This window comes from Methanobrevibacter sp., from assembly GCF_045646205.1.
GTDB lineage: Archaea > Methanobacteriota > Methanobacteria > Methanobacteriales > Methanobacteriaceae > Methanocatella.
The window spans coordinates 1-49,822 of the sequence record NZ_JAZRKF010000006.1 but is presented as its reverse complement, the minus strand read 5'-3'; the positions used below and the strand labels follow the sequence as shown (position 1 = coordinate 49,822).

At 34.1% G+C, this 49,822-nt stretch carries 61 protein-coding genes, 1 tRNA gene and 2 rRNA genes; 15 read left to right on the top strand and 49 right to left on the bottom strand.

Annotated elements, in window-relative coordinates; translation table 11 throughout:
- Positions 1–293 precede the first annotated feature (293 nt).
- Positions 294–470, bottom strand: coding sequence for a hypothetical protein (locus ACKI44_RS01615; protein ID WP_407420958.1), 177 nt, complete (start codon positions 468–470; stop codon positions 294–296).
- 199 nt (positions 471–669) lie between these two features.
- Here ACKI44_RS01615 and ACKI44_RS01610 point away from each other — a divergent pair, with 199 nt between their 5' ends.
- Complete coding sequence (locus ACKI44_RS01610; protein ID WP_407420957.1) at positions 670–1,239, top strand: DapH/DapD/GlmU-related protein; 570 nt, start codon at positions 670–672, stop codon at positions 1,237–1,239.
- Between the two features lie 150 nt (positions 1,240–1,389).
- Here the strand turns inward: ACKI44_RS01610 and ACKI44_RS01605 are convergent, their stop codons facing one another.
- The 6 genes from ACKI44_RS01605 to ACKI44_RS01580 form a co-directional block, all read right to left on the bottom strand.
- The gene (locus ACKI44_RS01605) at positions 1,390–2,064 is read right to left on the bottom strand and encodes a DNA alkylation repair protein (RefSeq protein ID WP_407420956.1); all 675 of its coding nucleotides are present in this window, start codon (positions 2,062–2,064) and stop codon (positions 1,390–1,392) included.
- A 1-nt stretch (position 2,065) separates the two neighbouring features.
- Complete coding sequence (locus tag ACKI44_RS01600; protein ID WP_407420959.1) at positions 2,066–2,485, bottom strand: RNA-binding protein; 420 nt, start codon at positions 2,483–2,485, stop codon at positions 2,066–2,068.
- A gap of 33 nt (positions 2,486–2,518) precedes the next feature.
- On the bottom strand, positions 2,519–3,076 hold the full coding sequence (locus tag ACKI44_RS01595; RefSeq protein WP_058738852.1) for a 50S ribosomal protein L15e: 558 nt from the start codon (positions 3,074–3,076) through the stop codon (positions 2,519–2,521).
- A gap of 127 nt (positions 3,077–3,203) precedes the next feature.
- On the bottom strand, positions 3,204–3,611 hold the full coding sequence (locus ACKI44_RS01590; RefSeq protein ID WP_407420955.1) for an HIRAN domain-containing protein: 408 nt from the start codon (positions 3,609–3,611) through the stop codon (positions 3,204–3,206).
- Entirely contained in the window at positions 3,604–4,353 is a 750-nt protein-coding gene (locus tag ACKI44_RS01585) for a hypothetical protein (protein WP_407420954.1), read from the bottom strand. The genes ACKI44_RS01590 and ACKI44_RS01585 overlap by 8 nt, the downstream gene beginning before the upstream one ends.
- Positions 4,354–4,482: 129 nt before the next feature.
- Positions 4,483–7,266: a C69 family dipeptidase gene (locus ACKI44_RS01580; protein WP_407420953.1), complete on the bottom strand. Its 2,784-nt coding sequence runs from the start codon at positions 7,264–7,266 to the stop codon at positions 4,483–4,485.
- 86 nt (positions 7,267–7,352) lie between these two features.
- On the opposite strand from ACKI44_RS01580, the gene ACKI44_RS01575 reads away from it, so the two are divergent.
- On the top strand, positions 7,353–7,757 hold the full coding sequence (locus ACKI44_RS01575) for a DUF3795 domain-containing protein (protein ID WP_407420952.1): 405 nt from the start codon (positions 7,353–7,355) through the stop codon (positions 7,755–7,757).
- 136 nt (positions 7,758–7,893) lie between these two features.
- Here ACKI44_RS01575 and ACKI44_RS01570 read toward each other — a convergent pair whose 3' ends face one another.
- The 35 genes from ACKI44_RS01570 to ACKI44_RS01400 form a co-directional block, all read right to left on the bottom strand.
- The gene (locus tag ACKI44_RS01570) at positions 7,894–8,313 is read right to left on the bottom strand and encodes a DUF3021 domain-containing protein (RefSeq protein ID WP_407420951.1); all 420 of its coding nucleotides are present in this window, start codon (positions 8,311–8,313) and stop codon (positions 7,894–7,896) included.
- A gap of 9 nt (positions 8,314–8,322) precedes the next feature.
- Positions 8,323–8,763, bottom strand: coding sequence for a LytTR family DNA-binding domain-containing protein (locus ACKI44_RS01565; protein ID WP_303736051.1), 441 nt, complete (start codon positions 8,761–8,763; stop codon positions 8,323–8,325).
- The gene (locus ACKI44_RS01560) at positions 8,760–9,026 is read right to left on the bottom strand and encodes a 2TM domain-containing protein (RefSeq protein WP_407420950.1); all 267 of its coding nucleotides are present in this window, start codon (positions 9,024–9,026) and stop codon (positions 8,760–8,762) included. The genes ACKI44_RS01565 and ACKI44_RS01560 overlap by 4 nt, the downstream gene beginning before the upstream one ends.
- Positions 9,027–9,155: 129 nt before the next feature.
- Positions 9,156–9,830, bottom strand: a complete 675-nt coding sequence (locus ACKI44_RS01555; protein ID WP_407420949.1) for a diacylglycerol/polyprenol kinase family protein — start codon at positions 9,828–9,830, stop codon at positions 9,156–9,158.
- A complete protein-coding gene (locus tag ACKI44_RS01550; RefSeq protein ID WP_407420948.1) occupies positions 9,827–10,948 on the bottom strand; it encodes a tocopherol cyclase family protein in 1,122 nt (373 codons plus the stop codon). Before ACKI44_RS01550 ends, ACKI44_RS01555 begins: the two co-directional genes overlap by 4 nt.
- Before the next feature lie 115 nt (positions 10,949–11,063).
- Positions 11,064–12,449, bottom strand: a complete 1,386-nt coding sequence (locus tag ACKI44_RS01545) for a DHA2 family efflux MFS transporter permease subunit (protein ID WP_407420947.1) — start codon at positions 12,447–12,449, stop codon at positions 11,064–11,066.
- 39 nt (positions 12,450–12,488) lie between these two features.
- Entirely contained in the window at positions 12,489–12,977 is a 489-nt protein-coding gene (locus ACKI44_RS01540; protein WP_407420946.1) for a MarR family transcriptional regulator, read from the bottom strand.
- A 243-nt stretch (positions 12,978–13,220) separates the two neighbouring features.
- On the bottom strand, positions 13,221–13,583 hold the full coding sequence (locus ACKI44_RS01535; RefSeq protein ID WP_407420945.1) for a hypothetical protein: 363 nt from the start codon (positions 13,581–13,583) through the stop codon (positions 13,221–13,223).
- A 49-nt stretch (positions 13,584–13,632) separates the two neighbouring features.
- A tRNA-Thr gene (locus ACKI44_RS01530) sits at positions 13,633–13,705 on the bottom strand.
- A gap of 51 nt (positions 13,706–13,756) precedes the next feature.
- The gene (locus tag ACKI44_RS01525) at positions 13,757–14,053 is read right to left on the bottom strand and encodes a putative quinol monooxygenase (protein ID WP_407420944.1); all 297 of its coding nucleotides are present in this window, start codon (positions 14,051–14,053) and stop codon (positions 13,757–13,759) included.
- A 42-nt stretch (positions 14,054–14,095) separates the two neighbouring features.
- On the bottom strand, positions 14,096–14,731 hold the full coding sequence (locus ACKI44_RS01520) for an HPP family protein (protein WP_407420943.1): 636 nt from the start codon (positions 14,729–14,731) through the stop codon (positions 14,096–14,098).
- An 11-nt stretch (positions 14,732–14,742) separates the two neighbouring features.
- Entirely contained in the window at positions 14,743–15,570 is an 828-nt protein-coding gene (locus ACKI44_RS01515) for a 4Fe-4S binding protein (protein ID WP_407420942.1), read from the bottom strand.
- A 24-nt stretch (positions 15,571–15,594) separates the two neighbouring features.
- The gene (locus ACKI44_RS01510) at positions 15,595–16,533 is read right to left on the bottom strand and encodes a carbohydrate kinase family protein (protein WP_407420941.1); all 939 of its coding nucleotides are present in this window, start codon (positions 16,531–16,533) and stop codon (positions 15,595–15,597) included.
- Between the two features lie 9 nt (positions 16,534–16,542).
- Entirely contained in the window at positions 16,543–17,433 is an 891-nt protein-coding gene (locus tag ACKI44_RS01505) for a formylmethanofuran--tetrahydromethanopterin N-formyltransferase (RefSeq protein ID WP_407420940.1), read from the bottom strand.
- Position 17,434: 1 nt separating this feature from the next.
- Positions 17,435–18,481: a hypothetical protein gene (locus ACKI44_RS01500; RefSeq protein WP_407420939.1), complete on the bottom strand. Its 1,047-nt coding sequence runs from the start codon at positions 18,479–18,481 to the stop codon at positions 17,435–17,437.
- A 4-nt stretch (positions 18,482–18,485) separates the two neighbouring features.
- A complete protein-coding gene (locus tag ACKI44_RS01495) occupies positions 18,486–19,853 on the bottom strand; it encodes a 4Fe-4S binding protein (protein WP_407420938.1) in 1,368 nt (455 codons plus the stop codon).
- A complete protein-coding gene (locus tag ACKI44_RS01490) occupies positions 19,850–20,878 on the bottom strand; it encodes a 4Fe-4S binding protein (protein WP_407420937.1) in 1,029 nt (342 codons plus the stop codon). The genes ACKI44_RS01495 and ACKI44_RS01490 overlap by 4 nt, the downstream gene beginning before the upstream one ends.
- Positions 20,879–22,003: a nickel-dependent hydrogenase large subunit gene (locus ACKI44_RS01485; RefSeq protein WP_407420936.1), complete on the bottom strand. Its 1,125-nt coding sequence runs from the start codon at positions 22,001–22,003 to the stop codon at positions 20,879–20,881.
- Positions 22,000–22,449 (bottom strand): NADH-quinone oxidoreductase subunit B family protein, encoded by a 450-nt coding sequence (locus ACKI44_RS01480; RefSeq protein ID WP_407420935.1) that lies wholly within the window; start codon positions 22,447–22,449, stop codon positions 22,000–22,002. Before ACKI44_RS01480 ends, ACKI44_RS01485 begins: the two co-directional genes overlap by 4 nt.
- A gap of 11 nt (positions 22,450–22,460) precedes the next feature.
- Positions 22,461–22,847, bottom strand: a complete 387-nt coding sequence (locus tag ACKI44_RS01475; protein ID WP_407420934.1) for a DUF1959 family protein — start codon at positions 22,845–22,847, stop codon at positions 22,461–22,463.
- Positions 22,848–22,857: 10 nt separating this feature from the next.
- Positions 22,858–23,160, bottom strand: a complete 303-nt coding sequence (locus tag ACKI44_RS01470) for an energy-converting hydrogenase subunit EhaL family protein (RefSeq protein ID WP_407420933.1) — start codon at positions 23,158–23,160, stop codon at positions 22,858–22,860.
- A 10-nt stretch (positions 23,161–23,170) separates the two neighbouring features.
- Positions 23,171–23,428: a hypothetical protein gene (locus tag ACKI44_RS01465; protein WP_407420932.1), complete on the bottom strand. Its 258-nt coding sequence runs from the start codon at positions 23,426–23,428 to the stop codon at positions 23,171–23,173.
- 13 nt (positions 23,429–23,441) lie between these two features.
- Positions 23,442–24,302 carry a respiratory chain complex I subunit 1 family protein gene (locus ACKI44_RS01460; RefSeq protein WP_407420931.1) on the bottom strand — a complete coding sequence of 287 codons (861 nt, stop codon included), beginning with the start codon at positions 24,300–24,302 and terminating at the stop codon, positions 23,442–23,444.
- Positions 24,303–24,309: 7 nt separating this feature from the next.
- The gene (locus tag ACKI44_RS01455) at positions 24,310–24,522 is read right to left on the bottom strand and encodes a DUF788 domain-containing protein (RefSeq protein ID WP_407420930.1); all 213 of its coding nucleotides are present in this window, start codon (positions 24,520–24,522) and stop codon (positions 24,310–24,312) included.
- A 7-nt stretch (positions 24,523–24,529) separates the two neighbouring features.
- Positions 24,530–25,201 carry a hypothetical protein gene (locus ACKI44_RS01450; protein WP_303736073.1) on the bottom strand — a complete coding sequence of 224 codons (672 nt, stop codon included), beginning with the start codon at positions 25,199–25,201 and terminating at the stop codon, positions 24,530–24,532.
- A 7-nt stretch (positions 25,202–25,208) separates the two neighbouring features.
- Positions 25,209–25,904: an EhaG family protein gene (locus ACKI44_RS01445; protein ID WP_407420929.1), complete on the bottom strand. Its 696-nt coding sequence runs from the start codon at positions 25,902–25,904 to the stop codon at positions 25,209–25,211.
- A complete protein-coding gene (locus ACKI44_RS01440; protein ID WP_407420928.1) occupies positions 25,904–26,485 on the bottom strand; it encodes an EhaF family protein in 582 nt (193 codons plus the stop codon). Before ACKI44_RS01440 ends, ACKI44_RS01445 begins: the two co-directional genes overlap by 1 nt.
- Positions 26,482–26,742 (bottom strand): EhaE family protein, encoded by a 261-nt coding sequence (locus tag ACKI44_RS01435; RefSeq protein WP_303736076.1) that lies wholly within the window; start codon positions 26,740–26,742, stop codon positions 26,482–26,484. Before ACKI44_RS01435 ends, ACKI44_RS01440 begins: the two co-directional genes overlap by 4 nt.
- On the bottom strand, positions 26,735–27,004 hold the full coding sequence (locus ACKI44_RS01430) for a DUF2108 domain-containing protein (protein ID WP_407420927.1): 270 nt from the start codon (positions 27,002–27,004) through the stop codon (positions 26,735–26,737). The genes ACKI44_RS01435 and ACKI44_RS01430 overlap by 8 nt, the downstream gene beginning before the upstream one ends.
- Before the next feature lie 9 nt (positions 27,005–27,013).
- The gene (locus ACKI44_RS01425) at positions 27,014–27,262 is read right to left on the bottom strand and encodes a DUF2109 domain-containing protein (RefSeq protein ID WP_296797679.1); all 249 of its coding nucleotides are present in this window, start codon (positions 27,260–27,262) and stop codon (positions 27,014–27,016) included.
- A gap of 5 nt (positions 27,263–27,267) precedes the next feature.
- Complete coding sequence (locus ACKI44_RS01420) at positions 27,268–27,765, bottom strand: hypothetical protein (RefSeq protein ID WP_407420926.1); 498 nt, start codon at positions 27,763–27,765, stop codon at positions 27,268–27,270.
- Positions 27,758–28,132, bottom strand: coding sequence for an energy-converting NiFe hydrogenase A subunit EhaA (gene ehaA, locus ACKI44_RS01415; RefSeq protein ID WP_407420925.1), 375 nt, complete (start codon positions 28,130–28,132; stop codon positions 27,758–27,760). The genes ACKI44_RS01420 and ehaA overlap by 8 nt, the downstream gene beginning before the upstream one ends.
- Before the next feature lie 254 nt (positions 28,133–28,386).
- On the bottom strand, positions 28,387–28,758 hold the full coding sequence (locus ACKI44_RS01410) for a hypothetical protein (RefSeq protein ID WP_407420924.1): 372 nt from the start codon (positions 28,756–28,758) through the stop codon (positions 28,387–28,389).
- Between the two features lie 291 nt (positions 28,759–29,049).
- Entirely contained in the window at positions 29,050–29,988 is a 939-nt protein-coding gene (gene mtrH / locus ACKI44_RS01405; protein ID WP_407420923.1) for a tetrahydromethanopterin S-methyltransferase subunit H, read from the bottom strand.
- A gap of 469 nt (positions 29,989–30,457) precedes the next feature.
- Positions 30,458–30,799: a hypothetical protein gene (locus tag ACKI44_RS01400; protein WP_407420922.1), complete on the bottom strand. Its 342-nt coding sequence runs from the start codon at positions 30,797–30,799 to the stop codon at positions 30,458–30,460.
- Positions 30,800–30,988: 189 nt separating this feature from the next.
- Between ACKI44_RS01400 and ACKI44_RS01395 the strand changes: the two genes are divergently transcribed.
- Genes ACKI44_RS01395 through gatE form a run of 7 tightly spaced genes read left to right on the top strand, consistent with a single transcriptional unit; the run spans position 30,989 to position 39,299 of the window.
- Positions 30,989–31,549, top strand: a complete 561-nt coding sequence (locus ACKI44_RS01395; RefSeq protein ID WP_407420921.1) for a helix-turn-helix domain-containing protein — start codon at positions 30,989–30,991, stop codon at positions 31,547–31,549.
- A 12-nt stretch (positions 31,550–31,561) separates the two neighbouring features.
- Positions 31,562–33,235 carry an AMP-binding protein gene (locus ACKI44_RS01390; protein WP_407420920.1) on the top strand — a complete coding sequence of 558 codons (1,674 nt, stop codon included), beginning with the start codon at positions 31,562–31,564 and terminating at the stop codon, positions 33,233–33,235.
- A 1-nt stretch (position 33,236) separates the two neighbouring features.
- Positions 33,237–33,524 (top strand): 4Fe-4S dicluster domain-containing protein, encoded by a 288-nt coding sequence (locus ACKI44_RS01385; protein ID WP_303736085.1) that lies wholly within the window; start codon positions 33,237–33,239, stop codon positions 33,522–33,524.
- Entirely contained in the window at positions 33,525–34,640 is a 1,116-nt protein-coding gene (locus ACKI44_RS01380) for a 3-methyl-2-oxobutanoate dehydrogenase subunit VorB (RefSeq protein WP_407420919.1), read from the top strand.
- Between the two features lie 12 nt (positions 34,641–34,652).
- Positions 34,653–36,104, top strand: coding sequence for a 2-oxoacid:acceptor oxidoreductase family protein (locus tag ACKI44_RS01375; RefSeq protein ID WP_407420918.1), 1,452 nt, complete (start codon positions 34,653–34,655; stop codon positions 36,102–36,104).
- A gap of 9 nt (positions 36,105–36,113) precedes the next feature.
- Positions 36,114–37,424, top strand: coding sequence for a Glu-tRNA(Gln) amidotransferase subunit GatD (gatD, locus tag ACKI44_RS01370; protein WP_407420917.1), 1,311 nt, complete (start codon positions 36,114–36,116; stop codon positions 37,422–37,424).
- Positions 37,425–37,433: 9 nt separating this feature from the next.
- Positions 37,434–39,299 (top strand): Glu-tRNA(Gln) amidotransferase subunit GatE, encoded by a 1,866-nt coding sequence (gene gatE / locus ACKI44_RS01365; protein ID WP_407420916.1) that lies wholly within the window; start codon positions 37,434–37,436, stop codon positions 39,297–39,299.
- A gap of 25 nt (positions 39,300–39,324) precedes the next feature.
- On the opposite strand, the gene trxB is transcribed toward gatE, so the two are convergent.
- Both trxB and ACKI44_RS01355 read right to left on the bottom strand, forming a co-directional pair.
- On the bottom strand, positions 39,325–40,239 hold the full coding sequence (gene trxB / locus ACKI44_RS01360; protein WP_407420915.1) for a thioredoxin-disulfide reductase: 915 nt from the start codon (positions 40,237–40,239) through the stop codon (positions 39,325–39,327).
- Positions 40,240–40,254: 15 nt separating this feature from the next.
- The gene (locus ACKI44_RS01355) at positions 40,255–40,794 is read right to left on the bottom strand and encodes a glutathione peroxidase (protein ID WP_407420914.1); all 540 of its coding nucleotides are present in this window, start codon (positions 40,792–40,794) and stop codon (positions 40,255–40,257) included.
- 846 nt (positions 40,795–41,640) lie between these two features.
- On the opposite strand from ACKI44_RS01355, the gene ACKI44_RS01350 reads away from it, so the two are divergent.
- Positions 41,641–43,185, top strand: a complete 1,545-nt coding sequence (locus tag ACKI44_RS01350; protein ID WP_407420913.1) for a hypothetical protein — start codon at positions 41,641–41,643, stop codon at positions 43,183–43,185.
- Positions 43,186–43,244: 59 nt separating this feature from the next.
- Here ACKI44_RS01350 and ACKI44_RS01345 read toward each other — a convergent pair whose 3' ends face one another.
- Positions 43,245–43,391, bottom strand: a complete 147-nt coding sequence (locus ACKI44_RS01345) for a hypothetical protein (RefSeq protein ID WP_407420912.1) — start codon at positions 43,389–43,391, stop codon at positions 43,245–43,247.
- A 98-nt stretch (positions 43,392–43,489) separates the two neighbouring features.
- On the opposite strand from ACKI44_RS01345, the gene ACKI44_RS01340 reads away from it, so the two are divergent.
- The 5 genes from ACKI44_RS01340 to ACKI44_RS01320 are packed head-to-tail and all read left to right on the top strand — an operon-like array spanning position 43,490 to position 47,422.
- Positions 43,490–44,047, top strand: a complete 558-nt coding sequence (locus tag ACKI44_RS01340; RefSeq protein ID WP_407420911.1) for a GMP synthase subunit A — start codon at positions 43,490–43,492, stop codon at positions 44,045–44,047.
- Between the two features lie 8 nt (positions 44,048–44,055).
- Positions 44,056–44,316: a hypothetical protein gene (locus ACKI44_RS01335; protein WP_303737340.1), complete on the top strand. Its 261-nt coding sequence runs from the start codon at positions 44,056–44,058 to the stop codon at positions 44,314–44,316.
- A 9-nt stretch (positions 44,317–44,325) separates the two neighbouring features.
- Positions 44,326–45,252 (top strand): glutamine-hydrolyzing GMP synthase, encoded by a 927-nt coding sequence (gene guaA / locus ACKI44_RS01330; RefSeq protein WP_407420910.1) that lies wholly within the window; start codon positions 44,326–44,328, stop codon positions 45,250–45,252.
- Positions 45,253–45,288: 36 nt separating this feature from the next.
- A complete protein-coding gene (locus ACKI44_RS01325; protein WP_407420909.1) occupies positions 45,289–46,458 on the top strand; it encodes a hypothetical protein in 1,170 nt (389 codons plus the stop codon).
- Positions 46,459–46,462: 4 nt separating this feature from the next.
- Positions 46,463–47,422: a DegT/DnrJ/EryC1/StrS family aminotransferase gene (locus tag ACKI44_RS01320; protein ID WP_407420908.1), complete on the top strand. Its 960-nt coding sequence runs from the start codon at positions 46,463–46,465 to the stop codon at positions 47,420–47,422.
- On the opposite strand, the gene cgi121 is transcribed toward ACKI44_RS01320, so the two are convergent.
- From cgi121 to ACKI44_RS01300, 4 genes are all read right to left on the bottom strand, one after another.
- A complete protein-coding gene (cgi121, locus tag ACKI44_RS01315) occupies positions 47,406–47,888 on the bottom strand; it encodes a KEOPS complex subunit Cgi121 (RefSeq protein ID WP_407420907.1) in 483 nt (160 codons plus the stop codon). The two genes, ACKI44_RS01320 and cgi121, sit on opposite strands and share 17 nt — an antisense overlap.
- Before the next feature lie 8 nt (positions 47,889–47,896).
- The gene (locus tag ACKI44_RS01310; RefSeq protein WP_407420906.1) at positions 47,897–49,366 is read right to left on the bottom strand and encodes a (R)-citramalate synthase; all 1,470 of its coding nucleotides are present in this window, start codon (positions 49,364–49,366) and stop codon (positions 47,897–47,899) included.
- 75 nt (positions 49,367–49,441) lie between these two features.
- Positions 49,442–49,559 (bottom strand): 5S ribosomal RNA (rrf, locus tag ACKI44_RS01305).
- Between the two features lie 133 nt (positions 49,560–49,692).
- Positions 49,693–49,822: ribosomal RNA gene (locus tag ACKI44_RS01300) — 23S ribosomal RNA — on the bottom strand; the annotation flags it as partial.

The following is a 49,822-nucleotide window of genomic DNA, read 5'->3' as shown; positions in this document are numbered from 1 at the left end:
TAAAGAGGACTATTTTATGAATCGATGAATTATTATAACAGAACTTTCGGATAAAGTTCTGCTTGAGCCGTATGTTCGAAAACGGACACGTACGGTTCTAAAGAGGGTGCGGATGAGCAATCATCCAATCCTATCTAACTTTTGAAAAAAAATATTTTACAAAATTTTAATGGCCTTTTTTTGTGAAATTCATCTCCGACCTGCAGAGGTCGGAGTATTCTTTCACATTTAAGATAAAAAAGTAGGAACAAATTTTTAGAAATAAATTAACTTCTAAAAATTTCCTAAAAATGTTACTTTTTAATATAAAGAACAATTCCTGCAATAATAACAATTAAACCTAAAATGGACACTATATTAAAAGCAAGTCCCATTAATTTAAAGCCCAACTTTAAAAAGAAAGGTCCTACTGCACAGAATAATAATATTATACCTATAATTATAGCAATTAATCCACCAATTCCTTTCACTCTTTCACCTCCATAAACATATTAGCAATTAAAAATATGAATATAATCACATATACATTTTTTAACGATAATACCTCAAAATTTTTAATTTTACAATTATAGATGCGGAAAATGAATAATATTAAAAAACTTTTTAAAAAATTCTAAAGGAAAGTATAAAAGAAAACTTATTATAAACATCAACTTAAAAACTAATAATATGTTAGAACTAGAAGAACTGCTAGAAATTTTCAATGCAGGTAAAACATTAACCATGGATTTGGAAGCTGCAGAAGCATGCAACCATTACTCAAGAGAAGCGCAAAAAATAACTTGTGAATTAAATTATAAATACCATGAATTTGATGAAATACGTGAACTGTTTTCCAAATTGATTGGAAGAGAAGTTGATGAGGAATTTAGAGTTTTTCCACCATTTTATACTGATTTTGGAAAAAATATCCATCTGGGAAAAAACGTTTTCATAAATTCCGACTGCAAATTCCAGGATCAGGGAGGAATCTACATTGGTGATGATGTTTTAATAGGACACAATGTTGTTTTAGCCACACTAAATCATGAAGAAGACCCTGAAAAGAGAGGAAATCTATGTCCAAGTCCAATTAATATCAAAAATAAGGTATGGATCGGTTCCAATGCAACAATATTGCCTGGCGTTACAATTGGTGAAGGAGCAATTGTTGCAGCAGGTGCAGTGGTAACAAAAGACGTTGATGCAAAAACTGTTGTCGGCGGTGTTCCTGCAAAATTCATTAAAAAAATAGAGTGAATGTTAGTGTCAAAATTATTTACAGAAAGACAAATTATTTGAATAGTTACCAATCATGACAGTGAAATAATAAAAGAAGTGGTTAATTTAAACAATCTTAAATTCATTATTCATTAATTTAATTTACTAAATGTAGATGAAACTAATCCATTAATAGAATTTCTTTTGAACCTTTTCACTTTCAAGTTCCAGAATTGCATTTGATGAAATCCATCTGCAGGTCTTATCATCAATTTCAGATATTTCATAAGCAACTTCCAATGCATTTTTATTACAGATTAAATCCCGTTTTCCAATTTGTCTTAAAGCCCAATTAACTGATTTTTTAACGAAATTCCTATTGTCAAAGGAAGCTTTTTTAATTAAAGGAAAATATTTATCAAAATCTTCGGGACCTGCCTTTTTGTCATGAACCGCAATAACAGCAATGAGACTGAAAGCAGTTCTTTTAACGAATTCCTTTTCAGCATCACACCAGACAAAAATATTATCCCGAGCTTCAGGCAAATCAATTAAGAGATTAATGCATGCCTGATCCACAATATCCCATGAATAGAATGAATTTACCCATTCCTCCAATTGTCGGGAAGTGACTTTCTCCTTTTCCTCAATCATTGTGGCAAGCAAATGAGATTCATGAAAAGGATGATTCCACAGTTCAATAGCCAAATCATGGTCTTTTCCAATTTCTTTAGCTAATTTACGAATAACAGGAAGTCTAATACCATAAGAATGCTCACAACCTATTGCGAATCTTTTGTTGGAGTTTACAACATTCTCATCAGATATTTCTTCAAAATAAGCAATTACTTCCTGAAAATCCATATTATCTATCCAGAATAGCTTCACGAACCTTATCAACAGCAATTTCCTTTTTGGCAGGATAAGCAGCTATCTTTATTTTCAAATGAATGGAATCTCCTGAATCTTTAACGGTTAATTTTTCATCAATGGCATCTTCTTTATCCAATCTTAAAAACCAGTTACCTTTCTCATCGATTTTACGCTCTAAATCATTATTTAATTTTTCCAAATCGACAGATTCCAAAAGTAAGTTAAAAAAAGCTTTGGTGTATCTTTTTTTAGAAACAACACCTGATAAAATTATTATTTTATCTTCAGTTAATCCTTCAGCTTCCTCTGCATTGATTTCAGCTTCAGGTAAAATATTTAAAACAGCCTGAGACAATTCTTCAACATCTTCATTTTCATAAACAAAGACTCTGAATTTAATATTATGAATCATAAAAATCAAAAAAGAGTAGTAAAAAAAGAGAGATTATAAATCTCTTCTTCTTGCTTGTTCACTACCTTTTCCTTTAGATTTTATTCCACGTCCTTTGTTACCAGCACTAGTTAAGCCTCTTAAAGCTCTGTTAGTGTGTTTTTTGGAGCAAATCCAATTGATTTTTTTATCGTTAATGATAGAAGGACTTTGTGGATCTACTAAGATAACTTCGTAGTATTTGTATTTTCCGTCAGACCATACCCAGTATGAGTTTAAGACTTCTAAGTTAGGGTATTTTTTACCTACTCTTTCTTCAGCAATTCTTTGAATTGATTTAGCTTGAGTAATTTTGTTTACACCCATTCTTTTAGGTTTACGACCGCCTTTGAAACGTGATTTCCTTCTTCCACCACGTCTTACTCTAGTTCTTACTAAAACGAAACCTTTTTTAGCTCTGTAACCTAAGCTTCTAGCTCTGTCTAATCTAGTAGGTCTGTCAATTCTTTGTACTACTTTTTGACGTCTCCATTTTGGAGCTCTTTGCCACATGAGTTCACGTACGTAAGACTCATCTGGATTTTTCCAAGCATCTCTAATATATTTATACATAAATTTCACCTTTTTTTGTTCAGCTATAAAAGCCACATCCAATGGGAACTTATCCCAAAAAAAGCAAACTGCTAAAATTTTAACAGTAATAAAATATTTGTTTTAAGTACATATAAAGTTAATGTTTTTAATGGTCATTTAGAAAGATTTTGAAATTTACGAATCGGAATTCATAATTTTCATATACATCATCAACGCCAAAGCTGTCAACAACACCATAGATATGTTTACCGCCATCCATTAATTTGGACAAGACATAATTGTCCTTTCTTGGAACATATCCTATTTTTTCACCATGATATTTGACTAAAATGGCATGCTTGTCATATTCATTAGATGCTTCACGGATCAGTTCCAGTCTGTCTCCAACTCTAATTTCAGAAAATATTTCATCAATATTGTCAATATAGTCAAGCCCTGCAACGTTTAATTTGATTAAAAAGATATCCTTTAAAAAAGGCTTGATTTTTCCACCTTTCTGAATATGGCCTATGATTGTGGTGATATCTGGGTCCGGTTTTTGAATGTTAGACATTTTCAATCAGTTTATTTATTCTTTTTTCAAGATTTCTTATATCTTCTTCCCTATCTTTAATCAGCTCTAAAAGCATGGAAATATATTCATTGGAGGCATCCTCATCATCCAGCAATTCCTTTTTGTTATATGGATAGTCATCCTTGAGCTTTGATATCCTTTGTTCGAATTCCTGAATTAATTCCTTAATCTTTTCAATTTCAGAAACTTCTTCAACATCATCCTCAGGAAGTAATGTTGCCACAGATTCCAATCCTTTCAAGTCCCCGTTTTCAAAACAGTATACTGCCCTATAAAACAGATTCAATTCAAAAAATGTCTGATTTGGATGTAAATCCGGATGAAGCCTTTTAATAAGTTTGCGATAGAGCTTTTTAAGTTTTTTTGAATCTTCAGGAGATAATTTTTCAGGATTATTTTCTTCCAAATACTTTATTTCATCCATCTGTGCTTGAACCTGCTTTTCATATTCTTCAAATTCAGCATCCAACTTTTCATTTATTTTATCCAGATTAAGTTCATTTCCGTGATTGATTTCAATTCTTATAAGCTGAATTTTACGTTTCAGTTTATCTATTTGAAGCTCACGCTCATATAACCTATATTCATATAATCCAAACTTTAAAACATATCTGCGCTCAATATCAGGACAGATGTGGTTAGTCAAATCATCATATTCCAAGATTAGCTGAGATAACTCTTCCTTTAATTCTTTTACTTCGGGATGGATTATTAATGTCATATTAATCAGCTGATTATTTTATACACAAATATTTATTTTTAAATCAATATATTTTTTTCGTGAAAAAATTATGGGATGCTGTTAAGACTAAAAAATGAAAAAAAGAAGTAAATGAGATTAATCATTTACTTAAGCAGTTACTTTAATGGTATTTGCAATGTTACATCCGTCATATGATGAAGTGATAATGTATTCTCCGACCATTAAATTAATGTTTAATTTAGCCTGTCCGGTTGCGTTGGTCATACGTTCATACATTACTCCGTTAATGTTGAAAGTAACATTTGCATTAGCCAATGCATTTCCTTGTCCGTCCACTAAAGTAGCTACAAACTGATCCGGTGTACCGTATACTTTTGTTAGGTCTTCAGCAGATAGGACAGATAAAACAGTGATGTTATTTGCAACATTACATCCGCCGTATGATGCAGTAATGATATAGTTTCCTTGTTCCAAGTTGATGTTTAACTTAGCATGACCTGTTGCATTGGTTTTTCTTTCATACATTACACCGTTAATGTTGAAAGTAACAGTTTCACCGGCACCGACAGGATTACCTTCATCGTCCAATACTTTTACAATGTATTGTGAAGCGTTTCTATAGTATTTAATCAGGTCCTTGTTTTCGGTTATTTTTGGAAGAACCGTAATTGTATTGGAATGCATTTCACCATTTGTCGGATGGGCTGCTGTAATGATGTATGTTCCCTGTTCCAGGTTAATGTTTAATTTGGCAGTACCGTTTTCGTTAATTTTACGTTCATACATTACGCCGTTGATGTTGAATACAGCAGTACCGTTTGTTAACGGATTGCCTTCGCCATCAAGGAATGTTGCATAGTATTGTGTTGCGTTTCTGTATATTTTTGTAACATCACTTGCATTAACTGTTGATAAAACAGTGACTTTTGAGTTGACTTTTGCAGGATCATAGATATCATTGCCTTTATAGTAGACAACAATAGGATATTCTCCGCAGTCCAGGTTAATGCTCATTGAAATAGTACCGTTTTCATTGGTTTTACGGGTATTGTTTACGCCGTTAATATTGATAATAACTGTTTCGTTTGCAATGGCCGTGCCGTTGGAAGTTAATGAAACTAAAAATTTAGTTCCGTTTTTATAATACATTTCAATCTTTGGAGCTTTTAAATCAACTGCTTTAGTACTGTTAACAAAAATTGTTGCCTGTTTTGTTATTCTGCCAAAATCATCATCGCCCATAAACCTTACAGTAATAGGATATTTACCATTAGGCAAAATTGCTGTAATATTTGCCACACCTGAAGAATTAGTGACAGCAGAGTATGTTTCTTCACCGATATCAAATAGTAAAGTTCTATTGGCTATTCCACTCATATTATTATACATTAATGCAGCATTGTATTCAAATTCTGTGCTATTAGTTGTTAAATCTCCTGCAATTAATCTTACATCAAGAGGCACTTTTTCAAGCAGTTTTTTTCCATCTTCAAATGCTTTGCTTTGCACATCATTACAGTATGAAGTGATATAAATTGCCCTGGCATTAATATCTGTCATTTTTGCTGCCTGTGCAAGTATTTCGCTCATTTCAGCAAACATATTACTTTCTGCATTATACCAGTACTCTTTCACAGGCTTACCATAAATGTCATAGTGATCCGGTCCGACACAACGATAACAAAGTTCTTTAAAGACATAATATGGGTAATTATCTGTATCAAAGACTCCTTTTTCCTCTGCAGGCTGATTAGCTCCATAAGCCTCACTGACATTTATACAAGCATTGGATACTGGTACAAAAACTCCATAAATTGGCGGACCGCAACTGACCCAGCTAACACAGGACATTTCTGCCGGAAGATCGGGAAATACCTGCAATACATGGGCGCTTAATGCATTTTCAGTTCCAATAGGCCTTGTAGTAATATTAGCTATCTCATCAGGAGAGTATTTTGTTCCTTCAAATCTATTACGCAAAATTTGACAGACGTCTTGCAGTGAAACATTCCTATCCGGTGTAAAACAGAGAGGATACAGGGCGCTAATATTGTAGTCTGCACCGAACTGTGACGGTGCTAAAATTTGATGTCCAATCCAAGTCCTCATATGGCAGACATCCCTAGCCATCTGACTTCCAGAATATGTTTCAAATAAATTAATCTCATTATTTTTACCATATACAGCAAAACCGTTTTCCTCTGCAAGAGTAATTAAATCTTTAGAGGTAATAACTTCCTCAAAATCAGACAAGTATTCTAAACTATACTCATTACCAAAAACAGCTACTTTATCGCTAGGCAATTTAACTGCAGCATACTGATATCCAGTATACATTTCAACATACCATGCTTCACTTTGATCAGCAATGATAGCTATATTGGACTCGCTACTGCCATATTTATCAATGATACCCAAAAGAACTTCTACAGCCCCCCTAGCAGTTTTACTCTGACAAATCACAAGATCCACAGCAGCATCTTCACAAATTCCACTATCTACCCGTGGATCTGCTGTCAATGCCGCTTTGTTTGGATATGCTGTAACAGACATGGTCATGACTACACCGTATTCATTAGTGCATGCAGCCGCATCATAAACACCTTCTTCATTGAGTGCTACCGCACTGTCCATATATGGCGTCGCAGTGTATTTATAGGTAGTTTCAGGAATCTCTGTTTTTACATTTCCATCCACACTTACAGGCATGGTTCTGCCTGATTCATTCTCTACTCCAGGAGTCACTGTAATATGATTTCCCCAAACTGCAGGGTAGTCATTTGACCTGGCAACAATTACTGAACCGTCATCACTAACATCCGAGCCCACATATACTGCAGTACATGCGAAGCAGGCTTGCATACTACACAACAACAGTACACAAAAAAGTAAAAATACCAATTTTTTTGGCAAATAATTTAACTTCAACATGAATTTCCCCCAATTAAAACCTTTAATTCATCAATACAAAAATATTTATTTTTAAATCAATATATTTTTTTTCGTGAGAGAGAATTATGAAAATGCCAGAAAATATTGATTCAAAATTGCTTGCTCCATGCGGAGTGAATTGTATTAGTTGTGAGAGATTTGAAAATCCATGTGTCGGTTGTTTAATTGGAGATGACGGTAAAAACAAGGCCAGTTTAAAATGCAGGATTAAAGCCTGTTTCGATACAAAAAACTTCAGTTACTGTGGAAGATGCAGCGAGTTTCCATGCCCGTTAATGAAAAAGCATTCCAAAAAATATGTTAAAAGACATGATTTAAATACACTGGAAAGTGCCAAAAGAATCAAAACAACAGGTATCGGAAAAATGATGGCTCAGGATAAAGAGAAATGGACATGTCCGGAATGTGGTGGTATCATTCACTTTCAAACAAAAAGATGCAGTGAATGCGGATTCGAACAAAATATTTAAATAATAAATATAACAATAGTTTTAAATGTGAATAATTAACTATTGTTATTAATTCGCATGAATTTGACAATTCATATTACTCACCCATTTGTATATATTTGAGAGAGGTAGGGTATAAACCCTATTAACTTCTCTTTTATTCTAATTTTTGATTTATATCCCTTGCCTGTAAATAATAATAGATATAAAAACCAAACCAGAACACAGCAGCAAAAATAACTGAAATTAAAATCCATTCCATAATGACACTGATACCCAAATCCAAAGGCAACCATGCCAGGTATATTGCAACGCTGAATAATGCTGTAAAACCTATTGCCATTTGAAAGATTACCTGGAAAGGCAACGGCCAATCAGTATCATATATAAAACCGCTTAAAGAAAATCCCCATCCAATAACGATGGATCCAAAAAATGCGTTGATAACATCATATCCTGAAAAACTAACAAGCTGAGGCCCATACTGAAGGGCAATGAGAACTTCAATGAGCGCAACAATAAAACATCCCACAAATGCGCCCAAGGCCAATTGTTTTATAATATCTGAAATCTTCATATTATCACCTTACAAATCCAAAGCTTTTTTAAACTCAGGCAAATATTTTCTTGAAATATTGTCCTTCAATCCATTTTTCAGCATTATAAACATCATTCCCTTAAGTGAAGGAGCTACACGATCTATTTTTTTGATATTGACAATGGTCGTTTTTGAAATACGAACAAAAGACGGGTTTAAAGACTCCTCAACCTGATACAATGCTTTTTTAATCAAATATTTATCTTCCTGAGTATACACGTTAACTTGCTTATCTTCAACTCTAATCATGAATATTTCATCAAAATTCAAAAAAGAAATATCCTTGCCTTTTTTAACTGCAAGCATGTCCATTTTAGAATCATCTTCCAAAAGGGTAATCGCCTGCTGGATGTTATCTGTCAATTCATTGGTATGAATCTCGGCATGAGGCTCGGATATATCCCTTGAAAAGAACAAATCTACCTTCATAATCCCATTTTCTCCATTTCTTCAGCTATTTTTCTTTGCCTATAATCTTCACCGAAAGCATCTGCAAATACAAATGCTTTAAAGAAGTCTACAACGACCCCAATTCCCCAAAAGAACGCTGGGAATAAAACCCACCAAAATTCTGGTGTGAACAAAAAGTTAATTACTGCCAAAAAGGCATTAACTAAAACATATGCCATGAAATTTCTGTAAAACTTAATTTTCTTATCTACTCTTTCAGCTGCTCTATCAAAATCATTCATTTAAATAACCTCTTTATTTTTCGTTAATAATAATTAGATTATTGGCATATAAAGGCATGATTATCAAAGTCTGTGAAATGCAAATAATCAAAACCAAAATGCAAAAAATAAAAAGTGAAATGAAAGTAACTATAATGTAATAGTTACCAGATAATATAAGATAGAGGTCAATGCAGGAACTGTTAAATTGTCAATTCCACCATAACTTAAAGCTTCACAAACCGTTGCGATAGCAGAAATTCCTAAAATCGCCCATAAGTTAAATTGAGGCATAGGATATCCGATAGTCATGAAAACCATCCATACGAATACACTCATAACGGTTGTAATTACAAACATTGTAAGTGACCCTTCAAGAGATTTTTCACCGCCGAATACTTTATATTTGACTTTACCGAATTTCTGACCGATTAATGCTGCAAAACCGTCACCATATACCATAGGTACGATAGCAAGAGCAACAATCCACAAGTAATTTGGGAATACTAAAATTAAAACCGTCCAAATAGCTGAATAGAAGAATAAACCTAAAGCGTGGCCTGATTCAGTTACACAATTTTGAATTTTAATCGGTGAATACTCAGTAAGCAGGAATGTTCCAATCGTTGCCGGAAGCGTTAAAAAAACAATCATTATCCAAGGCTCTGAGAAAAATGGCATGGCAAAAATCATATTACCAACCATAATATGTAAAAACTTACGTGAAACCTCAGGTTTTGTCTTCAATACCTTTTCAGACAAAATAAAGATAGCTATTACATAGATATATACGGCAATTAAAACTATTATATCTGCAAAATTCATTCTTTATCATACTCCCCATATTCACATCCGGCATTTTCAATTTTTACATGGTCAATTAATGTGCCGTCTTTTTTATATAATTTAATTTCGCCCCAACCGTTTCCACCGTTCCATAGACGATTGTGGAGTTTTTTACCGTTAGGAGCTTCATAATTAATTAATAACATTTCATCACGTTTACAGTACAGTACAAGTTCCATACGTGAGTTTTTATTTGATGCGTTAACATGCCATGTATGGACATCTTCCCCCTCTTCAAAGTCAAAATCTATTTTAACCATGTTCCAGAACCTTGCAAAGTTGTATTCATACATTGTTCCTTCATAGTAAAATCCGATTAATAATTTACGAGGAATGGAAATTCCAAATGCCTTAGGTCTTCCACCACCGGCTTCAAATGCGGAATTATTCAATTTTTTACCTGTTTTTAAACTGGTTAAATTACATGAAGAAATCCAAAGCCATGGGCTTGTAAAGTCTCCACCCCAGTTTTTATCAGCATAACCATATGATTTTTCAGGAATAACTTCATATTCAACTCCGTCCAACCATATTGATCCGCTGTATTGGGTTTTGATTCCTTCAGCATGCCAAAACATTTCAAATGAGTTTAATTTTCTGAATAATTTACTAGCACCATATCCCACATTAAAAGTGATTTGCTTATCAATATCCAAATCCCACCTCATATCACCGGCATCACACATAAGTTCAGGATGGTCTTTAGCATCTTCTTCAGTCACTTTACATGAGCCTCGCATATGAGTTTCACTTAAAGAACAGTCCCCTACGCGAATATCCAGCTTATCATCAGGACATTGGAATTGTTTCATTGAGTAAAAATTATGTATTTGTTTAGCATCCTTACCCCATGTTCCCACTTTCATCATAAAATAAGAGGGTTTTTTACCTTCTTCTTGATTTTTAGGATCCTGACCTAATGTAGGTTCATCTTCAGCTAATGCAGGGTTACATACAAAATATTCAATAAAAAACGGCTTTGCTTCGCCAGTTTCCTTGTTATATGCAGTTAAGGAATGCCACCACCAATCATAACCTTTTTTTGCAAGTGGTCCTTTGAGCATATAATAGTTTCTTTCCAAATCACTTTTATTCATTTAAAATCCTCCAATAAGATAATATATAATTTATTTAAAGTTTAATAAAAAGATTATTGTTTTTAAGTAAAATAATGCCAATAATATATTACAAACGAATAGTAAAAGATGAAATTTAGTTAAATTCCTCCGGTTCAACATTGTCATGTATGAATAGAATAACAATTAACAGCATTATAACTGCCAAAAATGCCATGGTCAGTGAAGTTTCACCAAATGCTGAAACTGAAACCCTATTATGGGCAAGAGTACCTCCTGCAAATAGTGCCAATATTACAACAGAAAGGGCAGAACCTATTGCACCGATAAGCTGTCTTACGGTAGTATTAATAGCTGTTGCATCTTCAATATTGCCTGACACTACACTGATAGTCCAGGTTACAATAGGCATTAAACCTAAACCTGCACCTATAGCCCTCAATATTTGGGTAAACATCATATAATTAATGCTTGAGTTAATATCATAAGTCATCATGACCAGATAGCCTGCAATGGTAAATAAACAGGAGATTATCAATATCTTTCTTACACCAAATTTATGGGCCAACATAGCACCAAGGAAATTAAATACAATCATTATGATTGTGGCAGGAAGGAGTACGATACCTGATTCCGTTGCAGAGTAATATGAAATACTTTGAACAAATAACGGCATGAGAACATTCAATCCACACATTGTAAAGTATAAAATTGCAGAAAACATAGTTCCAAAGAAGAAATATTTATTTTTGAAAATTCTTAAATCCAAAAGAGGAGCTTTAATATTGAATTGGCGTCTGCCAAATACAATTAACGCAACAGCACCTATAACAATTGGTAAAATAACATAAATTAAACTGAAACCATGACCTGCAATATTTGAAAATCCAAACATTAATCCGACACAACCAATAGTACACAATATTAATGAAGCGATATCCAGAGAGTAATCGCTTGTTTCAAATTCAAGTTTAACTCCAATTGCAGAGATTATAATCAGGATAAATGTTATGATTGAAAATATTAAAAATATTGGTCTCCAACCTGCTGTGTCGATTATAAATCCTCCTATAGTAGGTGCTAAAGCAGGAGCAATACCTATGATAAAACCAAATAACCCCATGAACATTTGCCATTTTTCCTTAGGAATTATTCTAAGAATTACAATTTGAGTAATAGGTAATAAAATACCCGCTCCAACAGCCTGTATGACTCTTCCTAAAATTAATACGTAAATTGAAGGAGCAACATATGAAATAATTGATCCTATCAAGAATAAAATAAGGCTGTAAACTATAATTTTTCTTATTTTAAATCTACGGGCAATAAATGCAGATGTTGGAATCATAACCCCTAAAACCAGCAGGAATGATGAATAAATCCACTGCGCAGTAGTAGAAGATACATGAAAATCTGCCATAATCCCCGTTAATCCTGTTGTAACAACAGTTTGAGAAGTACTTAAGAATGTTGTTGCAATAAGAAATATGATTAATGTTATATATTCTTTTGTTAACTTCATATAAATCCCTTAATTTATTTATTTGAGAAAATTATCTTATCATTTATTTTTACTTTCAATTACCGAATACCAGAAATTACTTGAATCATCATCGAATAATTCTTTAATAAGCTGATTTCTCTTTTTAGAGATTTCATCAAATTTTTCAGGATTATCTCTTTTAAAATCCTCTAGCATTTCATTAATTATTGAATTTAAACATGAATCAAAATCCTGTTTTTGACCATCATCCAAACAATCAAAAAGATCATAATCAATTGAAGGTTTTAAAACATGACTTCGACCCTTTTCAGTTAATTTAACAAGTAAAACACGTTTATCTTCATCTGATTGCTCTTTAACCGCAAAGCCGTTCTTTTCCAATTTTGTCAAAAGAGAATTTAATGCAGATATACTGATTCCCAAAATGATAGCCAAATTTTTAGTGGAAATGTTGTCTTTCCTTTTTAAAATAGCTAGAACCCTTCCCTGACCTCTAGAAAGATTATTCATTTCAGATTGGTTCATTTTACTTTTCTGTTCAAACATTTCATTGATAAAATACAGTTTATGAAATAAAATCTCATTCAAATATACCACATTCAATAAATTAATTTCCTCAAAATTTATTGCAAGTACTTGCAATACATTATAATTTATTAAATTACTGTGTAATAAATATATCATAAAAATGAAAAAAAGAGAAACTAAAAATAATTATTTAGTCCTATAAATAATTTAATATAAATGAACTAACATGATATGAACATGACAAAAGAAAATAAATGGAGATTAATCAAAATCCCCGTAATTTTGAGTTCCCGGTGCCTGACCAGGTTTAAAAGTATCTGAAGATGAACTGCCGGAATCAGAAGAACTACTTGAACTGGAAGAACTACTGGAACTAGAAGAAGAACTTCCTGAGCTTTGAGAATCTGATGAAGGGGAACCGGAAGAACTGCTACTTTGAGATTGCTGTGAATCAGTGTTTACATTATTTTGAACTGATGTATTGGTATGTGAATTATTTGTAATGTTTGTAGCACTGTCCTGATGAGTTATGGAAAAATTGCCAACATTCATCAGCAATACAACACCAGTGACCACAATAATAACAATGATTAAAATTAAAATTATTGCATTTTCCAATTTCATGTTTTTAACCTCCCATTAAATAATAAAATAATCCATTTATTGAAAATGAAGCTACTGACGGGACTTGAACCCGCAACCTCCGCCTTACGAGGGCGGCACACTGCCAATTGTGTTACAGTAGCATACTAATTAATATCTTTAATTAAAAAAATAAATAGTTTTCTGAAAAACAACTAAAATTCGAGTTTTTCAGAATTGAAGACATCAATCACAAGGTCTGTGGAAAGTAAATCTCCGATGTTTTGACCGAATTTAAGGAAATGATCTGTCTTCATGTGTTTTTGAAGGATTTCAAGGGATTCCCATTTTTCAACAAACATTAAAGAGTTATCAGAAGTATCTTCATATAGATTATAGTCAATATTGCCTTCTTCTGATTTGGAGTTTTCAATTAAATCCTTTGAAAATTCAATGATTTCATTTTTCGCATCATCATCTTTAGCTATTGCTTTTGCCAATACTATAATCATATTATCACAAATGAAATTAGTATAAAGTTGAAATTAACCACACTATTTTCTGGCCCTTCCAACTTTTCTAGCAATTACCATTTCTCCAACAGAAATTAGACCTGCAAAGAATTTTTCCAAACCTCCAGTTGCCCAGATAGCTTCTCCAAAAGTTGAATTCATAATACTTTCTTCATATTCCTCAGGAGATATCTTTTTACCAGTAGTCTTTTTGGAAACCAAAGCTGAAGCAGCCATTAACTCTTCCCAGGTTACTCCTTTCAGCTGATTTTGCATAGCCTTATACAATTTTGATACTTTGATATCATAAAGTTCAGACAACAATTCAACGATATCACAGGCACGAATCATTCCTATAACCTGATTATCGTCATTAATAACAGGTACGGTAACAAATTTATTGTTTGCCGTTAATAGCACTGCAAGTCTTGCAGGCGCATCTTCATGAATAGTGGTAATCTCTTCATAAGAACTCATGATTTCATTAATTTTCTCGTTTCCTTCTCTTAAACCTCTAGTTATGTCAAATGAAGTGACCCATCCAACTAATTGCTTATTGTCATTTACAACAGGACAGGTAAATCTTCTGATTTCTTCCATGACTTTTGAGACTTCAACAACACTGTCTTCACAGTTTAAATATACAAATTCTTTATCCATTAACTCTTTAGCTTTCAAAACAAATCCTCCTATTCAATTTCTACACGTTGTAGTGCTCCTACTGGACAATGGTTAGTACATTCGACACAACGAATACACTTATCATTATCTAAAACTACCTCTCCATCCTCTAGCCATATCGCTTCAACAGGACAATTTTCTTCACACAAATAACAGTTAACACACAAATCATGGTTAACGTCAATTCTTCTTACATGAACTATCGGCCCCATTATCCTATCTAATGCAATGGCATTATCATTTTTTGAGATTTCAACACAGGCACTGCATCCAATACATAATTTCTTATTGATATAAGGGTATAACGTATCTTCATCTAAATCAATTCCTGTATCAACGCCCAGATTCTCAAAAAATTCTTTAAATTCTAAAGTAAATGCATTGGTTGGACATAAATCCGCACAATCCTGCCAGTTATTGTCTTGAGAGTAATCAATTTCAATTTCATTCATTCTTACGACTCTGTGAGGACAGCGGACATTGTTCAAACTGTATTCTATGAAATCATTTTCACTTTCACCATCATAATCAACTACATTTTTAATCAATTTAATAGCTGAAACAGGACATGTTTGAACACAGATTTCACATTTAACACATCTGTCAGTGATTTTAGCCAATCTAAATATATTGGCCGGATCAATAGCACCTACCGGACATGTACCAACACAAGTATTACATCTTACACATTTTGGTGCAACAGCAATAATTTCCTCTTCAGCGTGAAAACTATCCAATTCAAACTGGAAATCATCACCGTCATCATCTAGTTCAACAGATTTCAAAAGAACTTCACGTTCCAAATTTTTCATCTGCTTGATAAACGACACATTCATATTAATACCAACCTATGTAACTTTTTAAACGTCAATAAATTCTTTTAACTCATTTAATGTAGGGAATTTATCCATCCCAAAACCTTCAATAGCTTTGCTAGCTACCCAATTACCAATTTCGCATGACTTTTCTAAACTGTAATCATTCAGATAAGCGTATAAAAATCCGCTGTTGAAACTATCTCCTGCACCTGTAGTGTCAACAACATCACATTCAAATACACCAACATCACACTCTTCATTATTATTACAGGCATAAACGCCTTCAGAACCTCTTTTAACAACAACAATACCAATTCCATCATTTAAAAATTCTTTTGCCAACTGTTGATATGAGGTTTCTTCATCGTTGAATAATAATCTTAATTCAGATTCATTTATAAGCAGGATATCGCATCTCTCCAATATAGGTTTTAGTTCATCCAAACCTTTTTGAACATACAGCATTCCCGGATCGAAACTCAAAACGGTATCATTATTTAAATTATTGATTAAATCGATTTGAGTCTTAAATGAATCTCCTACAAAGGAAGTATAGTGCATTATCTTACATCTCATGATGTTTAAAGTATTGATTTCATCAATGACGATGTCGTCATTAACTCCTGAGTCAACATAAAGACACCTGTCACCTGAAGCATCGACAAATCCCAGACATTTACCTGTACTTCCTTCATCAGCATAAATCAAATTATTTGAGAAAACTCCATTCATAGCCAAGTTATATTCTATTAACTCCCCATCATCATCTTCTGCAATCTTTCCAATGATGGAGGTAGATACTCCCAATTTTGATAATCCAACTATGGTATTTGCTGCTGAACCGCCAGGAGTGTCCTGACTGCTTTTAATAAAGCTTTCCTCATCAGCTCCCGCAATGTTTTCAACAGAGTATAGCTTATCCACATTTAGGGCTCCAAATCCTATAACTTCTGCATTTAAATCGTCGTCAAATATTTCCATATTAAAACCTTATTTTAACACATCTAATAAATTATAAATTTTATCTCCAAGCTTACCGTCAAAATTACCTGCAGATATTCCGATTACCCCATCAACGTCGATGGCTGCATCAATTCCAACTTTTAAAGCTTTAAACATTGATTCCACATCAGTGGCATTAATAACTATTTCAGGAATATAATTAACATTATCTTTAACTTTGGACTCGGAACCTAAACGTTCTTTTAAAGACGGACAGTAATAATGATTTGTTGTAGGTCCGATTTCAGGATAATTTGTTTCAGGTTTTGAAGCTGCTGAACAAACGTCAAATGGTGTTGTTGCACCTTCAACTTCCATTATTGCATTAATGACTGCATCTCCTGCAGTAAGTACTGCTTCGGGAGTTTCACAAAGATACCAGAAGTTACCTCCCATTATTCCATCATTAATTTTAAATTTTTCTTCAATCTGAAAATCAGGTACTGCAATAGGCACATTAATCATGCGACGGCCATATTCTTCAACAATCCATTCCCATCCATCACCGCAATGGCCTACAATGTCCATCATTTCAATATAATCATCACTGTCGCCATCAGAGTAGTCGAATATGCGTGTAAACGGTTTGACCAGCACATCCTGTCTTAAACGATAGGACAATTCAAATGCGAATTTTTCTTTATCATCTCCACCTAACCAGTATTGCACTACAGCACCAAAACGGCCGTCAGGAGTTTCATCCTTATCTAAAAATCCTTCAACGCCACCTTCTACTCTGCCAATGACTGCACTTGGAGTGGAGGTGGAGTCGTATGCTGCTCTTTTAACAATTTCTTCAGTCGGGCCAGTAATCAAAGCTCTTACATATTTACCTTCAAAAGCTTCAAAAAAGGTATCTTCAACTTTATCATAATTCATTTTATCCAAGTCCTCCTATATCTTCTCCACGAATGTTATTTCGCATATAGACACTTTCTTTTAATATTTCATTATAGTTATCTTCGTTAATAATTTTAATAATAGGATAATCCTCATCATCAAAGACTTCAAAGAATTTTAATGTGATTTCTTCTTTTATTTTGTACTCATCAAAGAGTTCTTTTAAATCATCTTGTGAATTGTAATCATTAATGAATTGTAAAACTTTATTTCTATCATTATCTGCATAAACATTAGCAATTACTGCTGTAGCTACTGCACTTGGTGAGACTATGGCTATTTCAGCCACTTTAAGAGGATATTCATTACCATTGAATGAAATGGATATGCCGTTGTTTTTGCGTGCAAACTGCAAGGGTTCCACATCAGTAATGCTGTCTCCAATGTAGAGCATCTCATTAACGTCAATATGATCCTTTTCAATTATATCGTCAATGGCCAGTTTCTTACCTAAACCTCCGACAACGTCAATTTCCTTAATTTTTTCGTAAATGCCCATTTTTGGAATCTCTTTAAAGAATATCTCATCAAACAATTCATAGTCTTCGGGATTGTCAAGAATTTGATTTTTATATTCTGCAACTTTAGCTGATTCTTCGTCATTTAAGGATAGACTATCTATATCAACTTTTGTATAATATGTATTTTCAAATGGAAATTCCATATAATTGGATAGTGCTTCAATATATTGGCCATAACTTGTACTGACTATGTAAGAATTCATAGCTTCCTTCAAGTATTTTAACAGGAATTTTGAATCCCTGATGGCATAGATATTGTTTTTTGAAAAATCAATCAAATCCTGATTTTTTAGATTTTCAAGAACAAAAAACGGTAAAATAAATTTTAACGTATTCCCCACTTTGTAACCTTCTTTTTTCACTACATCAGCAAGATAATCATCATACAAACTGAGAATCTTAAATAGCTCATCCCCATTTTCTATAAAATGAGCACACATTTCAAATGCGTTATCATTAAGGGTCAATGGACCTTCACAGTCTGTAATAAAAGATTTTTCCAACATCAAGTCACCTAAAGTTAATTATTCTTATGGAATCAACAGGACAAATTGCTTCACATGTTCTGCAGTAAATACACTTATCTTCAATGAATTCCACATGACCATCTCCCGGAACCAATGCATCGGTCGGACAGTTTCTCACACAGATTTCACATGCCTGACATTTGGTTGTGGATATGGATAAATCGCCTTCTCTTTGCTTATAAAGATAAGATCTTGCATAATATAAGTTAGAGTCCTTACTATAATAATAATCATCATAAGCACCGATAGCATCAAATTGGCACTGTTCTACACATTTTCCACAGTACACACAATTGTCATTGATTGTGATTGGATTAGGACCATTAAGTTCAATTGCTTCAACAGGACAGACATTATAACATTCCCCGCAGGCAAGGCATTTCTTAGTATAAACCTCAATGTTTCTATCCATCAGATAAGAACCGAATAGTTCATCAAAATCATTTAGTTCGATGCTTGAATCTAAAACAACACCCAATTCCTTTTCCATCTGAGTGTTTACTTTACATTCAATGAAGTTTTCAAAGTTCTGATCATCAAATTCTAAAGACATTGAAGTAGCAACTCTTTTCAATACAGAATTTAAACTTATCAAATCAAGAGATAACCTTTTCATGTCATTATCGACAATGCTTGAAACAATATCAAAGGATTTGATTTCACTATACATTTTATATGCCTTTTTACGTGAAGCATATCTTATTGCACCTGAAGGACAGGAATGCATACACTCCTCACATCTTGCACAGTATCCAGGATTTATATAAGGCAGCTTATTTGTTCTTGCAACATTTATTGCACCTGTTGACGGACAAACCCTTGTACATGTCATACAGCCGATACACTTATCCTGATTAACGACAATTGCCTTTCCTCCCTTAACAGTCTTCGGAAGCAATTGACCATATTTGATTGCATCAGTAGGACATACCCTAAAGCAGTATCCGCAGCGAACACAGGTATCCTTATCGATTTCACTGTGGGGAGGATTGTTTCCATCATTGAAAATATGGATAGATCCGTTTTTACATGCCTGAACACATGCTCCGCAAGCCTTACATAACTTAATGTTAATGTTTGGAACTTCCTCTTTGATTGGAGGATCCATTTGAACATCCAAAGTAATTGCATCGTATGGACATGCATTACGGCATAAAACACAGCCGAAACAGGTGTTTTTAATTTTAACAAGACCCTCAACATCATCCATATAGATTGCATCAATAGGACAGGAGTCAAGACATGGCTTATCTGCACAATCCTGACATTTGGTCTGATTAATTAAATAATCAACATCAACGTGCCTCAATGGCCTTGGAGTTTTAGTATAACTATCAATCATGACACTCACTCCATTAAAATCTCCTCATTTAAATTAGATGCTTTCACAGTAGTATGAATAATTCTATCATCTCCAAGTGAGAATTTAGCAATAAAGTATTTTATTACTGAGAAAGGACATGTCTGGTAACATATACTGCATCTTAAACATCTATCTTTGTCTCTAACAATCGTATCTTCTTTTTCATCAAATGAAATACACTTGGTTGGGCAATCCGGAATACATAACTGACATTTTTTACATTTACTTTTATCCCAATCAATAATCCTGATTTTAAGTCTGTTAACAGCATTGGAAATGATTTCAAAACTGATTTCCTCATCAGGAATGATTTTAAGTGCTTCATCCCAAATGTCATCCAAAGGAACGTCATACTGAAGCAGGCTGTCTTTTTCAAGAGCCCTTAAATCTTCCTCCTTGGAATTAATGTAGTCTTCCAGGTAATTAACTGTCAAAAGAATCAAATCCTTCTGGTCCTGCAGGTTTTCAACAAACACTCCTTTCATTGCACCGTTAACCGGACAGACATCTATACATTCACCGCATGCAATACAGTTGAGCTGGTCAACGTGAAGCTTATCGTTAACAAGAGATATTGCATTAACAGGACATTTTTTCATACATTTCTTACATTTGATACATAAATAATCATCAACAATATATTGTCTTTTGGAAGGAATGATATTGAATTCAGGCTTTATCAAGTGATTGTGACCGCATTCCAAAGTTTTAGGTTCGGTCGGACATACTTCCGCACAGAATCCGCAGCGTATACATGCGCCGGGATAAATTTCAGGATAAGTCAGACCCTCACCGCTTTCATCATCTTTTTCACGAACAATTTTAATAGCATTAGGTGAAGGACAGGAAACCGTACATGCACCACAGCCAATACAATACTCCTTATTTACTTTAGGAAAATCCCTAAACCTTTCCGGTTTTTCTGCCAATTCAGGTAAAGATTTAGCATTTGTAAATGCATCTGCCCATGCCTTTCTTGCAAAATCATAAATATACCACATTAAAGATGACATTTACTTTACCCCACATACATCAGTTAAATAAGTTTTGCCGTGTTCATTTGTAACTGCAACTCTTTCAGCACAAGCGACACACGGATCACTTGAAGCATAAGTGGAAATAGCATCAGAAACTGAAGCCACATCCCTAATCATATATTTGGCACATGAATCCATATTCGGAATACTTGGAGTTCTGATTGAAATATGCTTAATCAAATTACCGTTGGTTTCAATTGTATAGGTAACTTCACCACGAGGAGCCTCGTTTCTCCATTGCGCATAACCAGATTTAAGCTCAACAGGGACACGAATATCTCCTTTAGGAATATTGTCAATAGCCTGTCTGATTAAACTAATGGATTCTGGAATTTCATCAAATCTATTTAAGGTTCTTGCGTAATTATCCCCTTCTTTTCTCCAGATAGTTTTAAAATCGAAATAATCCTTGTAAGTATAATGGTCTTCACGATAATCGTATTTGATTCCGGAACCTCTTCCGATAGGGCCGACTGCCCTTCCTTTAATAGCTTCTTTTTTGGTCATCACACCGACACCTTTACAACGAAGAGCTAATGCAGGACCTTCAGCAAACATTTCACGGGTTCTCTCGAAACCTTCTTCAATCTTTTCAAGATTTTCCAAAATAGGTTTGAAATGACGTTCATCAGCATCCATTTTGACTCCGCCAACAACATTCCAACCCATGTTAACCCTATTTCCAGTCAACAGTTCAATAGCATCCATTGCATATTCCCTCAATTCCAATACATGCATGAATAGAGTTTCATGGTCCATTGATTTGAAAAATGTTGAGTTTCCAAGAAAATGACTTTGAATTCTATCCAATTCATTAGTGATTACTCTTAAAAACTGTGCTCTAGGAGGAGCCTGGACCCCACAAATGTTTTCAATAGTTTCTGCGAATGTTTGGGTGTGTTCATAAGAACAGATTCCGCAGACCCTTTCTGATAAGTAAATACCTCTCTGCCATGTTTGACCTTCAATAATTTTTTCAATACCTCTGTGAACATAACCGTATTCAATTTCTGCTTTGACAACCCTTTCTCCTTCAGTTTGGAGTTTAAGTCTTATAGGCTCTTTTAAAGCAGGATGAATAGGACCAATAGGCATTATCATTTTTCTTCCCTCCCACGATCGGCAATAGCTTGAGGACCAACTGCAAGTATGGCTTCTAGAATTTCACTAGGCCTTGGAGGACATCCCGGAATTGCAGCATCAACAGGAATGAAATCGGAAGCAGGAGCATAAACGTGACCTCCTTCCTGATTAAATACATCTCCGGATTGCGGGCAGTTTCCAACAGCCACTACAACTTTTGGTTCAGGAGCCTTGTCGTAAACTCTTTTTAAATTTTCTCTCCATTGCTCGGTTACAGCACCGGTTAACAACAGAACATCAGCCTCACGAGGATTATTGTGAACATAAATACCGTATTGCTCCAAATCATATCTTGGAGACAATAAGGCAACAACTTCAACATCACATCCATTGCATCCTCCACAATTTACGATACAGACGTGAATTGAGCTTTTTCTCACAATGTCCTTAATTGAATCTAACATTTTCTCCCTCTTTATTTAGAATTTTTTATTAATGTGAATACTTCTTTTTGACCTTCTTTTAAAACATCAGAATAATCCTGACCATCCATTATCTTTTGCGCCAATCTTTCTTTAAGCTCGTCGGCATCTTCCTTGGTTATCAGTTCCAAAGTTCCTATAAACCAGCAGAGCCTTAAATCGGCATGTAATTTTTTAAGTAAACATTCATACTGTGAAGTTTCAAAGGTAGCATGAAATGCCAATAACTGAGACATGTCGAGCTTATCGAAAAAGACATGCTCCAATTCTTCAGTCGTACAGTCAAAATCTTTGGATAAAGGCTTTATGATATCCTTTTGACAGACATATGTTTTAACTATACGATCTTTCATTAATTCTAATTTTGCTTCATCATCCATTGAAATCACATCATACTATCAAGTGTAATACTAAATAAATAATAATAGCTACTGCCAAACCAATAGCCGTTTCTTTTCTTCCATAACCCGGTCTTTCACCCATGACAAAACCTGCCAGGAGAAATCCAATTCCTCCAAAAATCATATTACCTGAATTTAAACCTAAATTCCAACCAACAACAGAAATTATGCAGGTTTTAATATCCAACTTGCTATCAACTATATAAGGTTCGCCATGGAGCTTATAGCTGTATAATAATCCTAAAATGGAACCGACAACAAATGCAAGCAAATAAATTAAATATCTTAACATAATAATCTCCTTAAATTGGTTTGTAAAGTAATATAAATGAACATACAATTACTATAAAAGTTACGAAAAACATTATTTTTTCTATATTCTCAATCTTGTGTGCAAAATTACCTTTATTAGTCATCAATACAAGAATAGCTAAAATTATTCCCAAAATTGGAATTGGCGCTAAAAGTGTGGAATGAAGAAGCGTTGCAAGCAATCCCACTACAATTATACCGATTGCAACCAATGAAGTTAAATATACAATGACTTTTTGTGAACTCATCTTATCCCCATCCCTAAATTAATATCATTAAAACTGTTCCAACAAAACATACCGCTCCAATAGTTATCTGAGTCATTACGGAATGATTCGGATTCAAAATTGGAGTTACCGCATTGATAAATCCTGTAATGAATGTTATTGCAAGCATTCCAATAAGATAACCGACAGCAGTTAACGGTCCGAAGAATATTGTTAGGAAAACCCACAACATCACATACCATGAAATGGACTCTGAAAACATTATGAATCCTCTTAAAAATCCAAAGTGCTCTGTTTCAAAACCTGAGATTAATGCTTTGTCTTTTGTTATTCCAAATGGAGAGTATGGAGATTTTGATAACAATAACAAGAAAAACATTATAGCTGCAAGAGGTATTGAAAATGCCAATGGACCATTTGCTGACTGATAACTGATAATATTTCCTATATTCATTGAACCTGTCTTTAAGTAAACAAGAACAATTGCTGCAAATAATGGTAGTTCAGTTGCTGCTGATAAAACAGCCCTTACACAACTTGCTTTTCCATAAGGTGAACCGGAACTTGATCCTGAGTTATGCTCCACAATTTTATAAACTGCATAAACACCGAATAAGATTAAAAGTGAATCTTTAGAAACCGGACCTACAATTACACCCACAATCCAAACAGCAGCCAATATAAATACAATACCTATATAAAAGGGCATTGACACTGTTTTTGGAAATGCAGTTTCCTTAAAGAAGAATTTTAAGGAATGCAACAGGTGCTGTATAATAGGTGGACCTGGCCTTTTCTGAACACGTGCCATTATTTTTCTATGCAAACCTAAAAGCAGGCTTCCTGCAAGGAATGCAATAATTACATTAATTAAAATATCTGCCATTAAATTCATAATACCACTAATATCCAGTAAACGGTTCTTTCACCCTTTCTTCCACATCTTCCGCTCTAGGTTTGGCCATTGTAAGCAGACCAAATGATAAAACCCAAAGTGGAATACCAATAATAGCTACTGAATAAACAATCCATGCTTCAAGGTTAACAACCAAGCAAGCCAGAATAGCTATTGTTGATATAATTAATAATATAATACATAAAGTTTTATTTACCATACTCCCACTACCATAATACCAATAATAATATTTCAACAGCTCTTACAATAATAAACAAAGAACTTAAGTGAATAATAACAATGAACGGAGAACCGGGTGTTCTAAACATTTCCGCCTTACTTGCGAAAAATGGTGCTACACCGCTTTCACCCAATATACCGAGTAACATTAAAACCGCACCAAAGACAACCATTGGAGTTGCAGACATCTGTGATAATACTGCAAGGCTTAATGTTCCGGTTGATGCAAGAATGATTGATGCTCCACCGAATAAAGGTAAACTGCACATCATTGCAATTAAACCGTACTGATATGCTGAGTTTAAAACCGTGGTTTGTTTAACAGCTGAAACGATACCGATATTTAAAATACCTATTAATGCCATGAATAATGTGAAGTTAAACAAATCACCGGTAAGCATTGCTCCGGCAGAAGCAATACCACAAATCACCGCTAAAAATCTTCTTTGTTTGAATTCTTTCTTGCCCACTTTAACATCAGTGTTTGAAAGTTTCATAAATGTTGCTTCAACCTGTGTTTCTGTTTTACTTATTGCAATTAAAAGAGTAAATACTAGCAATACTGCAAATAAGAATAAACTAAGTGGCGTGATATATAATACGATATCACCCAATGGTATTGTACCGAATAAATTTCCTCCAAGTGTACCAAAATCCATTTTACCACTACTCCTTATCAATGTCCTCTCTCATAAGTAGCCCAATTAAACCAACTTTTGAAGCTACTTTTAATAATAAACCACAAGCTGCCAAGAATAAACTAAGTATCCACAAACCAGGAGCGACAAAGAATAATGCAAATCCTATAATCCATAAACACCATGCAATACCAGAAACACCAGCAATTCCATCAATTACTAAAACAGGAAGTCCTCTTGCCTTTTTGGATAATGCATATAAAACAATTCCCCCACCTGCAACAGCACCACCAGTAAATCCTGTCAGGAATATGCCGTAAGCTATTAACACCAAAGCTATAAAATTAGGTGCAGTAGTCATTATTTCCATATCCAAAGCAAAAGGCTGTGGGAATAGGGAAGTTGACTTAGTAAGGTTTCTTCTTGGGTCTGCTTCTATCTTATGCATTTCTCTTGAAAGCAATATTTCTGAAATAGCCAAAGTTTCTGCAAGCTCAACTACCAGACCAGGCAATATTAATGCCTCTGCCAAATCAGTACCTACTGCAGATACTACAAAAATCATTGCAAGGCCAATCAAATCGGTTAAGATAAGAATATGAATCTCTTCTCTTCTCATTGCTATTGCCATTGATCCTATAAAACCTACAATCAAACCGGCGTAAATGGCCGGCAGATACATTGAAATAAATTCAGCAGGAACATGAGGAGGTATGAAAACCATCAGTTATCCCTCCTTAACTGTTTGGCTCTTGCCTTTTCATCGTTGATTTTAACCTCACGTGCAAGGTTTGCAGAGTCATTTGCTGCCTTTTTAAGGTCTTTTTCAATGTCTCTTCTGTTCATTGTATAATTAACAGTTAACCATGAGGCAATGATAAATGCCATCATCAATATTGAAGACTCTAAAATTGTATCGAATCCTCTAGTATAATACAGTACTTCATCAATAAGTCCACCAGGAGATGAATAGATAGACGTACCGAAATACGGAGATATTGATGATACCCATTCAGCCAAAGGAGACATGTAAGCAGTAATCATTCCCAATTCCTTGGAATTTTCAGGGTATTGGGCATGAATGATTCCAGGCTCTTTTAATATTACGCCACCCCTGTCATAAGGTGCGATTGGAAGACCTTCATCAATTTGCTCCTGAGGAGCCGGTCTTGTGTATAACTGATCAGGATTTAAAGCCATAGGGACAACAAAACCCACAATCAAAATGATTCCCAAGCAGAATGCAAAGAGGCGAGGAACATTTTTTGGGTCAGCCAGTTTATTCCAAATTCTTCCAATCTTCATACGTCTGCCCCCATTTCTTCTAAACGAATAATAGCTCTAAATAAGATTAAAGTAATAATAACCGTTGTTGCAACCAGTGTCAATAAAGCTAAAACATGATTATATGAAAGCAATACCAGACATACACCGATAGATGCCACTTCAGTATTGAATGTTCTGACAATAGGATCTTTAACTCCAGGACCCCATGCGGTAGCCAAACTACCTACAATAGCTAAAACAATTCCGAAATAGAAAAATAACTGAACACTAATCATGTATCTCACCACTTTCTACTTTTTTAGCTCTAATCTCTTTGATTTTAACAATAGCCATTATGAATACCAATGTTGACAATGGACCTGAGAGTGAAACAAACAAGGCCACATCAAGGTACTTGAATAACACTACAGTCAGTAAAAAACCTGCATCAAGGATAGAAAACATTATAACTTTATCCATAGGTTTTTTAAGCAAAATGATACCTAAAGCACCAATAACCATTAACGCAATTGCAATTATAGATACTACAAACTCCATATAATCCCCTCAGTCTAAAAGTATCTCCTCATCTAATTTTTTTAATGTGTATGCAATTGCATTTGCACTGATTGTAGAGCATATAAAGAATGCCGCTGCAACTATAAGGGCAAATGGCGTATTGATTACAAGGGCAATAAGTGCAGACACACCGAAACCGATAACGTTCAGATACAATAATCTCTCTGCCCTGTTTTTAGTTATCAATGCCCTCAATGATACAAATATTAAAATTACACCAATAATTTCCACATACATAAATATCACTCTTTAGCATGTCTATTAAATTTTTCAGCTATCTTACCAAGAATGATAGATGCTCTAACTTGATCGATACCTTGGATAGTCAATATTGCAATAACCATACCTACAATGAACATTTCAGGAGTTAATCCGATAAATGAGAATATAAAAATAAGTAGCGTAGCAGTTAATGATCCGACAGTTCCAGCATAACCAGGATCAGCACATAATCTGTTTCCAATCAAAACTAAAAATGCTGCAATAATACCTCCAGGAATACCCAGAAGCAGATATCCAATAGATGCCATTAATGTACCGGCAGATGCGTCCGGAGAACATAAGATGTTTCCCTGGAAAAATCCACCAGCAATATCTCCATTTCTTTTCTTAATTGATTCACCTATAATACGAGCCCCTTTAACTCCCGGCTGTTCTGGAAGTCCGAAATAAGTATCAACAATTACAAAATTCAACCAACATATAATTGTTGCAAGTATTATTCCAATAATCTCATTCATTTATATCCTCCCCCTCACTTGGAGCTGGAAATATGTAATAAAATAAATACTTTACGAACAAAGCAGAACAAACACCAATAATTACAGCGAGTAAAAGTCCATTAAATGCAAAAGTGTAATTTAAAACTAAAAACAATGAAAGAATACCTATTGCAAAAATTGGAGTTGGATAAATCGCACTAACATCAAAGGAATACCTGTCAGAAGGTATCAGCGGAACTTTTAAGATTAATGCAATTATGATAGATACAATAATAGCTACAATATAGGCTAGAATTATATCAAAATAACCGATTGTTATATTAGCAAGACCATAAACATTAGCAATTGATGCTGAGTTTACGGTAAAATGAACTAACTCAAACATATTAAGACTCCCTCTTATATTATAATATATAAATTTATAATCGAAAAAATATATAAATGTTATGACTTAAAAATTATAAATAAAAGCATTAATAAGGTTAAATTAATAAAATAAGATTTTTTAAAGATTTATAAAATATATTAACTCGTTTTTAATTAATTGATTAAATTTTATATGTTAATCTATGAGTATGGTTAAAATAAAGCGCATTACAGTTAATATGAATAAATAAAGTTAAAAAAAAAGTTAAAAATTTAGTGGAATCCGCATCCACTGCAGGTTTCACATTTTTCTTCCTCTAAAGGATTATACTGTTTATCCTCTTGTAAAGTAGCTGAAATGAAATATTGATCCATTTCGTTTTTATTTTTTAAAACAGGTGAAAGTCCTTTGAATTCACATCTGATGTCGCCAGTTCCACCAATATCTACAAGAATTGGTTCACCTATTTTGAATCTTTTAAAGTAACCTTCAACCTCATCCTTCAAATCTCCAGGAATTCTGAAATTAAAAGATAAAATATTATTTTCTTTCATTTTTAAACCAACATATTTTTGGTCTATTTCATAATTTAATCCTAATTGTTTTTTGAATATAACATTATTACCAATATCTGATGTAGACATAATTATAATCTCCGAAATATTTTAGTTACATTAAGTTAGTTTTTTATAATATATAAATATTATAGACAAAGCAAACCGGATTTCACAAGTCCAGCTAAAAAAATAAGTATACTAAAACTCCAATTCAACAGGCAAAAAAAGTCAAAATTTTTTATATATTGAAAGCACTGGACGTGTTTGGGTCCAGTGCTAATTTGGTATTTTTGGATTATTTTATTAAGATTTGATATATCATTTAAAATGATATAGAACAAATCGACATTGAGGCTTTAAAATGTATTAGTAATGATATTAGACCAGTTTATTCATTGGGTGATAATCAACAGGTTCAGTTCCTAAAGGTTTTGCAGCTTCACATATGAACATGTCTGTTTGAGCAACAGCCGGAAATGCAATATCTGCATTTTCAATAGGTCCGAAAAGAACAAAGTCTCCTGCGCACATTACCTGTACGATATTTGCACCTATATCACAAACAGTAAATGCTGTTTTGTTTCCTGCCTTTTTATATTCCCTTAACCAATCCCATGCGGATGGCACGTTGTGAATTCCAGATCCTACAGGATATCCCCATTTAGCTTTTTCGGCAAATGAAGTTCTTGCAGCAATACCCGCACCCTGACCTAGCGGTGTTACAGCAGTATCCATCATGAATCTATCAATACCACATTCTTCAGCTACTTCAAGTAAACCTTTTTCATAAGCACCATCATCTCCATCTTCCCACATAGCCATTTTACCTTCAACGGTAGCGTTCATTGGGTTGAATCCTAAAATAATTGAAGCTGATATATCAGTTTCAGCAAGTGCCTCCAATTCAGATTTATCAGCTGCCATGTTAATAGAGTTATAAATTGCTCTTTCAGTTAATCCGGTTTCATCAGCGAACTGTGCACCAGCAACTCTAGCATCACCAGATGTTGAATCTATAAGGAATGGAGCATCACAGATATCACCAACGAATTCAATATATTTTGGTAATGCCTCAACAGTTTGTCCAAACACTTGTACAATATAAGGATTACCAGTTACATCTGAAATAGATGCCATGTCGTTGATTAACTGTTCAGCACGATCTTTATCAAAATCTCCGGTTAATTCGTCATCAAGAATATTGTGTCCACCATAGAAGATTGTTCCTGCCAAAACAGTAGGATATTCTCCAGGTTGTCCACCCATTTTGACTCCTGCGAAGTCAAAAACTTGTTGTTCTTTATCAAATTTAAACATTTAAAATAACCTCTTTAATTATGACCTAAATTTGTTCATTTATACTTTAATAAAATTCAATTTAGGTCTAACATAATTTATTAATTTAATTGTATATAAATTTAACTAAAAAAATTACAATAATTATACTAAATTATACTAAACTGTTTAATATAATAAATAATTATTATATAATGATTAATTTAAAAAATATTGAAAATATATCATATATAATTGAAAATGCTTATTTGCATCCATTATTTACTAATTTCATCGCAAAATAAGAAAAATAATTAAATGTTAATAGTTAATCATGATTATTTTTTATTAATGAAAATACATAGAGTTATAATAAAAATAGCTATTAAAAATATATATTAACACCAATAAGCCTATCAAAATTTGAAAAATTTTTTAAAAAGACCACTGAAAAACAGATTTAAGAAAATAAGTAAAAATAATATTATTTTTTATAAAGTATATTTGAATGTTATTTGCCGGCAATATCTGAGTAATATTTTGCAAAAAGTTGTTCATAGAATCTTTCAAGCACCGTGTCTTCCGGTTCAAATTTCTGTACCTTATCTGAAATAAGATCCATTTCTTTTATCCCATCATCCCGGCCAATATTTCGGGTTTTAATCAAAACACCAATAAATACTCCCTGTGCATAATATGCGTTAGCATCCTGCGGGAAATCCCTTAACCAATTTTCAACCACATCCGACATGGCATCAAAGTCATCAACCTTGAATTCTTTCATAAAATCCATTGCATACCTTGATGAAGATTTTCCGCTTTTACCTTTATCTTTACCTAATTTTGTCAACATCGATAAAACATCCCCACATCCCTAATTAAACTTTATTGAAAAGACATATAAATCACTTTCTTAAGATAATTTTAACCTAAAAACACGAACAATAATTTTAAAAACAGACAATTTATAATAAATTATCACGATTTTTAAAAACCTTTATATAAAGTATTATATATAATTATTATATGTTATAGATTTAAGGTGTTAAGCATGAATGAATATAATAAAGATATTGGAAATAGAGTTAAAGAATTAAGAGAACTTTCTGATATTTCAGTACAAGATATTGCACAGGAATTGAATGTTGATGTGCAGACATACACCCAATACGAAACTGGAGAAGTTGACATTCCTGCCAGTTTCCTTTACGAAATAGCTAACATTTTCCAAGTAGATTTAAGTTTACTTTTAACTGGTGAAGAAAGTAGAATGAGCATCTTTGACGTTACACGTGCAGAAAAAGGTGTTTCAATTGACAGAAGAAAAGAATATAAATACAAAAACTTATGCTCAAAATTTATCCATAAAAAAGCAGAAACCTTTTTGGTAACAGTAGACCCTAAAGAAAATGCAATTCCTTCACTGAACGCACACCCAGGTCAGGAATTTAATTATATTCTCGAAGGAAGTGTTAAACTTTACATTCACAATAACGAAATTATTTTAAATGAAGGAGATTCAATATTTTTTGACTCAAGCCATAGACACGCAATGATTGCGCTTAATGACAAACCGGCTAAATTCATAGCTATATTAATGTAGAAGGTAGTTATTATGACATCTGTAATAGGGGATTTTGTAGAAAGAGTTGATTTTAACTCGTATGAGGATTTTTATGAAAATTTCAAATTAAAGTATGAAGATGATTTCAATTTCGGTTTTGATGTAGTGGACAAATATGCTGAAATCGATCCGGATAAGATTGCATTAATTTGGACTAATGATGATGAAGAAAAGCACATATTCACTTTTAAAGATATGAAAGAGTATTCCAATAGAACTGCAAATCTATTTAAAAGTTTAGGCATTAAAAAAGGCGATTGCGTAATGCTCACATTAAAAAATAGATATGAATGGTGGTTCTGTATGGTGGCTTTGCACAAAATCGGTGCAATAGCCATTCCAGCAACCCATATGTTAAAGCTTCACGATATTGACTTCAGATTAAGGGAAGCTAATGTGAAACTTGCAGTATCTGTTGAAGAAGACTCTTTACTACCAGATTATGAAGAAGCAGAAAAAGAATTAGGCATTAATTTGAAAAAACTTGTAATTGAAACTGAGAGAGACGGCTGGATTAACTTTAATGAAGCAATTAAAGAACAAAGTCCTGTTTTTGAAAGACCAACAGGCGAAGATAAAACTTATGCGGAAGAAGTATTCCTCATTTATTTCACATCAGGAACAAGCGGACTTCCTAAAATGGTATCACACAAACATACATATGCCTTAGGACACATTCCAACAGCAAAATACTGGCATAATGTAGTTGAAGATGGAATTCACCACACAGCAGCAGATACAGGTTGGGGAAAGGCTGTTTGGGGAAATTTATATGGCCAATGGATTAGCGGAACCGCAATATTCATTTATGATTATGTTAGATTCAACGGAATTAAATTGCTTGAAAAAGTTATTGAAAATAAAGTAACAACATTCTGTGCACCTCCAACAATCTATAGATTCTTAATCAAAGAAAAAATCGAAGGATATGACTTTTCAAATATTACCTATGTAACAACCGCAGGTGAACCTCTTCCTCCTGAAGTTTCAAAAAGATTTAAGGAAATTTCCGGCTTGACGATTAAGGAAGGATTCGGTCAAACCGAAACCACATTGTCTATAGGTACGTTCATATGGTTAGATGCTAAATTAGAATCAATTGGAAAACCTTCCCCATTATTTAATTTAGAGCTATTAAATGAAAATGATGAAAAAGTAGAGATAGGTGAGAAAGGAGAACTCTGCTTTAAAATGGAAGATGGTCCAAATCCAGGATTATTTAAAGACTATGTAAACGATGAAGTGAAATACAAACAGCAAATCCATGACGGATACTACCATTGTGGAGATACAGCATGGGTGGATGAAGAAGGATACGTTCATTTTGTTGGAAGAAACGACGATATAATCAAATCCTCAGGATATCGTATTGGACCTTATGAAGTGGAAAGTGCAGTGCTATCACACGAAGCTGTTACGAACTGTGCAATTACCGGTTATCCAGATGAGGTCAGAGGCCAAATTGTAAAAGCAACAATCATATTACAGCCTGGCTTTGAGCCATCTGATGAACTTACTAAAGACATACAGAATCACGTTAAACGTGTTACAGCCCCTTATAAATACCCAAGAATGATTGAATACGTGGATGAAATTCCAGAAACAATCAGCGGTAAAATAAGAAGGGTAGAAATTAGAGACAACGACAAAAATCAAGGAGATTAAAATGGCGGACGAAGACATATCTTTTCCTGTAATCAACATAGAAGAATGCAAAGGATGTCAAAGATGCATTACTGGATGTCCTCAAAATGCAATTCTTTTATCACAAGACATGAATAATGCAGGATATCAATACGCTTATTATAGTGGAAATGGCTGCACTGGATGTAAAGACTGTTACTTTACCTGTCCAGAGCCATTGGCACTTGAAGTACATCAATACAAGAAAGTTGTTGATGATGAAGTGAGTAAAATGATTAAAGCTAAAGTAGCTAATAAAGGGGGAGAATAAATGAGTAATCAAATGGTTAAAGGAAATACAGCCGTTGTCATTGGTGCAATGTATGCCGGCTGTGACTGTTTCTTTGGATACCCTATTACTCCTGCAAGTGAAATATTGCATGAAGCATCAAAATACTTCCCGATGGTTGGAAGAAACTTCGTTCAGGCGGAAAGTGAAGAAGCTTCAATCAATATGGTTTATGGTGCATCAGGTACAGGTCACAGAGTTATGACATCCTCATCAGGACCTGGTATCAGTTTAATGCAGGAAGGATTCACATTCCTTGCAGGTGCTGAATTGCCTGCAGTTATTGTAGACATCATGAGAGCAGGACCTGGACTTGGAAATATCGGACCTGAACAGGGAGATTATAACCAGATTGTCAAAGGGGGAGGTCACGGAAACTATAAAAATATAGTTTTAGCTCCAAACAGTGTTCAGGAAATGTGTGACTTGACAATGAAAGCATTTGAACTTGCAGACAAATGGAGAAACCCTGTAGTTGTTTTGGCAGACGGTACTTTAGGCCAGATGGCAGAACCGTTAGAATTCCCTAAAGAGGCAATAGAACCTAAAAATGATAAACCTTGGGCCGTTAAAGGAACTGGAGAAACCATGGACAATCTTATCACTTCCATTTTCAATGACTTTAATGATTTGGAAGATTTCAACTACAAGCTTCAGGAAAAATATGCTAAAATTGATGCTGAAGAGGTTATCTTTGAAGAATATGAAGTTGAAGATGCAGAAATCGTTTTGGTTTCATACGGAATCAGTTCAAGAATTGCAAGGTCCGCTGTTGACAAAAGCCGTGCAAACGGACTTAAAGTTGGTCTTTTAAGACCTATCACATTATCTCCTTTCCCAACTGAAAGAATCAAAGAACTTTCAGACAAAGGAGTCAGCTTCATTTCAGTTGAAATGAGTAACGGCCAGTTATTAGCTGACGTTCAGTTTGCAGCATTAAGAAAAGAAGATACGCACCTCGTTAACAGAATGGGTGGAAACTTAATTGAACTGAAACATGTTCTTGCAAAAATCTATGAAATAGCCGGATTTGAAGATGAGACTTTAGATACTTCCGAGAGAAGTGAAGAAAAAGCTAGTCCAAATATTATTGATTAAGGATGTGGAAAAATGAATATTGAAGATTTAAAAAACAATAAAGATTATGAATTGCAAATACGTAGAAATCCACAATCCCTTTTAGAAGAATATCCGAGAAAAGGAACCAATATCAAATCAACTCACTACTGTGCAGGTTGTGGACATGGAATTTTACATAAATTAATAGCTGAATGTATGGATGAACTCGGAATCCAGGAAAGATGTGTTATGATTTCTCCTGTGGGATGTTCAGTATACGCTTATTTCTACTTTAACTGCGGAAACTTCCAGACCGCTCACGGAAGAGCACCTGCAGTAGCTACAGGTATTTCAAGAGCCGAAGACAATGCTATTGTAATGAGTTATCAGGGAGACGGAGATTTGGCTTCAATCGGATTGAACGAAACCTTACAGGCTGCAAACAGAGGAGAAAAAATTGCAGTATTTTTCGTGAACAATACCGTTTATGGAATGACCGGAGGACAGATGGCTCCAACAACATTGATTGGTGAAAAAACAGTAACATGTCAAACCGGAAGAGATCCTGATTACACAGGACATCCTACACACATGTGCGAGTTAATTAACACATTAAAAGCACCGGTATTTATTGAAAGGGTATCTCTTGCAAATCCTTTAAAAATCAGACTTGCCAAATTCGCAATCAAACAGGCACTTACCGTTCAAAAAGAAGGAAAAGGATATTCATTTGTTGAAGTATTATCACCTTGTCCTACTAACTTAAAGCAAGATGTTAAAAGTGCTCAAAAATTCATCGAAGAACAGATGGAAAAAGAATTCCCTGTTAAAAACTTCAGAAATGATTTATATAAAAAAGATCCTGTCGTAAGACCTGTCAGTGATTTTTCAACAGAATCCCTTGATAAAATATTTAATGTTAACAGAGACGATGATTCAGGATATATTGATGATGAAATCAAACCTGTAAGCATCAAAGTTTCCGGATTCGGCGGACAGGGAGTATTAAGTGCAGGACTTACAATTGCTGAGGCAGCATGTGCTGAAGGAAGACATGTATCCTGGTATCCAAGTTACGGACCTGAACAGAGAGGTGGAAAATCAAACTGTTCTGTTGTAATTTCCAACGAAACCATCGGAACACCAGTAGTTGATGATATTGACATTCTCATTGCATTGAATAAACCTTCCCTAGAACAATTCTCACAGGATGTTAAAGAAGGAGGAATCATTCTTTACGATGCAAAAATTGGGGAATTTGAAAGTGACAGGAACGTGAAAGTCATTCCAATGCCTTGTGTTGACATTGCAGAAGAACATGGAAATGCAAGAACCGCAAATACTGCACTTTTAGGTGCATTAACAGAATTAACTGATGTATTGAAAAGTGAATCTTACGAAAATGCTATTAAAGCAATGTTTGCTTCCAAACCTAAAGTTATCGATGTAAATATCGATGTTTTACATGCGGGAGCACAATGGATTAAAGACAATTCCCAGTAGCGTGATTTAATGACATACAAACAAAATGCTAAAAAATATATAGAAGATTACGGTTTAGGCATAGGAGATAAAATCAAAGTGAATAAAGAGGATATCTCCTATACAGGTATTTTACTTGACAGACCGGAAGATGCTGATGATGGATATTTGGTTTTAAAGTTATCCAGCGGTTATAATATCGGTGTAGCCATTGAAAATACCACTGCAGAACTTTTAGAAAAAGGTGAAAAACCAAAAATCGGATTTGGAGAAAGTGAAATCCCGATTGACGAATCCAAACAGAACATTTCAATCGTATCAACGGGAGGTACTGTCTCATCAGTTATCGATTACAGAACCGGAGCGGTTCATCCTGCATTTACAGCATCCGATCTGGTAAAGGCAAACCCGGAATTACTGGATTATGCCAACTACAATGTAAAGGCATTATATAATATTTTAAGTGAAAACATGAAACCTGAATACTGGGTTAAAGCTGCAGAAGAAATAGCTGATGACATTTCAGAAGGTGCTGACGGTGTTGTTATCGCACACGGTACCGATACAATGCATTATACTTCAGCAGCATTGAGCTTTATGCTGAAAACACCCGTTCCTATTATTTTAACCGGAGCACAAAGAAGTTCCGACAGGCCTTCAAGTGATGCCAACATTAACCTGATTGATTCTGTAATTGCGGCAAAGTCAGACATTGCCGAAGTATGTGTTTGTATGCACGGAAGTTTAAATGACGAGTTTACCTATTTGCATAAAGGTACAAAGGTCAGAAAAATGCACACATCTAGAAGAGATACATTCAGAAGCATTAACTCTCAGCCAATAGCTAAAATTGAAAACAAAGAAGTTAACATCAATCCTGATTATTCATACACAAAACGTGGAGAAAACGAACTGGAATTGAAAACAGGCATTGAAGATAAAGTCGGATTCATCAAGAGTTTTCCAGGAATTTCTGAAGAGTTCATTGAATATCACATTGATAAAGGTTATAAAGGACTTGTCATTGAAGGAACCGGTCTTGGACATGTTCCGGATAATTTAATAAACTCATTTAAAAGGGCTCGTGATGAAAATATTCCAGTGATAATGACTTCACAATGTCTTTACGGAAGAGTTAACATGAACGTTTATTCCACAGGACGTGAAATTCTGGATGCTGGAGTAATATCAGGTCTTGACATGACTCCTGAAACCACATACGTAAAATTATGCTGGGCATTAGGTCAAAGCGGCGATTACTCAGAAGTTAAAGAGATTATGCATAAAAATATTGCAGGTGAATTTTCTAAAAAATCTTCTATTAAGGATTTCTTGAATTAAGGTGATAACATGGATTACAATGAATTAGGATTAAAAATGGGACTTGAAATTCACCAACAATTAAACAGTGAGCATAAATTATTCTGTCCATGTAAAACAGAACTTGTTGATGATGATTACAGTGAACTGATTCAAAGAAAATTAAGACCAACACAATCTGAACTTGGAGAAATTGACAGGGCAGCTCTCCAGGAATCCTTAAGAGGTCTTAATTTCAAATATGAAAACTTTGAAAAACATACCTGTCTTGTTGAAAACGATGATGAACCACCGCACAGTTTGAATGAAGAAGCCTTAGACATCTGTATTACTATTGCATGTTTGATGAATATGCATATTGTGGATGAATTCCATACAATGAGAAAACAGGTTATTGATGGAAGTAACACAGGAGGATTTCAAAGAACAGGTATGGTTGCAACTGACGGATATCTGGACACTCCATATGGAAGAGTTGTCATTGAAAGTTTAGGTCTTGAAGAGGATGCTGCAAGAAGAATAGAAACCACAGACGAGTTTACCGAATTCAGACTTGACAGATTAGGTATTCCTCTTGCTGAAATTACAACAGACCCTTCAATGCATGATCCGGCACAGGTACGTGAAGTTGCATATATGCTCGGACAGATTTTAAGAAGCACAAATGTTAAAAGAGGTCTTGGAACAATCAGGCAGGATTTAAACATCTCCATTGCCGAAGGCGCACGTGTTGAAATCAAGGGTGTTCAGGATTTGGATTTGATGGCAGAAATCGTGGAACGTGAAGTTCAAAGACAATTAGTATTAATTGACATTAAAAAAGAGCTTGAAAAGAGAAATGCTGAAGTATTAGACGAAATTCATACTTTAGATGAACTCTTTGAAGATACTGAATCCAAAATATTGAAATCTGCCCAAACAATTAAAGCAGTTGTTTTAAAAGGTTATGATTCTTTAATTGGTCGTGAAGTACAGCCTGGCAGAAGATTCGGTACTGAAATTGCAAGCTATGCTAAAAAACGTGGTGTTTCAGGTATATTCCACTCAGATGAATTGCCTGCTTACGGAATCACACAGGATGAAGTTGATAAAGTAACTGATTTCCTAAATATCGGTGCCGATGATGCCTTCATTATTGTAGCTCATGATGAAGATATTGCAATATCCGCTTTAGAGGAAGTTAAAAGAAGAGCTGAACTGGCTTTGGACGGTGTTGTTGAAGAAACAAGAAAAGCACTTGATGACGGAAACACCGAATACATGAGACCGCTTCCTACTGCAAACAGGATGTATCTTGAAACTGACATTCCATTATTCAAGATTACTCAGGATAGAATTGAACCTATTGCAAACAATTTACCTGAACTTCCTGACGTCAAGCAAGCAAGAATCATTGAAGAATACAAATTAAGTGAAGATCTGGCTACACAGCTTGTCAAAAGACAGGAAGCAGACACCTTTGAAGCAATTTTAAAAGATGTTGATGTGGATGCAACGCCTGTAGCTTCACTTCTTGCATATGATTTACGTGAAATCAAAAGGGAAGGACACGATGTTACAGTATTAACATTAGACCACTTTAAAGGAATATTTACTCTTTTAGCTGAAGGTAAAATTGCAAAAGACAGCGTACGTAAATTAGCTATTGAAACCATAAAAACACCAGACACTGAAATATCTGAAATTGCAGAAAAAAGCAATTTAACCATGCTCAGTGAAGATGACGTGGCTGAAATCATTGCAGGAATTGTTCAAAACAATGAATCAATGGTTAAGGAACGTCAAATGGGCGCCATGGGTCCTTTAATGGGAATGTGTATGAAAGAACTTAAAGGAAAAGCCGATGGTGGAATGGTTAATAAAATCGTTCGTGAAGAAATTCAAAAATTAATATAAAACTCTATAAAAGAGTTTTATTAACTTATTTTTTTAAGTCATGATATGCTGAAGTTGCTGCAACCGCTCCTTCGCCGCATGCTACAACCCACTGTTTCAGGCCAACACAGACATCACCGATTGCATATACATAATCAACATTCGTTTTCTGCTCCTTATCAATTATGATATGTCCGGATTCATCCAAATCAACACCTAACTGGTCAGCGAGTTCTGTGTGAGGGATATATCCTACACTTATGAATATGCCGCTGATAGGTAAGTCAGTCAGTTCTCCGGTTTGCGTGTCCTTTAAAACGACACTTTCAACAAGCATGTCACCTTTAATTTCTTCAACAACTGCATTATAGATTACATTAATGCCTTCCTCATGAATCTGGTCCTGCAAGTGCTTTTGGGCTCTGAATTCATCTCTTCTGTGAACCAATGTAACATTGGCTCCCAGGTTATTCAGGTATAAGGCTTCCTGAAGGGCGCTGTTTCCTCCGCCCACCATGATTATGTCTCTTCCCTGGAAGAAAAATCCGTCACAGGTTGCACAGTAGCTGACTCCTTTTCCCTTGAATTCATCTTCTCCTTTTGCATTCAGTTCCCTGTGGGAACTTCCAGTAGCAAGAATCACAGTTTTAGATAGATAGGAATCCTTGTCCGTTTTAATCGTGAACCGGTATTCATCGTCATTTTTTATGATTTCCGATACGTTTTCATTTTCATGAAGATCACAGTTCTTTATTGCCTGCTCTTTCATTTTTTCAACAAGTTCCAGACCGGAAATATTATCAAAGCCCGGATAGTTTTCCATTTGAGGAACTTCACGGCCGATTCCTCCGGCAAGACCCTTATCAAGAATTAGGTTTTTCGTTCCCTGACGTCCAGCATAAATACCTGCTGTTAGACCGCCAGGTCCCGCACCCACTATTACAATATCATATTTTTCCATAATTACACAACAGTATTATAATAATGCCTTAATGGCCTCTTTAACGTCACCTAAATCTTCAGTTGGCTCGAATCTTTGAACAACATTACCTTCACGGTCAACTAAAAATTTGGTGAAATTCCATTTTATATCATTATTGTCCTTATAATGTCTGTCAACAGCTTTTAAAACCAATTTAAGTTTTGTTGCTCCTTTACCAGTAATATCTTTAAATGGCTGTTCGTTTTTAAGATATTCGTATAATGGATCTGCATTTTCACCGTTTACATCAATCTTATCAAATATTTTATAAGGAACTAACCATTTGTTACGGCAGACCTCAGCGATTTCTTCAGTTGATCCTGGAGCCTGTTTACCGAATTGGTTGCATGGGAAATCCAAGATTTCAAAACCTTCTTCGTTGAATTCAGCATATATTTCATTTAATTCTGTGTATTGTGGAGTAAAACCACATTTAATTGCTGAATTAACAATCAACAACACTTTTCCTTCATATTCACTTAAGGAAACCATGTTTCCTTCACCATCTTTTACTTCAAAATCATATACTGACATAGTTTTATCCCCCTATTATTTTAATTAGGACTTGATTTTATTATGTAAAATGGAGATATATAAATATTGTTAAAATTTAGGATAACCTAAAAAAATGAAAAGCTTTATATACCATGAAATCTAACATTAATAACAAGTGATGTAAAGTTTAGGATAACCTAAAAATAACATTGCTTTGACATACATTATTGTCCATATAACTCTTCAAATATATTAAATTAGTTTTACACAATTTTCTAATTTAATAACTCGGAAAATTATATCTGCCAAATAAGATTTTCCAACGTACAGGTGTTTAATGTGCGATTGAACACCTCATATTATCTCTTTTTTAAAAAATTCTTATAGGAATATTAAATATTTTTCACTTCGAAATAATCTTAAAATAAAACATTAAAAGTATAATAAAGTGCTTAAACAGATTTTAATGAATTATTCTATCAAATGAACACTCCTATTTTTTCAATTAATAAAAAAAATATCAAAATTAAGGAATGCTAAAATCAAATTTTTTCAATGTTGATTTTTAGTATATAACGATTAAAATAAATATGTTATAAATAATTAAATTTAATAAAAACGAAAATATTTTTAATATTTATTTATATAAATAATTTTCAAGTAATATAATAATAAAATAAACTATTTATGATTAATAATAAAAAAATTAATAGTAATAATCGATAATAAAATAAATTAATATCAATAAAAAACTTTATTAATTCATTTTTAAATACTATATAAAAAGGAGGTGAAAATATAAAGAGATGGTTAATTTTATTAATTTTCATATGCTTTTTAGCGATTCCATGCGCATCTGCTGAAAATGTAACCATTGACAATACAATGTCAATACAGGATGCAGTCGACAGCGTGCAGGATAGTGACACTATCTATCTGACTCCTGGAATATATACTGAATCAGGCATAAAAATTGATAAAAATATTACGTTACAAGGAATGGGAAATACAAGTGACATAATAATAGATGGTAATCATTCTAATACAATTATTTTAGTCAATTCTGTTTCAAAAGTCAAATTCTTCAACATTACATTCATCAACGGAAATAGTCCTGATTTCGGTGGTGCAATACACTCAGAATTAGGTGGACAAATCTACGTTGACAGTTGTGATTTTATCAATAATACCGCAAGACAAAATGGTGGAGCTATTGATATTGCTGGAGAACAGCACAGAATTAAATGGCAAGTATTTACAAATTACGGATTTTTAAATGCAACAAATTGTAATTTCATCAATAATAAAGCAGGACACGACGGAGGTGCTCTCGCTACATACTGGGGAAACTCATATGTTTACAATTCTTATTTCACCCAAAATTATGCAGAACGTGACGGAGGATCAGTTCGTGTAGGAATTTATTCAACAACATTAACTGAAAACTGTACCTTTGACAACAATACTGCAAAAGAATGGGGAGGAGCTCTTTATAACTGGCCTGGTGAATTAACTGTTAACAACTGTACAATTTCAAATAATTATGCAGGTACACAGGGTGGAGCTATGATTACATCCGGACCGCTTACAGTTACTAATTCAAAAATAATCAATAATAAAGCTGAAAGAATGGGTGGCGTAATCTTTATTGCAGAGGAAACTCCACATATTCCATCAACAGTTATCTTTGACAACAATATTATTGAAGGAAATACTGCAAAACGTGGATCTTTAGTTTATGTTGATGAAACAACAGCAACAGGAACAAGTTTTAATGGAAACTCATGGGATATTGACCCAACAAGCGATGCATGGGCAAAAGCTTTTATTACTAATGACTTAATTGATATGCCAACAAAATTCATTGATGAAAACGGCAATTTAATTACAGTAACACCAAAAGAAAAAGCAGAGGAAACTACCCCACATGTTCCTGAAGAAAAACCAAATCACAATCCACTTCCAGAAATTGAAAACAATACTAAACCAACTGAAGAGAATGTTGAAAATGACACAAATAAGGATGTAGTTGAAAATACAACACAGACAAACACTACTGACATTATCAATGAAAATACAAATACTACAAAAACAGAAACTGAAACAAATGAAGCAACAAACATTATAGAACAGATTCAGGAAGCTGTTGAAGAAATAGTCGATAATGTGAACACTCAAATCAATTCAACTTCAACAAGTATTGAAAACACCAATATCGGTTTGAGTGAAACACCTATAAGCAGTCAGGAAAGTGTTGAGGAAGCATCTCCGCAAACCAGTGACAGTGATTCTAAAACTGCACATGAAATTACTAAAAAAGATGTTTCAAAAAAGACTACAACATCCCCGATTCCTTACATAGTTGCAATAATTGCAATATTGGCAATTCTTGTATATGGATATTCAAGATATAATAAAAAAGGTGATTAAATTCATCACTTTTTCTTTTTTTTACAAAAACACCATTTAAAATAAGTAAAATGATAATATTAACTGTATCTTTCAGATAAAAACATATAAATGAAAAATGCAATTACTAAAACAACAATAAGTGGCAATAACCACATGAATATTTTTAATATAACTACAGCAATCAAAATTGCCACAATAACAAATGCTAAATCTTTAAGTTCCATGTGATTTTATTTTATTATCAATACTATATAAATTTTTGATACACAAGTTAATAAATGAAAACAACCAAAAATAATAATATAATATTTTGGAGCATAATATGACAATTATAGTAGTTAATAATAAAGGCCAATACAACCATAGAATTCAGCGCAGTTTACAGTATCTCAAAATTGAATCCGAACTGGTTTCAAATACTTTAAGCATTGAAGAAATTGAAGCTAAAAACCCAATCGGACTGATTTTAGGAGGCGGCCCTTCACTTGAAGGTGCGGGCAACAGTGAAGAATACATCAAACACTTCGATATACCGATTTTAGGAATATGTTTAGGCCATCAATTAATTGCTAAAACCTATGGTGGAGATGTGGCTACATCAAATACTGAAAGTTATGCTCAAGTTAAAATTAATATTAATAATGATGAAAATTTATTTGAAGGTCTGGCACCGGAAATGGAAGTTTGGTCTTCACATAAAGACGAAGTTAAAAGCATTCCAGAGGAATTTGAAATTTTAGCTAATTCAAAATTATGTGATATCGAATCCTTTAAACATAAAGAGAAAGATGTATATGGAATCCAATTCCACCCAGAAGTACATCATACCCCTAAAGGATCACAGATATTTGAAAATTTTTATAAAATATGTAAAAAATAGGTGTAATAATGATTGACAACGCAGAAGACTTAGCACAAAAGGCACAGGATAATAAAGCTGGATTAAAAAAACAGTATGTTAACATAGAAATTGGCGATGAAGAGTATGGATTTAGAATTTCAGGAATTGGAGCTAAATCCGTAAAATTAGAAAAATTCGTTAAATATGATGAAATATTCGAAGCTATTGAAGCAGGTAATGATAACGGATTAGAAGCTATGATTAAACAAATCATCGAAGATTACGAAGAAGAAGACGAAGAAGAATAAGTGATTATAATGTTAAGTCCAAAAGAATTTATTGATGACGCAGTTCAAAAAATCAAAGACCAAATTGGTGATGAAAAAGCTATTATTGCACTTTCCGGCGGAGTTGACAGTTCAGTATGTTCTGTACTAGTTCAGGAAGCTATTGGCGATAACTTAACTGCTGTTTTTGTAGACCACGGTCTTTTAAGAGAAGGGGAAGTTGAACAAGTTACAAATACATTCAAAGACAGATTAAACTTCAAATTTGTCGATGCTTCCGACGAGTTCATGGATCAGCTTGCCGGTGTTGAAGACCCTGAAGAAAAAAGAAAAATCATCGGAAGAGTATTCATTGAAGTATTTGAAAGAGAAGCAATAAAATCAGGTGCTAAATTCTTAGTTCAAGGTACAATTGCACCGGATTGGATTGAAAGTGATGGAAAAATCAAATCCCACCACAACTTAGCTCTTCCAAGCGGAATGGAATTGGAATTATGTGAACCTATCCGTGACTTATACAAAGATGAAGTAAGAGAAATCGGTGATGAATTGGATTTACCGAAAACTACAGTTTACAGACAACCTTTCCCAGGACCTGGACTTGGTGTTAGAGTCATTGGTGACTTAACAAGAGAGAACGTTGAAATCTGCAGAAAAGCAAATAAAATCGTCTGTGATGAAGTTGAAAAAGCAGGTCTTGATGAAGAAGTATGGCAATACTTTGCTGTATTAACAGACAGTAAAGCCACAGGTGTAAAAGGAGACCAAAGGGACTTCGGATACTTGGTAATTGTAAGAATCGTCAATTCAGTAGATGCTATGACGGCTTACGTTCCACAATTGCCTTGGGATGTAGTTCAAACCATCTCCAAAAGAATAACTTCTGAAATCTCAGAAGTGACTCACGTTGCTTTATCAATAAGTGACAAACCACCTGCAACTATCGAATTTTGTTAAATAAGAGATTTTTTCTCTTAACTTTTTTTATTTATTATGAAAACAACTAAAAATGCTTATTTAGCCAAATTAACAGAACAAATTCAAATGAAATCTGTTAATGTTGGAAAAAATCTTGAAGGAAGTACACCGCCATCCGTTTTTATTGGAAGATGGTCCTACCCAAAAGTTTATGCAGGCCCCATGATGGTTAATGAAGTCGGTGATACATCAATTATGGACTCTCCGGAATCATGGATAGGTCAGAATAAACAGCAGGAAGACATTATCAACTACCGTATGAGTCTTGTCCGTGGAAAACAGCTGATTAAGATAGATGACTTGGAAAATCCATTTGTTGAAAAATTGCAGGATATATCATTAGCATCCAAATCAATTGACAGCGAAGCCACTTTTGGAAAAACCCCGACAGGATCCATGTTTACGGAAGACAGCACCCCGCACGGACCAAGTGCAGTTATTGAAAAATTTGATATTGATGCTGTGAAATGGGATAAGCAGCTTGAAAAAACTTTTTATGATACTGATTTAAAAGCGGTGGATGCTGTTGTCAATCTTCATGATAAAGATGTTCCATTTTCAGCAATGCAAAAAGCATTTTCCGTAGGTGCAATCGGCACTAAAAACAAGAGAAAATTAGTTCCTACACGCTGGTCAATTACGGCATGTGATTCAACGCTTGCAGATGAATTCTTAAAAGACGTAAGGAAATATGAAAGACTGGATACCTACAGAGTCTTTGAATTCGGAGCTTTAAACACATATTATGTAATCATTCTAACCCCAACGGAATGGCAATATGAATGGTATGAAGCTTTTATCAAAATAATTAAAAATGAAAGATTGATCTTTTCAGATTATGAAACCAATGGCGGTAAAAAAGAATATTCCAGAGTAGGAGGATGCTATTACACAGCAAAAATGGTTGTTCTTGATTACCTTTCAAAAATTAAAAAGCAATCAGGATTAATAATCTTAAGGGAAGCATATGAAAATTATGTTCCATTAGGTGTTTTTAATGTACGTGAAAATATTAAAGAAGCTATGAAAAAACCTTACCTTGAATTTGAAACCCTTGAAGACAGTTTAAAATATGCCGGAACCAAACTTAGAATACCTATTAAGGAATTTGTAAATCAGGGAACACTGCTTAATGAAATGCTCCATACCAAACAGACCACTTTAGATATGTACTTTAAGAAATGATACTATGCAATTTGAATTTAAAACTCCAAAAGATGAAACTTTAAAAATAATGTCTGATGTTGCATCAGGCAAAGTGGAAAATACTGATTTTGAAGATAAATGTGAAAAAAGAGTCTGTGAACTCACAAATGCAGAATACGCAAAAATAACATCAAGCGGCAACAACAGTATCTTTGTTGCATTAAGTTCCGTTAAAGGAGACGTCATAATTCCTGATCAGGGAGGATGGCATGGATTTAAACAGATTGCAAAATTCTTAAATAAAAATATAATCACCCTTAAAACTGATTTAGGATTAATTAATACCAATGAATTAGACACATTAGATATTTCTGATAATTCCTGTCTGATATATACCAGTTTTGCAGGCTATGCTGCGGAACAGGACACAAAATCAATTTTTAAATACTGTAAAGATAACGGAATTGCAACAATTCAGGATGCATCAGCAGGAATTGGGGATGAAAAAGGAGTTTTAGGTAACTGTAAATATTCAGACATTGTTATTGCATCAACAGGCCAGCCTAAACTTATCAATGTTGGAAGCGGAGGATTTATTGCCACAAATGATGAAAATCTCTTCAAGGAATCATCACTGCCATTAAAATTAAGCAAAACTAATGAAATTATTTCAAGTGGTATATATGAGGAACTTAAAAGTGTTAGTGAAAACTTGCAAGTTACATTAAATGCAACAGACTATTTAAAAAAACATATACCTAACACAATACATGCCGAAAAAAGAGGCGTTAATTTAATTATTCCACATGATAATCCTAAGGAAAAAACTTGGGAACTGAAAAAAGAACTGCCAATAAACAAAAGCGGATTTATCAACAAATGTCCAAATTACAATAGGGTAAAGACAAAAGCCATTTCAATTGAAATTAAAAACCTGAATTACAGCTGCCTTAAAAAAGAATATTTGGATGAGATAATAAGGGCAGTCAATAATCTGCAATGAGTCTGGATATTCTGTCAATCAAAATATCCTCAACATCCATAATGCCTAACTCATCATCACTAATGGAATAGATTTCCTTTAATTTTTCAACATCAGGACATAAAACACTGTCATCTTTAGTAAACAGTGAAGACAGCTCTGATGTATAATCACCGCAGTCAATCAATATTGCACATAAATTCATTTTGCCTTCCTTAAGACCCAGCAAGTCAAAGGCCTTGGAAATCTGGCGCTGCGCAGAACACCTGAGACAGATTTCAACACTCAAGTCATTGGCAAGGTTTTCACCACGTTCAAATGCAAGGAATGCCTGATTGACACCATGCTCAATGTGGCGTTTTCCTGCAACTGCATCGGCATTTAATAATTGAATAATCTCTAAATCCTTTTTAATGGAATTAATTTCATTTAAAGTTTTACCGACTGAAGAAATTTCACCTTTAAATCCCAAAATCTGCAAATTCATAAATAACCCTACTCCTGAAGTAATCTGTTAACACCGGAAATGTATGCTTTAACACTTGCATCAATAATGTCCGGTTCGGTGCCTCTTGCTGAGATGATGCGATCTCCTTTCTGGAGTTTAATTATAACGTCAATAAGAGCATCGGTACCTCCAGTAATAGCATCTACGTGATATTCGATGAAATCTATATCCTGAAATATTTCCAAAGAATTAACTGCATTTATGGCCGCATCAACAGGTCCGATACCCACACCGGCATTTAGAATTTCTTCACCGTCAATATTGAGTTTTACAGAAGCTGTAGGCATGACCCTATTTCCGGAAACTACGGTAATGTCAATTAATTTGATTCTATCCAGATGATTGATTTCCAAAACATTATCTGCTATTGCCTGCAAATCAACATCAGTAACGGTTTTACCCTTATCTGCAAGCTCCTTAATATTATCACATATTTGCTGAAGCTGAACGTCTGTAACTTTCAAACCGAGTTCCTTTAATCTGGAATCAAGACCATGAGTACCCATATGTTTGCCTATAATGAATCTGCGGGTACGGCCAACAAGTTCTGGAGTCATCGCTTCATAGGTAGCGGAATTTTTAATGATGCCGTCAGAGTGAATTCCTGATTCATGAGCAAAAGCATTTTCACCGACAATTGCTTTATTAGGCTGAATATAAACACCCGTCAAACGGGCAACAAGTTTAGATATGTCATAGATTTCATGAATCTTGATGTCTGTTGAAAAATCAGGACACAATCTGTCAATAGCAACAACACATTCTTCAAAAGAGGTATTTCCTGCACGTTCACCTATACCGTTTACAGTAGTGTGGATTTCTAAAGCCCCACCTTTTACGGCAGCCAATGTATTTGCAACAGCAAGACCAAAATCATTATGACAATGACATGAAATAGGTGCATTGATATCTCTCAAATTATTGAAAAGTTCAAAAGAAGAATCGGGAGTTAATATGCCGACAGTGTCACATACGCAAACCCTATCTGCACCATGGTCAATTGCATTTAAAAAGACATTTCTTAAAAAATCCATGTCGCTTCGAGAAGCGTCTTCAGCGGACAACTCAACAATAAGACCGTGATCTTTACAATACTCAACAGCGCTGTTGGACATGTCAATAAGTTCATCTTTAGTGATTTTTAATTTTTCGAAAATATGTAAATCTGAAGTGGGAACAACAAGATTAACCGCATCAACACCACATTCAAGACAATAATCGATATCTCTGGTTAAAGGTCTGGAAAAACTTAAAATTTCTGCATTAAAACCCTGTGAAGTAATTTCCTTAATGGATTTTCTCTCACCTTCAGAGGTTATTGCAGAACCTGCTTCAATATAATCTAAACCAATCTCATCAAGTTTAGATGCGATTCTTAATTTCTCCATTGATGTTAATGAAACACCAGGCGTTTGTTCTCCATCACGTAAAGTTGTATCCAAAACTTTAATCTTCATAAAATCACCGAAAAATACATAAACATGAATAATAAGAAACAAATCAAAAAAAATAGTAAGGATTGTAATAGAGAAAGCTTGCAGCGAAATGAAATTCCCATAGAAAACCATAGTACACAAACAAAACACAAAAGGACTTCACTACTGGGATCGAAACGAGACCAGGTATAACCCCCATGCTATGACCGCAATACTTACTCTACCACACATGAAAATGAAAATAATGAAATAAAATCAGTGCAACTTTCACCCAAACTGTTAACACCTAACCAAATTGCTACCAAACCATACCATTATATAGAAGAGGTATAAGTCTACTAACAATTAAAATAATGCAAGCGAACAATTGGAAGTAGCGGACTGAACAACTCGGAAAAAAAACCTCGAAGCTTACATCCCTACCCCATCAAACAAGTCTTCTACTCGCGTCCTCAAAAGCAATCTATTTTCAGGGGA

Bases quoted from the DNA above. Each gene is read 5' to 3' on its own strand.
- ACKI44_RS01325 (WP_407420909.1), top strand. From the start codon at position 45,289: ATGAAAACAACTAAAAATGCTTATTTAGCCAAATTAACAGAACAAATT.
- ACKI44_RS01585 (WP_407420954.1), bottom strand. From the start codon at position 4,353: ATGACATTAATAATCCATCCCGAAGTAAAAGAATTAAAGGAAGAGTTA.
- ACKI44_RS01500 (WP_407420939.1), bottom strand. From the start codon at position 18,481: ATGTTGGAAAAATCTTTTATTACAGACTGTGAAGGTCCATTGACCCTT.
- ACKI44_RS01525 (WP_407420944.1), bottom strand. From the start codon at position 14,053: ATGATTATAGTATTGGCAAAAGCAATAGCTAAAGATGATGATGCGAAA.
- ACKI44_RS01310 (WP_407420906.1), bottom strand. From the start codon at position 49,366: ATGAAGATTAAAGTTTTGGATACAACTTTACGTGATGGAGAACAAACG.
- ACKI44_RS01550 (WP_407420948.1), bottom strand. From the start codon at position 10,948: ATGAATAAAAGTGATTTGGAAAGAAACTATTATATGCTCAAAGGACCA.
- ACKI44_RS01575 (WP_407420952.1), top strand. From the start codon at position 7,353: ATGAAAATGCCAGAAAATATTGATTCAAAATTGCTTGCTCCATGCGGA.
- ACKI44_RS01580 (WP_407420953.1), bottom strand. From the start codon at position 7,266: ATGTTGAAGTTAAATTATTTGCCAAAAAAATTGGTATTTTTACTTTTT.
- ACKI44_RS01465 (WP_407420932.1), bottom strand. From the start codon at position 23,428: ATGAGTTCACAAAAAGTCATTGTATATTTAACTTCATTGGTTGCAATC.
- gatD (WP_407420917.1), top strand. From the start codon at position 36,114: ATGACATACAAACAAAATGCTAAAAAATATATAGAAGATTACGGTTTA.
- ACKI44_RS01455 (WP_407420930.1), bottom strand. From the start codon at position 24,522: ATGGTAAATAAAACTTTATGTATTATATTATTAATTATATCAACAATA.
- ACKI44_RS01445 (WP_407420929.1), bottom strand. From the start codon at position 25,904: ATGGTTTTCATACCTCCTCATGTTCCTGCTGAATTTATTTCAATGTAT.
- ACKI44_RS01570 (WP_407420951.1), bottom strand. From the start codon at position 8,313: ATGAAGATTTCAGATATTATAAAACAATTGGCCTTGGGCGCATTTGTG.
- ACKI44_RS01505 (WP_407420940.1), bottom strand. From the start codon at position 17,433: ATGAATTATGATAAAGTTGAAGATACCTTTTTTGAAGCTTTTGAAGGT.
- ACKI44_RS01380 (WP_407420919.1), top strand. From the start codon at position 33,525: ATGAGTAATCAAATGGTTAAAGGAAATACAGCCGTTGTCATTGGTGCA.
- ACKI44_RS01385 (WP_303736085.1), top strand. From the start codon at position 33,237: ATGGCGGACGAAGACATATCTTTTCCTGTAATCAACATAGAAGAATGC.
- ACKI44_RS01595 (WP_058738852.1), bottom strand. From the start codon at position 3,076: ATGTATAAATATATTAGAGATGCTTGGAAAAATCCAGATGAGTCTTAC.
- ACKI44_RS01345 (WP_407420912.1), bottom strand. From the start codon at position 43,391: ATGGAACTTAAAGATTTAGCATTTGTTATTGTGGCAATTTTGATTGCT.
- ACKI44_RS01485 (WP_407420936.1), bottom strand. From the start codon at position 22,003: ATGATAATGCCTATTGGTCCTATTCATCCTGCTTTAAAAGAGCCTATA.
- ACKI44_RS01390 (WP_407420920.1), top strand. From the start codon at position 31,562: ATGACATCTGTAATAGGGGATTTTGTAGAAAGAGTTGATTTTAACTCG.
- ACKI44_RS01515 (WP_407420942.1), bottom strand. From the start codon at position 15,570: ATGAATGTGTCGTTTATCAAGCAGATGAAAAATTTGGAACGTGAAGTT.
- ACKI44_RS01545 (WP_407420947.1), bottom strand. From the start codon at position 12,449: ATGAAGTTAACAAAAGAATATATAACATTAATCATATTTCTTATTGCA.
- mtrH (WP_407420923.1), bottom strand. From the start codon at position 29,988: ATGTTTAAATTTGATAAAGAACAACAAGTTTTTGACTTCGCAGGAGTC.
- ACKI44_RS01430 (WP_407420927.1), bottom strand. From the start codon at position 27,004: ATGGAGTTTGTAGTATCTATAATTGCAATTGCGTTAATGGTTATTGGT.
- ACKI44_RS01400 (WP_407420922.1), bottom strand. From the start codon at position 30,799: ATGTTGACAAAATTAGGTAAAGATAAAGGTAAAAGCGGAAAATCTTCA.
- ACKI44_RS01540 (WP_407420946.1), bottom strand. From the start codon at position 12,977: ATGTTTGAACAGAAAAGTAAAATGAACCAATCTGAAATGAATAATCTT.
- ACKI44_RS01590 (WP_407420955.1), bottom strand. From the start codon at position 3,611: ATGTCTAACATTCAAAAACCGGACCCAGATATCACCACAATCATAGGC.
- ACKI44_RS01605 (WP_407420956.1), bottom strand. From the start codon at position 2,064: ATGGATTTTCAGGAAGTAATTGCTTATTTTGAAGAAATATCTGATGAG.
- ACKI44_RS01355 (WP_407420914.1), bottom strand. From the start codon at position 40,794: ATGTCAGTATATGATTTTGAAGTAAAAGATGGTGAAGGAAACATGGTT.
- ACKI44_RS01480 (WP_407420935.1), bottom strand. From the start codon at position 22,449: ATGTTAGATTCAATTAAGGACATTGTGAGAAAAAGCTCAATTCACGTC.
- ACKI44_RS01460 (WP_407420931.1), bottom strand. From the start codon at position 24,302: ATGAATTTAATGGCAGATATTTTAATTAATGTAATTATTGCATTCCTT.
- ACKI44_RS01340 (WP_407420911.1), top strand. From the start codon at position 43,490: ATGACAATTATAGTAGTTAATAATAAAGGCCAATACAACCATAGAATT.
- ACKI44_RS01565 (WP_303736051.1), bottom strand. From the start codon at position 8,763: ATGAAGGTAGATTTGTTCTTTTCAAGGGATATATCCGAGCCTCATGCC.
- ACKI44_RS01600 (WP_407420959.1), bottom strand. From the start codon at position 2,485: ATGATTCATAATATTAAATTCAGAGTCTTTGTTTATGAAAATGAAGAT.
- ACKI44_RS01440 (WP_407420928.1), bottom strand. From the start codon at position 26,485: ATGAAGATTGGAAGAATTTGGAATAAACTGGCTGACCCAAAAAATGTT.
- ACKI44_RS01450 (WP_303736073.1), bottom strand. From the start codon at position 25,201: ATGGATTTTGGTACACTTGGAGGAAATTTATTCGGTACAATACCATTG.
- ehaA (WP_407420925.1), bottom strand. From the start codon at position 28,132: ATGTTTGAGTTAGTTCATTTTACCGTAAACTCAGCATCAATTGCTAAT.
- ACKI44_RS01425 (WP_296797679.1), bottom strand. From the start codon at position 27,262: ATGTATGTGGAAATTATTGGTGTAATTTTAATATTTGTATCATTGAGG.
- guaA (WP_407420910.1), top strand. From the start codon at position 44,326: ATGTTAAGTCCAAAAGAATTTATTGATGACGCAGTTCAAAAAATCAAA.
- ACKI44_RS01475 (WP_407420934.1), bottom strand. From the start codon at position 22,847: ATGGATGATGAAGCAAAATTAGAATTAATGAAAGATCGTATAGTTAAA.
- ACKI44_RS01410 (WP_407420924.1), bottom strand. From the start codon at position 28,758: ATGTCTACATCAGATATTGGTAATAATGTTATATTCAAAAAACAATTA.
- ACKI44_RS01375 (WP_407420918.1), top strand. From the start codon at position 34,653: ATGAATATTGAAGATTTAAAAAACAATAAAGATTATGAATTGCAAATA.
- cgi121 (WP_407420907.1), bottom strand. From the start codon at position 47,888: ATGAATTTGCAGATTTTGGGATTTAAAGGTGAAATTTCTTCAGTCGGT.
- ACKI44_RS01535 (WP_407420945.1), bottom strand. From the start codon at position 13,583: ATGAAATTGGAAAATGCAATAATTTTAATTTTAATCATTGTTATTATT.
- ACKI44_RS01335 (WP_303737340.1), top strand. From the start codon at position 44,056: ATGATTGACAACGCAGAAGACTTAGCACAAAAGGCACAGGATAATAAA.
- ACKI44_RS01420 (WP_407420926.1), bottom strand. From the start codon at position 27,765: ATGAATGAGATTATTGGAATAATACTTGCAACAATTATATGTTGGTTG.
- ACKI44_RS01555 (WP_407420949.1), bottom strand. From the start codon at position 9,830: ATGAATTTTGCAGATATAATAGTTTTAATTGCCGTATATATCTATGTA.
- gatE (WP_407420916.1), top strand. From the start codon at position 37,434: ATGGATTACAATGAATTAGGATTAAAAATGGGACTTGAAATTCACCAA.
- ACKI44_RS01470 (WP_407420933.1), bottom strand. From the start codon at position 23,160: ATGTTAAGATATTTAATTTATTTGCTTGCATTTGTTGTCGGTTCCATT.
- ACKI44_RS01350 (WP_407420913.1), top strand. From the start codon at position 41,641: ATGTCAATACAGGATGCAGTCGACAGCGTGCAGGATAGTGACACTATC.
- trxB (WP_407420915.1), bottom strand. From the start codon at position 40,239: ATGGAAAAATATGATATTGTAATAGTGGGTGCGGGACCTGGCGGTCTA.
- ACKI44_RS01610 (WP_407420957.1), top strand. From the start codon at position 670: ATGTTAGAACTAGAAGAACTGCTAGAAATTTTCAATGCAGGTAAAACA.
- ACKI44_RS01510 (WP_407420941.1), bottom strand. From the start codon at position 16,533: ATGGAAATATTTGACGACGATTTAAATGCAGAAGTTATAGGATTTGGA.
- ACKI44_RS01490 (WP_407420937.1), bottom strand. From the start codon at position 20,878: ATGTCATCTTTAATGTGGTATATTTATGATTTTGCAAGAAAGGCATGG.
- ACKI44_RS01560 (WP_407420950.1), bottom strand. From the start codon at position 9,026: ATGAATGATTTTGATAGAGCAGCTGAAAGAGTAGATAAGAAAATTAAG.
- ACKI44_RS01320 (WP_407420908.1), top strand. From the start codon at position 46,463: ATGCAATTTGAATTTAAAACTCCAAAAGATGAAACTTTAAAAATAATG.
- ACKI44_RS01435 (WP_303736076.1), bottom strand. From the start codon at position 26,742: ATGATTAGTGTTCAGTTATTTTTCTATTTCGGAATTGTTTTAGCTATT.